55 protein-coding genes and 2 pseudogenes (1 of these 57 only partly in view) are annotated in these 56,241 nt (G+C 58.1%); 33 read left to right on the forward strand and 24 right to left on the reverse strand.

The features are described 5' to 3' along the window. Window positions 1–98: 98 nt before the first annotated feature. Complete coding sequence (gene ybaK, locus ACN0RV_RS11185) at window positions 99–569, reverse strand: Cys-tRNA(Pro) deacylase (protein ID WP_417347681.1); 471 nt, start codon at window positions 567–569, stop codon at window positions 99–101. 564 nt (window positions 570–1,133) lie between these two features. On the opposite strand from ybaK, the gene ACN0RV_RS11190 reads away from it, so the two are divergent. Then, window positions 1,134–1,976 carry a substrate-binding domain-containing protein gene (locus ACN0RV_RS11190; RefSeq protein ID WP_417347682.1) on the forward strand — a complete coding sequence of 281 codons (843 nt, stop codon included), beginning with the start codon at window positions 1,134–1,136 and terminating at the stop codon, window positions 1,974–1,976. Between the two features lie 161 nt (window positions 1,977–2,137). Next, entirely contained in the window at window positions 2,138–2,779 is a 642-nt protein-coding gene (locus ACN0RV_RS11195; RefSeq protein WP_417347683.1) for a UPF0149 family protein, read from the forward strand. Between the two features lie 76 nt (window positions 2,780–2,855). Here ACN0RV_RS11195 and ACN0RV_RS11200 read toward each other — a convergent pair whose 3' ends face one another. The 6 genes and pseudogenes from ACN0RV_RS11200 to ACN0RV_RS11225 all read right to left on the reverse strand — a co-directional run bounded on the left by ACN0RV_RS11200 (window position 2,856) and on the right by ACN0RV_RS11225 (window position 9,329). Beyond that, window positions 2,856–3,761, reverse strand: coding sequence for a LysR family transcriptional regulator (locus tag ACN0RV_RS11200; RefSeq protein ID WP_417347684.1), 906 nt, complete (start codon window positions 3,759–3,761; stop codon window positions 2,856–2,858). Between the two features lie 120 nt (window positions 3,762–3,881). Next, window positions 3,882–5,036 carry a GGDEF domain-containing protein gene (locus ACN0RV_RS11205; protein ID WP_417347685.1) on the reverse strand — a complete coding sequence of 385 codons (1,155 nt, stop codon included), beginning with the start codon at window positions 5,034–5,036 and terminating at the stop codon, window positions 3,882–3,884. Between the two features lie 240 nt (window positions 5,037–5,276). Beyond that, window positions 5,277–6,584 (reverse strand): cation:proton antiporter, encoded by a 1,308-nt coding sequence (locus ACN0RV_RS11210; RefSeq protein WP_417347686.1) that lies wholly within the window; start codon window positions 6,582–6,584, stop codon window positions 5,277–5,279. A 200-nt stretch (window positions 6,585–6,784) separates the two neighbouring features. After that, a pseudogene (rplY, locus tag ACN0RV_RS11215) lies at window positions 6,785–7,069 on the reverse strand (50S ribosomal protein L25); the annotation flags it as partial. Between the two features lie 116 nt (window positions 7,070–7,185). Next, the gene (locus ACN0RV_RS11220) at window positions 7,186–7,728 is read right to left on the reverse strand and encodes a DUF882 domain-containing protein (protein WP_417347687.1); all 543 of its coding nucleotides are present in this window, start codon (window positions 7,726–7,728) and stop codon (window positions 7,186–7,188) included. Window positions 7,729–7,874: 146 nt separating this feature from the next. Then, entirely contained in the window at window positions 7,875–9,329 is a 1,455-nt protein-coding gene (locus ACN0RV_RS11225; protein ID WP_417347688.1) for a L,D-transpeptidase family protein, read from the reverse strand. Between the two features lie 717 nt (window positions 9,330–10,046). On the opposite strand from ACN0RV_RS11225, the pseudogene ACN0RV_RS11230 reads away from it, so the two are divergent. After that, a pseudogene (locus ACN0RV_RS11230) lies at window positions 10,047–10,340 on the forward strand (HU family DNA-binding protein); the annotation flags it as partial. Between the two features lie 53 nt (window positions 10,341–10,393). Here the strand turns inward: ACN0RV_RS11230 and ACN0RV_RS11235 are convergent. Both ACN0RV_RS11235 and ACN0RV_RS11240 read right to left on the reverse strand, forming a co-directional pair. Further along, complete coding sequence (locus tag ACN0RV_RS11235; RefSeq protein ID WP_417347689.1) at window positions 10,394–10,897, reverse strand: hypothetical protein; 504 nt, start codon at window positions 10,895–10,897, stop codon at window positions 10,394–10,396. Beyond that, window positions 10,890–11,648: a winged helix-turn-helix domain-containing protein gene (locus ACN0RV_RS11240; RefSeq protein ID WP_417347690.1), complete on the reverse strand. Its 759-nt coding sequence runs from the start codon at window positions 11,646–11,648 to the stop codon at window positions 10,890–10,892. The genes ACN0RV_RS11235 and ACN0RV_RS11240 overlap by 8 nt, the downstream gene beginning before the upstream one ends. A gap of 421 nt (window positions 11,649–12,069) precedes the next feature. Here ACN0RV_RS11240 and ACN0RV_RS11245 point away from each other — a divergent pair, with 421 nt between their 5' ends. From ACN0RV_RS11245 to ACN0RV_RS11255, 3 genes are all read left to right on the forward strand, one after another. After that, the gene (locus tag ACN0RV_RS11245) at window positions 12,070–12,873 is read left to right on the forward strand and encodes a cytochrome c3 family protein (protein WP_417347691.1); all 804 of its coding nucleotides are present in this window, start codon (window positions 12,070–12,072) and stop codon (window positions 12,871–12,873) included. 17 nt (window positions 12,874–12,890) lie between these two features. After that, window positions 12,891–13,385: a hypothetical protein gene (locus ACN0RV_RS11250; RefSeq protein WP_417347692.1), complete on the forward strand. Its 495-nt coding sequence runs from the start codon at window positions 12,891–12,893 to the stop codon at window positions 13,383–13,385. 123 nt (window positions 13,386–13,508) lie between these two features. Then, window positions 13,509–14,474: a LysR family transcriptional regulator gene (locus ACN0RV_RS11255; protein WP_417347693.1), complete on the forward strand. Its 966-nt coding sequence runs from the start codon at window positions 13,509–13,511 to the stop codon at window positions 14,472–14,474. Window positions 14,475–14,553: 79 nt separating this feature from the next. Here the strand turns inward: ACN0RV_RS11255 and ACN0RV_RS11260 are convergent, their stop codons facing one another. The 4 genes from ACN0RV_RS11260 to ACN0RV_RS11275 all read right to left on the reverse strand — a co-directional run bounded on the left by ACN0RV_RS11260 (window position 14,554) and on the right by ACN0RV_RS11275 (window position 19,105). Continuing rightward, on the reverse strand, window positions 14,554–16,326 hold the full coding sequence (locus ACN0RV_RS11260) for a DUF885 domain-containing protein (protein WP_417347694.1): 1,773 nt from the start codon (window positions 16,324–16,326) through the stop codon (window positions 14,554–14,556). A gap of 57 nt (window positions 16,327–16,383) precedes the next feature. Beyond that, entirely contained in the window at window positions 16,384–17,016 is a 633-nt protein-coding gene (msrQ, locus tag ACN0RV_RS11265; protein WP_417347695.1) for a protein-methionine-sulfoxide reductase heme-binding subunit MsrQ, read from the reverse strand. Further along, window positions 17,016–18,035, reverse strand: coding sequence for a protein-methionine-sulfoxide reductase catalytic subunit MsrP (gene msrP, locus ACN0RV_RS11270; protein ID WP_417347696.1), 1,020 nt, complete (start codon window positions 18,033–18,035; stop codon window positions 17,016–17,018). The genes msrQ and msrP overlap by 1 nt, the downstream gene beginning before the upstream one ends. A 95-nt stretch (window positions 18,036–18,130) precedes the next feature. Further along, complete coding sequence (locus tag ACN0RV_RS11275; RefSeq protein WP_417347697.1) at window positions 18,131–19,105, reverse strand: LysR family transcriptional regulator; 975 nt, start codon at window positions 19,103–19,105, stop codon at window positions 18,131–18,133. A 252-nt stretch (window positions 19,106–19,357) separates the two neighbouring features. Between ACN0RV_RS11275 and rmuC the strand changes: the two genes are divergently transcribed. The 7 genes from rmuC (at window position 19,358) to cdd (ending at window position 28,922) form a co-directional block, all read left to right on the forward strand. Further along, entirely contained in the window at window positions 19,358–20,677 is a 1,320-nt protein-coding gene (gene rmuC / locus ACN0RV_RS11280; protein WP_417347698.1) for a DNA recombination protein RmuC, read from the forward strand. Window positions 20,678–20,709: 32 nt separating this feature from the next. After that, window positions 20,710–22,599, forward strand: a complete 1,890-nt coding sequence (locus tag ACN0RV_RS11285; RefSeq protein WP_417347699.1) for a transglycosylase SLT domain-containing protein — start codon at window positions 20,710–20,712, stop codon at window positions 22,597–22,599. A 70-nt stretch (window positions 22,600–22,669) separates the two neighbouring features. After that, a complete protein-coding gene (locus tag ACN0RV_RS11290; RefSeq protein ID WP_417347700.1) occupies window positions 22,670–23,575 on the forward strand; it encodes an AAA family ATPase in 906 nt (301 codons plus the stop codon). Beyond that, the gene (locus ACN0RV_RS11295; RefSeq protein ID WP_417347701.1) at window positions 23,572–24,486 is read left to right on the forward strand and encodes a DUF58 domain-containing protein; all 915 of its coding nucleotides are present in this window, start codon (window positions 23,572–23,574) and stop codon (window positions 24,484–24,486) included. Before ACN0RV_RS11290 ends, ACN0RV_RS11295 begins: the two co-directional genes overlap by 4 nt. Further along, entirely contained in the window at window positions 24,476–26,437 is a 1,962-nt protein-coding gene (locus ACN0RV_RS11300) for a transglutaminaseTgpA domain-containing protein (RefSeq protein ID WP_417347702.1), read from the forward strand. Before ACN0RV_RS11295 ends, ACN0RV_RS11300 begins: the two co-directional genes overlap by 11 nt. A gap of 71 nt (window positions 26,438–26,508) precedes the next feature. Next, window positions 26,509–27,918 (forward strand): exodeoxyribonuclease I, encoded by a 1,410-nt coding sequence (gene sbcB, locus ACN0RV_RS11305; RefSeq protein WP_417347703.1) that lies wholly within the window; start codon window positions 26,509–26,511, stop codon window positions 27,916–27,918. Window positions 27,919–28,034: 116 nt separating this feature from the next. Beyond that, a complete protein-coding gene (cdd, locus tag ACN0RV_RS11310) occupies window positions 28,035–28,922 on the forward strand; it encodes a cytidine deaminase (protein WP_417347704.1) in 888 nt (295 codons plus the stop codon). Between the two features lie 648 nt (window positions 28,923–29,570). Here the strand turns inward: cdd and ACN0RV_RS11315 are convergent. The 3 genes from ACN0RV_RS11315 to ACN0RV_RS11325 all read right to left on the reverse strand — a co-directional run bounded on the left by ACN0RV_RS11315 (window position 29,571) and on the right by ACN0RV_RS11325 (window position 33,107). Further along, window positions 29,571–30,437 carry an NAD(P)-dependent oxidoreductase gene (locus tag ACN0RV_RS11315; RefSeq protein ID WP_417347705.1) on the reverse strand — a complete coding sequence of 289 codons (867 nt, stop codon included), beginning with the start codon at window positions 30,435–30,437 and terminating at the stop codon, window positions 29,571–29,573. Window positions 30,438–30,576: 139 nt separating this feature from the next. Continuing rightward, window positions 30,577–31,026 (reverse strand): hypothetical protein, encoded by a 450-nt coding sequence (locus tag ACN0RV_RS11320; protein ID WP_417347706.1) that lies wholly within the window; start codon window positions 31,024–31,026, stop codon window positions 30,577–30,579. A gap of 11 nt (window positions 31,027–31,037) precedes the next feature. Further along, window positions 31,038–33,107, reverse strand: coding sequence for an LruC domain-containing protein (locus tag ACN0RV_RS11325; RefSeq protein WP_417347707.1), 2,070 nt, complete (start codon window positions 33,105–33,107; stop codon window positions 31,038–31,040). Between the two features lie 270 nt (window positions 33,108–33,377). Here ACN0RV_RS11325 and ACN0RV_RS11330 point away from each other — a divergent pair, with 270 nt between their 5' ends. The 15 genes from ACN0RV_RS11330 to ACN0RV_RS11400 all read left to right on the forward strand — a co-directional run bounded on the left by ACN0RV_RS11330 (window position 33,378) and on the right by ACN0RV_RS11400 (window position 46,029). Then, complete coding sequence (locus tag ACN0RV_RS11330; protein WP_417347708.1) at window positions 33,378–34,259, forward strand: LysR family transcriptional regulator; 882 nt, start codon at window positions 33,378–33,380, stop codon at window positions 34,257–34,259. A 310-nt stretch (window positions 34,260–34,569) separates the two neighbouring features. Continuing rightward, window positions 34,570–34,791, forward strand: a complete 222-nt coding sequence (locus ACN0RV_RS11335) for a Flp family type IVb pilin (protein ID WP_417347792.1) — start codon at window positions 34,570–34,572, stop codon at window positions 34,789–34,791. A 17-nt stretch (window positions 34,792–34,808) separates the two neighbouring features. Beyond that, on the forward strand, window positions 34,809–35,249 hold the full coding sequence (locus ACN0RV_RS11340) for an A24 family peptidase (RefSeq protein WP_417347709.1): 441 nt from the start codon (window positions 34,809–34,811) through the stop codon (window positions 35,247–35,249). 24 nt (window positions 35,250–35,273) lie between these two features. After that, window positions 35,274–36,086 (forward strand): Flp pilus assembly protein CpaB, encoded by an 813-nt coding sequence (cpaB, locus tag ACN0RV_RS11345; RefSeq protein WP_417347710.1) that lies wholly within the window; start codon window positions 35,274–35,276, stop codon window positions 36,084–36,086. Continuing rightward, a complete protein-coding gene (locus tag ACN0RV_RS11350) occupies window positions 36,083–37,411 on the forward strand; it encodes a type II and III secretion system protein family protein (RefSeq protein WP_417347711.1) in 1,329 nt (442 codons plus the stop codon). Before cpaB ends, ACN0RV_RS11350 begins: the two co-directional genes overlap by 4 nt. Further along, entirely contained in the window at window positions 37,408–37,896 is a 489-nt protein-coding gene (locus ACN0RV_RS11355; RefSeq protein ID WP_417347712.1) for a hypothetical protein, read from the forward strand. The genes ACN0RV_RS11350 and ACN0RV_RS11355 overlap by 4 nt, the downstream gene beginning before the upstream one ends. A 1-nt stretch (window position 37,897) precedes the next feature. Beyond that, window positions 37,898–39,130 carry an AAA family ATPase gene (locus ACN0RV_RS11360; RefSeq protein WP_417347713.1) on the forward strand — a complete coding sequence of 411 codons (1,233 nt, stop codon included), beginning with the start codon at window positions 37,898–37,900 and terminating at the stop codon, window positions 39,128–39,130. Beyond that, on the forward strand, window positions 39,127–40,407 hold the full coding sequence (locus ACN0RV_RS11365; RefSeq protein ID WP_417347714.1) for a CpaF family protein: 1,281 nt from the start codon (window positions 39,127–39,129) through the stop codon (window positions 40,405–40,407). Before ACN0RV_RS11360 ends, ACN0RV_RS11365 begins: the two co-directional genes overlap by 4 nt. Next, complete coding sequence (locus tag ACN0RV_RS11370; RefSeq protein ID WP_417347715.1) at window positions 40,404–41,312, forward strand: type II secretion system F family protein; 909 nt, start codon at window positions 40,404–40,406, stop codon at window positions 41,310–41,312. The genes ACN0RV_RS11365 and ACN0RV_RS11370 overlap by 4 nt, the downstream gene beginning before the upstream one ends. Further along, a complete protein-coding gene (locus ACN0RV_RS11375; protein ID WP_417347716.1) occupies window positions 41,312–42,160 on the forward strand; it encodes a type II secretion system F family protein in 849 nt (282 codons plus the stop codon). Before ACN0RV_RS11370 ends, ACN0RV_RS11375 begins: the two co-directional genes overlap by 1 nt. Continuing rightward, on the forward strand, window positions 42,157–42,858 hold the full coding sequence (locus ACN0RV_RS11380; RefSeq protein ID WP_417347717.1) for a tetratricopeptide repeat protein: 702 nt from the start codon (window positions 42,157–42,159) through the stop codon (window positions 42,856–42,858). The genes ACN0RV_RS11375 and ACN0RV_RS11380 overlap by 4 nt, the downstream gene beginning before the upstream one ends. Then, a complete protein-coding gene (locus tag ACN0RV_RS11385) occupies window positions 42,855–43,337 on the forward strand; it encodes a TadE family protein (protein ID WP_417347718.1) in 483 nt (160 codons plus the stop codon). Before ACN0RV_RS11380 ends, ACN0RV_RS11385 begins: the two co-directional genes overlap by 4 nt. After that, window positions 43,327–43,854, forward strand: coding sequence for a tight adherence pilus pseudopilin TadF (gene tadF, locus ACN0RV_RS11390; protein WP_417347719.1), 528 nt, complete (start codon window positions 43,327–43,329; stop codon window positions 43,852–43,854). The genes ACN0RV_RS11385 and tadF overlap by 11 nt, the downstream gene beginning before the upstream one ends. A 2-nt stretch (window positions 43,855–43,856) precedes the next feature. After that, the gene (locus ACN0RV_RS11395; RefSeq protein ID WP_417347720.1) at window positions 43,857–45,416 is read left to right on the forward strand and encodes a TadE/TadG family type IV pilus assembly protein; all 1,560 of its coding nucleotides are present in this window, start codon (window positions 43,857–43,859) and stop codon (window positions 45,414–45,416) included. Between the two features lie 4 nt (window positions 45,417–45,420). Next, the gene (locus ACN0RV_RS11400; protein WP_417347721.1) at window positions 45,421–46,029 is read left to right on the forward strand and encodes an OmpA family protein; all 609 of its coding nucleotides are present in this window, start codon (window positions 45,421–45,423) and stop codon (window positions 46,027–46,029) included. Between the two features lie 58 nt (window positions 46,030–46,087). Here the strand turns inward: ACN0RV_RS11400 and fabF are convergent, their stop codons facing one another. The 8 genes from fabF to yceD all read right to left on the reverse strand — a co-directional run bounded on the left by fabF (window position 46,088) and on the right by yceD (window position 52,218). Further along, a complete protein-coding gene (gene fabF / locus ACN0RV_RS11405) occupies window positions 46,088–47,326 on the reverse strand; it encodes a beta-ketoacyl-ACP synthase II (RefSeq protein ID WP_417347722.1) in 1,239 nt (412 codons plus the stop codon). A 62-nt stretch (window positions 47,327–47,388) separates the two neighbouring features. Next, the gene (gene acpP / locus ACN0RV_RS11410) at window positions 47,389–47,622 is read right to left on the reverse strand and encodes an acyl carrier protein (RefSeq protein WP_028108150.1); all 234 of its coding nucleotides are present in this window, start codon (window positions 47,620–47,622) and stop codon (window positions 47,389–47,391) included. Between the two features lie 166 nt (window positions 47,623–47,788). Then, window positions 47,789–48,523: a 3-oxoacyl-ACP reductase FabG gene (gene fabG / locus ACN0RV_RS11415; RefSeq protein WP_028108149.1), complete on the reverse strand. Its 735-nt coding sequence runs from the start codon at window positions 48,521–48,523 to the stop codon at window positions 47,789–47,791. Window positions 48,524–48,551: 28 nt separating this feature from the next. Beyond that, window positions 48,552–49,475: an ACP S-malonyltransferase gene (gene fabD / locus ACN0RV_RS11420; protein ID WP_417347723.1), complete on the reverse strand. Its 924-nt coding sequence runs from the start codon at window positions 49,473–49,475 to the stop codon at window positions 48,552–48,554. Between the two features lie 14 nt (window positions 49,476–49,489). After that, on the reverse strand, window positions 49,490–50,455 hold the full coding sequence (locus ACN0RV_RS11425) for a beta-ketoacyl-ACP synthase III (protein ID WP_417347724.1): 966 nt from the start codon (window positions 50,453–50,455) through the stop codon (window positions 49,490–49,492). A gap of 7 nt (window positions 50,456–50,462) precedes the next feature. Continuing rightward, the gene (plsX, locus tag ACN0RV_RS11430) at window positions 50,463–51,491 is read right to left on the reverse strand and encodes a phosphate acyltransferase PlsX (RefSeq protein ID WP_417347725.1); all 1,029 of its coding nucleotides are present in this window, start codon (window positions 51,489–51,491) and stop codon (window positions 50,463–50,465) included. 12 nt (window positions 51,492–51,503) lie between these two features. Continuing rightward, complete coding sequence (gene rpmF / locus ACN0RV_RS11435) at window positions 51,504–51,674, reverse strand: 50S ribosomal protein L32 (protein ID WP_084643748.1); 171 nt, start codon at window positions 51,672–51,674, stop codon at window positions 51,504–51,506. 16 nt (window positions 51,675–51,690) lie between these two features. Beyond that, entirely contained in the window at window positions 51,691–52,218 is a 528-nt protein-coding gene (yceD, locus tag ACN0RV_RS11440) for a 23S rRNA accumulation protein YceD (protein WP_417347726.1), read from the reverse strand. Window positions 52,219–52,490: 272 nt separating this feature from the next. On the opposite strand from yceD, the gene ACN0RV_RS11445 reads away from it, so the two are divergent. The 5 genes from ACN0RV_RS11445 to ACN0RV_RS11465 form a co-directional block, all read left to right on the forward strand. Beyond that, window positions 52,491–53,096, forward strand: coding sequence for a Maf family protein (locus ACN0RV_RS11445; RefSeq protein ID WP_417347727.1), 606 nt, complete (start codon window positions 52,491–52,493; stop codon window positions 53,094–53,096). 50 nt (window positions 53,097–53,146) lie between these two features. Continuing rightward, window positions 53,147–53,485 (forward strand): Mpo1-like protein, encoded by a 339-nt coding sequence (locus ACN0RV_RS11450; protein ID WP_417347728.1) that lies wholly within the window; start codon window positions 53,147–53,149, stop codon window positions 53,483–53,485. A 121-nt stretch (window positions 53,486–53,606) separates the two neighbouring features. Beyond that, the gene (rarD, locus tag ACN0RV_RS11455) at window positions 53,607–54,524 is read left to right on the forward strand and encodes an EamA family transporter RarD (RefSeq protein ID WP_417347729.1); all 918 of its coding nucleotides are present in this window, start codon (window positions 53,607–53,609) and stop codon (window positions 54,522–54,524) included. A 91-nt stretch (window positions 54,525–54,615) separates the two neighbouring features. Further along, the gene (locus tag ACN0RV_RS11460; protein WP_417347730.1) at window positions 54,616–55,506 is read left to right on the forward strand and encodes an EamA family transporter; all 891 of its coding nucleotides are present in this window, start codon (window positions 54,616–54,618) and stop codon (window positions 55,504–55,506) included. A gap of 155 nt (window positions 55,507–55,661) precedes the next feature. After that, window positions 55,662–56,241 carry the 5' portion of an efflux RND transporter periplasmic adaptor subunit gene (locus ACN0RV_RS11465; RefSeq protein ID WP_417347731.1) on the forward strand. It continues 494 nt past the right edge of the window, so the window shows 580 of its 1,074 coding nt (coding positions 1–580); its start codon is at window positions 55,662–55,664; its stop codon lies beyond the right edge, outside the window.

The raw sequence follows: 56,241 nt of genomic DNA on the forward strand, positions 1-56,241 counted from the left end.
TACGGATACCGGGACAGCGACTACTTCTTCCTGAAGATACGAGCCGCTTTTCCCGGTAATGCGCGATGAACCTTTTTTATTGGGCAGTTGCCGGAGACTTAAGCCGCTCCCACTGATGCGAAGCTGCCTCCGGTGAGCTTCAGCAGATCCCCCGGGGCCAGCTCAATCTCCAGGCCGCGACGGCCGCCGGAGACACAGATGGTGTCAAAGGCCTGAGCCGAAGCATCCAGCACCAGCGCCAGACGCTTCTTCTGACCCAGAGGGCTGATGCCACCCACCACATAGCCAGTGGCCTTCTCGGCGGCCTTGGGGTCCGCCATCGCCAGCCGCTTGGCCTTTACCGCCTTGGCCAAAGCCTTAAGGTCCAACTGACCGGTCACCGGTACCACCGCCACATAGAGTTTGCCTGCATCGTCTGCAGCCAGCAGGGTCTTGAACACCCGAGCCGGATCCTGCCCCAAGGCTTCGGCGGCCTCCAGGCCGTAGGAGGGGGCATTGGGGTCGTGCTGGTACTGATGAAGCTGGAAAGGCACCTTGGCCTTCTTGGCGGCGTTAACGGCAGGGGTCATGAAATCTCCAGAATTCGGGTCAAGCCAAGCAGTATGCCACAAGAGAAAAATGGCCACTGTGATCTTCTGCTCCCCACTGCTCAGGGCAAACACCCGCAGCTCCAGTAGAGACATTTTGTCCTGCCTGGGTGTCATTAGAAGTAATTTGATTTTTTCCAATGATTTACACCAAGACACTGATCACAATTCGCCCGCAATCGAATTGAAGAACTTTGCCATATTGCCAGACTGGCGCCATCAGTTTCTTAGGGGTCGAGACACCTATTTGCTGGCTGAACCGTCCGGCCCCACTTTTTTGATGCTACCCAGTCGCTCCGGCCGGCTGAGCTGGTGCAAACCGGTTCAGCTGGCCACCTCCGCCAGCATTCACACCCCATTTCCCGATTCGGCCAAATTGTCCCTACCCCTTTGTCACTTTTGGTCATTTCACTCCATTGGGTGGATTTTGTGTTGATCCAGCTCCAGGGAACACAAAAAGCCATTTGCCGAAAAGGTGAGGTAGATCAACCATGTTCTCCACATTCCCATCGGCACTGCCGGCAGTGCCCCATAAACGGAGTCATCATGATCAAAAGAGCAGTCACCCTGGGCCTGGTTTGCCTGGCCGCCCTCCCTGCCCACGCCACTGAGTGCAAAGCCAGCTACGGAGCAGGCGAAGTCAGCTTCCGGCTGGCCACCGGCAGCCCGGGCGAGCTGGGCCTGCTGAAGGCGCTGGCCAGCGAGTTCAATGCCACTCATGACAGTCGCCTCTGCTGGGTCAAGGCAGGCTCTGGCAAGTCTCTCTCCCTGCTTAAGCAGGGTAAAGTCGATATGGCCATGGTTCACGCACCGGCGGCAGAGAAGAAAGCGGTTGACCAGGGATGGGCAACCCAGAGGACTCTTATCGGCAGCAACGAGTTTTATCTGGTGGGGCCCCAAGCGGATCCCGCCAGAGTCACAGACGCCACCTCCATCAAAGAAGCCTACAGCAAGGTGGCGGACAGCCACTCCCTGTTTCTCTCCCGCGGAGACAACTCAGGCACACACAAGAAGGAGATGATGATCTGGGGTCTGGCACAGAAGCAGCCTGACGGGCAGTGGTACAAGGTCACCCATGAGTTTATGCGGGCGACACTGCGCCAGGCCAACGGCCAGCACGGCTACTTTATGACCGACAGCTCCACCTGGGTAGCAGAGAAAGCCAAGCTTAAAGAGTTGAAGGTACTGTTTTCCGGCGACCCCATCCTGGTGAACACCTACCATGCCCTGAGAGGGGTTAAGGGCGATGCCAAGGCGCTGGAGATCTCCCGTCAGTTCATTGAGTTTGTTGGCTCTGACGCTGGGCAGCAGATCCTCACCAACTATGGAAAAGCGCAGTTCGGCGATGCCATGTACACCGGCATCAGTGACAGCCGGGAGCATCACTGATCGCCATCTGCTGATCTGCCGGGGGGCGATCGCCCCCCGGATTTTCATCCGAAAAAACGAACTAATTTTTCCTAACCTTGCGCCAGAGCATTAAAATGGCAGTGAACAACTGGCATTATCAGCCCTCTTCCTGAGACGTTACCCACCGGGCTCGAACGCAAATGAATGAAAAATTGACCAAATCCGACGAGAAGCAACTGGCGAAAACCCTGGATGACGCTGCCCAGTACGGTGGCATGACCCTGATGCAGAGCCGCGGCTACCTGGCTCATCTGCACTGCTTCCCCAAGACCATCGATCCCGGCGTCTGGAGCGCTCACATTGCCAACACCAAGCCGGAGCAGGAGCTGTGGCCCTTCGAGAACAAGGTGATGGAGCAACTGTTTGCCCTCTATAACCAGCTGCACACCGAGGTGGTGGAGCGAGGCGAAGTGCTCTCCCCCAAATGCCTTCCCCTGCTGGACGACCTGAAACAGAGGGAGGTTCCCATGGACCTGCGCCACTGGTGCGCCGGCTTCCTCACCGGTTTTGCGGTACTCAAGGAGAAATGGCAGGAGATCTGCACTCCCGAACAGTTGGAAGAGGTGGAGTCCTGTTGCCAGTTTATGGGCTACCTGGCCACCCTGGGCAGCGAAGAGGAGCACGCACTGGCCTGGCGCAACGGCGAAGATCCCGATCCTGAGCAGTTGGTCGCCACCATCGAAGAAGCGATGGCCTACATGCACGGGTGGAGTCAGATGGAGCTGGATGAAGAAAACAATCCGGTCAATGCCATGGTCAACCCTGAGCTGGGCAGCCACTGACAACGCCTGTCTTAACATGAAAAACGGCTACTTGAGGTAGCCGTTTTTTATAGGTTGGCCAGAAAGACGCTTTCCCTTATACCGGCATCCGCTTCAGGGCATTGCGCTTCAGGTACTCCACCAAGAACTGCATCAGAGCTCGCTGCACACCGGGCAGGAAACGCTGGGCCGGATGAAGAAGCCACACAGGCACCGCCGCCGGCTCATAATCGCTGAGAATCGGCTGCAGAGCGCCAGTATCAAAGGCCCGCCACAGCTGAAAATCCGCCAACTGCACCACCCCCCGGTCCGCCTGGGCCTGAGCCCGGATACAGAGGCTGTCGTTGCTCTCGAAATCCCCATCCACCTTCACCGGGATTCTGTGGCCCTGGTCCTGATAGAGCCAGGATCTGGGGGTACGGTGAACATTGTTGATCAGGCAGTTGTGCCGGGTCAGATCCGCCGGGTGCTGGGGCACACCGTTGAGGGCCAGGTAACCTGGGGAAGCACCGGTCAACATGCGCATGGTGGTCAGCTTGGTGGCCACTAACCCGCTGTCCGGTTGTTTACCGGTGCGGATGGCAAAATCATACCCCTCATCCACCAGATCACACTGACGGTTGAGCAGTTGCAATTCGATGGCCACACCGGGATGCTCCCGGCCAAACTCCGCCAGGGCCGTAGGCAGAATCGACTGACCAAAGAGTACTGGGGCCACCATACGTATGGTGCCAGCCAGGCCATCGCCGGTTTGCGTGCTGCCATAGAGCCCGTCCACCTCTTTGCAGATGGACTCCATCTTCGCCAGGTAACGCTGCCCTTCGTCAGTCAGACGCACGGAGCGTGTGGTGCGCTGCAGTAGCTGCACGCCCAGATGACGCTCCAGTTCACTGACCTGCCGGCTCACCGCCGACGGCACCAGATTGAGGGAGGCTGCCGCCGCGGAGAAGCTCTGCTGCTCCAGGACGGCGCGAAATATCCGTATCGATTTAAGTAGATCCATCGTTGCCAGAATCAGAATAATTAGTGGAAAGCCAAGTCTCTATTCACATTTTGGACTCAATTCATCTGGCATGGCAATAGCGGGGACCGAATTATCTTGCCCTAAAGGGCGGGTGTGAACTCAGAGAGAGAGCGACAGTCGGTCTACAGCCCAACAATCTCTTCCCTGCGACTTGGCATGATAGAGGGCCTGGTCGGCCTTCCGGTACAGTGAGGCGGCGGTGTCCTGCTCACGCCACTCGGTAATACCGATGCTCAGGGTCACCCTGTCCGAGGTGATGGAGTTGGGGTGAGGCAGGTTGAGCCCTTCCATCGCCTGCTGCATCCGCTGAGCCATCACCTTGGCGCCCTCCATATCCGTGCCTGAAAGGATCACCGCAAACTCCTCTCCCCCTACCCGGCAGAAGACATCGGTTTGACGGGCCATCAGGGCAGAGAGAGCACTGGCCACCAGTTTCAGGCCCTTGTCTCCCTGATCGTGCCCCAGGGCATCGTTGTACTGCTTGAAGTGGTCAATATCCACCAGCATCAGTGAGGTGGGTATTTCGAAACGTCGTGCGGACGCCACCCCATCGGAAAGAGCCTGATCGAAGCCACGGCGATTCATTACCTGAGTAAGAGGATCCAGAGTGGTCTCCCGCCTGAATCGCTCCAGCAACTCCAGACTCTGACTGTGCCGGTCCAGCCCAAAGAAGTACCAGCGACTCAGGTAGAGTGAGGAAAGAGTGATCAGCAAGGGAAATTTCAGCACCGCCAGATAGTAGGTCACCGACTCGAAGCCGGTGTGCAGCAGAGTCAGGTAGGCGTACGCGGCCAGTATGATGCTGCAACTGAGGAACATCATCAGCCTGGAGGTGTACCAGCCGATCACCACGGTCAGGCAACCCAGCATGAATATCTGCTTAGACGATTGGTACTCCCCCCAGCTCTCCACGATATTGATGGACACCAGGCTCCAGACCAGACCAACCAACAACGCCATGAAGATGCGGATCGGCTTTCCGACCTCGCCGGTGTGATTGACCAGATAGGCTGCCACAGCCAGCACCAGCAATGAGATCAATACCTGAGCCATCGCCAGCAGGCGGGTCAGTGGCAGAGGCTGGGGAGGGTGCTCCCAAAGGTTTACGAAGAACAGCAGTTGCACCAGCAGGGTCGAGAAGATCACCCACAGGGTACCCTGACGCAGGTGTTTTTGCTGCATCAGTTGTATCACTTCGGGGTAGTGGCTCTGGCTCATTGGCACCTGCTCTGGCTTAAGGGACAGCTGACACACCGCTGGCGTCCTCCTACTATCCCCAAATAAGGGCAGTTATTGTACACGAAGCAGATTCAAGTGTGTCTTCAGCTCGCCCTAAAAAGGCGCTAATTTATGCAGAAAAAACCGCTTTATATCTTCCAAAGAGCAGGGTATCCATCGGTCTGCGGATTTCCCAGCAGAAGCTCACACCAGCTTTACCTGGGCGCTACCCTGAAGAAACCCCGCCGCAGCATTCAGGGCACAATGTCGCCATCATCAAGCCACCTCGGCCTGAGTGTCGGCGTAGTCCCGGTTAGCCTCCCAGTCATTGGCCCGATTCAGCAGAGGCGCTATGGTTGAGCCCTGTACCAGAATGGAAAACACCACCACCGAATAGGTCATCACCAACAGGATTTCGCGAACATCTATCCCCTTGCTGGCCACCACCACCACACCAGAGGGCACCGACATCGCCATGGCCAGCGCCAGACCGCCTCGCAATCCCCCCCAGGTCAGGATGGTCACCGACAGCGGGTTGTACTGGCGGAACCGGGCAAATCCCAGGTAGCAGAGGCGAACACTCAGGTAGCGGGCCGCCAGCACCACAGGAATGGAAACCACCATCAGAATCCAATCCTCCTGATGGAAAGTAAAGGTCAGCATGGCCAGGCCAATCAGCAGGAACAGCACGCTGTTGAGGAACTCATCCACCAACTCCCAGAAACTGTCCAGGTGCTCCCGGGTTTCGGTGGACATGCCGGTATGGCGGGTCCAGTTGCCAATGATGATGCCGGACACCACCATGGCCAGAGGACCAGACACCTCCAGGGCACTGGCGAGCACATAACCACCGGAGGGGATACCCAGAGTCAGCAGCAGTTCCATGGAGTGATCGTCGGTGGAACTGATCAGGGTATGAAACAGCAGGCCTAAGGCCAAGCCGTAGAGAATCCCACCCAGGGCTTCACGAATAAACAACTGAGTGATCCCGCTCAGGGTCGGCGCCTCACCGCCGAAGGCGATGGCAAACAGAGTGACAAAGAGCACTAGGCCAAAACCGTCATTGAACAGGGATTCGCCCTCAATCTGCACACTGATCTGCTCTGGGGCCTTCATCTTCTTGACGATGGCCAACACCGCAATGGGGTCGGTAGGAGAGATCAGGGCACCGAACAGCAGGCAGTAAACCAGATCGAACTCCACCCCGATCAGGCGGAAAAACTGCCACAGCGCTGCGCCGATAATCAGGGTGGAGATCAGGGTTCCGGCCAGTGCCAGAGTGGCGATCTCCCACTTCTGCGCCTTAAGGTTGGGCAGCTTGATCCCCAGGCCGCCGGCGAACAGCAGAAAGCCCAGCATGCCGTTGAGCAGGAAGGTTTCGAAATTGATGCGATCGATCGCCTCGGCCGCCACACTCTTCAATGAAAACCAGCCGGTCTTACCGGCGATGACGATAACCAGTGAGAGCATGAGAGCGCCGGCGGTAATGGCGATGGTCATCTGCAGTCGCCCCACCTTGCTGTTGATAAAGGCGATCATCATGGCAAGGGCTGCCAGGGTACATAGCGTGGCATACACCGTCATCGAACTCTCCTTATCCGCCACGCCTGTGGCATCACTTCCATTCACGAGGGGATGGGATTGTACCCAAAACTCACTCTATTTTAGTCGCCTGGAAAAAGAGAGTCAGATCACAGTTGTAAAGCATCCGAAACGGAGTGGGAGAGCGACAGGCACAAAAAAAGCGCCCCTGGGGGCGCTTCTTTCAAGCCTGCGCGGGATTAAACGCGCTTAAAGTCGATGTGGGTAACTTTAGGCTTGTAGGGGTGACGCTGCATGTCCTGAGCCTTCACCTTAACGGCTTTGCCATCGATGTTGATGGTCAGCTCGTCAGTGTAGAAGTTTTCGTTTTCCTGGGCTTGCAGGATTACGTTGTGCTCCAGCTCGATAGCAACGGCTTCTTCGCTGCCGCCGTAGATGATGGCGGGTACTTTGTCAGCATGACGCAGGCGGCGGCTCGCACCTTTCCCCAGGTCAGTACGTACAACAGCATTAAATTCGAAAGACATAGTTATTACCTTCAATGTCAGAAAAATTAATGCCACTGCTTGCGACCAGCAGTGGCACCTTACAAAAAGCGGACGGAGTCTACCATGACCGGCAGAGGATCACCAGCGCCCCGTGATCACCATTGTCTTACCCGACCGGTGTCCACATGGACAAAGCCTGACTTGGGATAATAACCCACCCCGCCCCGCTTCAGTGACAAAGCCGCCTTTCTCAGGTCGGAGAGTTCCACCCCCGGAATGGCGATGTCTATGGCCATACCTTTCATATGGTAGCTCTTCTTCGCCACCTTGGAGGACTTTCCGGCCAGCATGGCGTTGGTCTTGGGGCTGCGATAGCCTGAGATGATCTCGATACGCCGATCGGTATCCAGTACCCGGGTCAGGTCATGCAGGAGCTCATAGAGACCGTTATCCATAGGGATAGCCTCACCGGTGCGATGATCCCTGAGCACCTGGTTGAAGGCGTCCAGGGCAGACGGATCGTATTGGCTTGGAGTCCAGAAGGTGTGGCTGGTGCTCTCACCTGTATGGCGATTGTAAAAACTCAGGCGCTTGGGGGCAGCAAGGCTGGCATGAGCCGTCAAAGGCAGCTGGCTCAATACAGCCGCGGCACCAATCCCCATAAGAATCTTGCGTCTATTGTTATCAAAAGCGGTCATTCAGCGGTTCCAGTACAGCCATATAAAGAGGCCGGCTAAGGTGCCGGCGCCACCAAACTAGCGGCTATAATTTGTACTGGCAAGAACCAAGATTTGTGCTAACACTTCGATAGAAGCAATAAGGTCTTGAGAATCAGTCCCCTTTATCAGTCGAAAGTCGATCTCATCGCAATGGCGTTTTTGTGATCCGCATCACCATCCTGATGATAGATATCCCTGCGATAGTGAGCTACTCCATCCGCAGCGACCCAGGCACTCCAATACACCATGTACACCGGCAACGGACGCTTTAACCTGAACCATCGTGTCTCCCCCAATCCCCGGGCATGGTTAAATCGCTTCAGGTCCACCTCTCCCTCGAAAGCCAACTGGCGAGCCAGAAGATCGGCGCCCTCTACCCTGACACAGCCTGAGCTCAAGGCTCGCCGGGAGCGGTCAAACAGCTGCTTCTCCGGGGTATCATGCAGATAGATCGCCTTGCTGTTGGTCAGGTGGAACTTATATCGTCCCAGGGCATTTTCGTCCCCCGGGCGTTGAGACAGGCGGTAGGGAAAACGTCCACTGGCAGCCTGCTGCCACTGTTCGGCAGAATACTGGACCTGCTCTCCCTGCCGGTCATAGACAACAAACCGCTGCTTGGCGAGGTAGTCGCCACTCAGTCGGATCTTGGGCAGGAGATCCCGCCAGATAATGGAGCGGGGCACATTCCAACTGGGATTCACCACCAGGCTCACCACCTCGGTGGTCATTCTTGGGGTGCGCCTGCTGTTTCGCCCGACAATCACGCGGCTACTGAATCTCTCCCCTTGCGGGGTGATCCAGCGCAGTCGGTACTCAGGGATGTTTACCAGCAGATAACTCTCGGCGAATCGGGTGCGGTCATGCCACTGCCTCAGGGTGTTTCTAGCCAGTCTCTGCGCCCGAACTCTGGGAGCGGCCCTGAGCCAGGCTCGGGTTCTTGGCCCCACGACTCCGTCGGCAGCCAGGCCATGGCGGCGCTGAAACCTCTGCACGGACAGGAGCAGATCTTCATCATAGTGGACGTCGACTCGCTGGCCATCGTAGTCTCCCAACTGTTTCAGTACCCAGCGCAGTTCGACAACCTGAGGATGACTGTCGCCGGGCTCCAGCAGAGGCGCGGAGTCGAACTCCGGCCATGAAAAAGCCTCGAGCGCCATCAAATGGGCCACCCGTTGGCGTGCAAGACGATACTCATGGGCATCCGGGGTCAGTGCCCTGACCCTCTGCGCCATCCTTCCCTGACTCGCCGCCTTCAGCAGAGGGTACTCCCCCCCCTCAGATGCCATCAACAGAAATGGTGCCTCTCCCAGACCATCATCGCCCAAGGGGCGCCCACTCAACTGGAAGTTAAACTCCTCTATCAACTGGAATCCGAGCAACAGCAGCCTACCCCTCTCCTCCACGGGCAGATTGGGCGAATTCAGATTTTGATACAAAGAGTGAAACTGGGGGGAGACATTGGCCGCGGACAGGAAAGCCAACTGCAGGGTGAGCTCTTCGGCAGCTTGCTGCTGGTCCTCAACCGCTTTCCACAGGGGCATGGGCTGAGCAGCACACCCCAGTGTCCAGAATATCAGCATCAAGCAAAGCCGCTTAACCAAAAGCTGCCTCCTTATCTCGGTAAGGACGGCGTAAGTCAATCACGCCCCACAATAAAATCAGACCAGAGTTTTTTGTGCCCTGTTTCAACAGGGGTAAAGATAAGTATGGCAAGCCTTTGGCAAAGGCTGGGAGAAAATCGCTTCTTAAGCAATCAGAGGATTGATTTAGTTAGCGCATTTTACGAGGGGCTCAACAAGGCAAAAAAAATGCCCCCGGAATGAACATCTGGGGGCCAGGGGTTTCAAGGTCAAAACAATAACGAGAGAGCATGTTTGCCCGTTGCTTTGCACTTTAGTGCAGTGAGATTGCAGTCCTATGACAACACTGGCCGATTTTTCATCGCCCACAGCCGGATCAGGATCACGACTGACCGCCACGGCCAAAAACCGATCACACCAGACACACTCAACCAAACAAAATAATCATCTAATATCAGCAACTTAACCAATAGAAAGCGGATCCCCAACCCGATTCTCCGACCTCCTCTCCTTTTTCGCCCTTGCCGTGAGCCAGTTCACAGCAAACATGCAACAAACCTCATACACTTCAAAGCGTTTAATGTTCCCAAGCATGTCATATTGCGCTGTCCTATTTAGGGTAGCGCTTTCTTTTGCCCCGAATCGAATAAAGGGGCACCAGTCAGCCCCGTCACCGTCGATTCAGCGACAAAATTCAGGTATAAAGCCGCTCCTGCGCATCAACCTGAGAGACCCATGAATCGGAAACAATTGATTCAAACCATGGCGGCCCGCAGCGGCCTGAACCAATCCCAATGCCAAGCCAGCCTGTCCCAACTTCTGGACACCATAGCTCAAGCGTTGCACGAAGGTGAGAAGGTCTACCTGCCCAAACTCGGTGTCTTCGAAGTTCGTCACCACCTGCCCAAGAGCGGTCGCAACCCCATCACCGGGGAAACCATAGAGATCCCATTCCGATCCAGTGCCGCCTTCCGCCCCAGCGATGCCTTGAAGGTCGCCATCAAGGGCTAGCCCCATACGAAAACGCCGTCCCTAGGGACGGCGTTTTCATAGGGTGTCAGGCCTTACTCAATAACACTGCAAGCGACCACAGAGTTGGAGGGTTGAATGAAGAACAGCCAATACCCCTGAGCCAGCTCCCTATCCAGAACGCGAATGGTCAGGTTGTGGGAGCCCAGGTTGGACAAGTTGCTCTTGGTGAAACCGCTCATGTACTGCATATGGTTGACCCTGGCCTCCGACCCCTTAAACAGCCGGGTATCTACCTTATTGATGGCCAACTCATAGACCTCATCAAAGAAGCTGGCACGGGACACCTGACCGGTTAGATTGATGGTGGAGTGAGGCTCCCCTTTAAGATCAAAATAACGCAAGTTCATGCTGGCCCTGTCATCCTGAAGCACCACATCCGCAATCAGATAATGCTCACTTTCCCCCTGTCCCTGTACGTCGTAGAGCTCATTACGGCAGTTGAAGGTCAAATCCAGCGCACTTCTCTGACCCAGGGGGACCAGAATGATCAGGGTGACCAGTATGGTCGCCAATAGAATCACAACAGCTCTAATCACAATCAAACTCCCGTTTCAGCCATTGTGGATCAATGAACCTCGGGTGAATCCTAAAGTCGCTGATCTTGATGTTGCGTACCTCGCCGCTTTGCCCCTGGCGAACCAGAGTCACATTCAGCAGTTGCCTGTCATGGGAGAGAGCCAGATGAATCTCATCCCAGGGGAAGTAGACACAGCTAGAGAGGTGGCCAGTCAGGCTGTCAGCATAATCGGTGACCTCCTTAAGATTGGACTGGGAGCTGGTGGTGATAATGACCCTCATGCTCTGTCCCGACTCATTGCTTATCTGACTGCTTCTCTGAGTCAGGGGAGAGGAGGACCACTGGGCGCTAAGCATCCAGAAAAGAGCCGCCATCAGTCCTCCAACCACCATCAGTTGCCAGGCAGGTGTCACCCTGGGTCGATCTACCCCCATGGCACAGGGCATCAACGGAGAATCGGTCTGCACCTCTGGCAACTCCTCGACCACCAGTTGATAGCCCTCTTTAGGCACAGTATGGATATAACTGGCCTCAGGCTCCCCCAGTGCCTGCCTTAAGGTACAGATCGCCTTGACCACGGCAGACTCTCGGATGATGGGGGTCTCCCCACTGCCGCAGCTCAGCCTGTGCTTGCTCAGGGTTTCACCCCGATGACGCAGCAACTGAGATAGCACCAACACCTCATTGCGCTGCAGTGCCTTGCGCTCACCGGTGGCTATCTCCTCCAGGCAGGCCTGGTCCTCCAAAAATTGATATTGTCCTAACTGCATAATGTGTCGAGCTTTCGAGCCCCATGCCCCTCCAGTTACAGCAAGAATAGCGGGCCGGGATCAATTACTCCCTGTCCTCATCTCTCTTTGACCTCTAAATGTACCCAACCCGCTTGAGCGACAATACCGCCGAGATGGGCGAGTGTGATTCTTTTCACACTCCTTCCTCTACCAAAACACAGCAGTAATACCCAACCCCCGAGAACAGACAGAATAAACCACCAGCACACTGGGTCCAAATGGCGAAATATCTGGAATCACAAACATTCCCTACCTGAAGACACCGCTCCTGCCGAAGCCGGATTCCAGGAAGGTATGCCGCGAGATTCCTCACATCATCAAAGCGACCGGATTTCTAGCATGGTTCCCGAAGCCGCTGATGACGGCAATTGAGAAAAAACCACATTTCGGGGAAATGATGATGAGTATGCACCGTAGAGACGCACTAAAGAACATTATTGGCATCACCTCCTGCGCCGCTGGCGCCGCACTGGTGCCCGGCATCGCCAATGCCGCTGATGACTGGGTGCTCAAGCCAGGAGAGAGATTGGCCTACGCCCGACTGGATCCCGCAGAGGTGGCCGCCCTGGCCTTTCAGGACAACGTGAAGGCCGCTGGCTGCATGTATCAGGTGTTCCACGCCCTGGTAACCTCCCTGGCCAACTCCGACAGCCCGGATGCCGCCAAATGGGCCCAGATCCCTACCGCCCTGTCCGTCTTTGGCGGTGCCGGGGTGCTGTATCAGGGCACCATCTGTGGCTGCAACAACGCCATCGGCATGCTGTACAACATCCTTAAGATCAATGGAGAAAAACCCCACTCCCTGGAGCAGATCTCCGCTTACTACTCGCAAATGCCCCTGCCCCGCAATGACCAGACGTTTCTGGATGCGGTGGGCTACTCCATGGAGCAGTTTGACGAAGAGATCAAAGTACAGACCGAGGCCCACAGCCTGCTGTGTCACGCCTCCCTGACCCGTTGGAGCAAGGCCGCCGGCATCCCCATCTCCAAGAAAGCCAACCGTTGTACCCTGCTCTCAGCCTCCATCGCCTGGCGCGCCGTGGAACTGCTGAACATGGAGTTGGATGGTGAGGACCTGCACACTGCCCCCGGAGACTCCGAGGTGATCACCCAGTGCCAGAGCTGCCATACCCATGAAGACACCTTCCCCACTTCCGTCAGGGCATACCACATGGAATGCGACTCCTGCCACGGCGACAACTGATCCACCAGGAGCAACCTATGAAACGTTCACTCTTAGCCCTGTTGCTGACCAACCTGGTATTGGCCGGTTGCGGCAGTGACAGCAACAACGACGCCTCTGTGCCCCCAGTTGAACCCGAGGTACCGGTTGAAACCATCCCTGTGGAGCAAGCCACCAGCATCCAGGTTCTCAACCCAGAGGCTGAGGGGGTCACTGGCCAAGTGACCTTTGAGCTGGCCACCGAGGTCGGGGTGGCCATCACAGGCCTGAAACAGGCCTCTCTGGCTTACGTAGGCTTCCCGGTCTCCAAGCAGTGGGACCACATCACCGATACCATGGGACTGCCCTGGCACCAGGCACAGACCTTTGGCTGCGATGATGACTCCTGCACCATCGACATTGAGGAGATCGCTCCGGGCAGCTATGCCCTGACGCCCAACGAATTTCAGTGGGTCAGTGAACCTGTCAGTGTGCGCACCGCCCTCACTCTGGCCGGTCAGCCACCAGTCTGGATAGAGTCGACCCTGCCCTGATAGACCATCGCCAGGTCCCCTGAGGCTCTTGCCCCCGGGACCTGGCTAGCCTTCCAACCCCGCACAATCCACGCCCACAGTAACCAGCACGATTGACTCAGCAAGCCCAAAGGTAGCCATCCTATGTCCCTAAGTCCGGAGAACCTCAGCGATCTCACCCTGTTCAACATCAGGGTATTTGTTCGCCTCTACCAAACCACCAACTCTCAGGCAGTCGCGGATGCCCTTCAGGTTCACCCATCCAAAATAAGCCGCACCCTGGCCTCACTGCGAAAGTGCTTTGGCGACCCTCTGTTTATCCGGCGTCAGTATGGTTTCGAGCCAACCGCCATGGCTGGCAGGATCTTCCCGGAGATGGAGGTCCTGGTTCAGGGCGCCACCGCCCTGGCCGAGCACCTGGAGTCCGGTTGCCACCAGCGGCCAAAGCTGGTGCTCTGCGTCCCTGCTCCCCTCAGGGCAGGGTTGACCCAGCACCTCTATCAGGCGTGTTGCAAGCAAAGGAGCGACATCGAGCTTGTCACCCGCACCTGGAGCGGACGGGTGATGGAGGAGATGCAATCAGGCAAGGTCGACATTGGCGTGTTCTATGGCGCGAGAGGCTATCCCAGGTTGGGCAGTGAACTTGTTGCTGAGAACCGCACCGCCTATCTGGTGGGCGGTGCCCAACATGAGGTATGGCAAAAAGGGCTCCTCACCGCCGAGGAGATCATCAGCCATCCTCAGATCCTGCTTGAATTGGCGGGTTTCAATGACCGGGAGGACCCCCTTGTACGGGCCGCCCGCTCCCTGAATCTGCCCGTCCCTCCCCGGACCCGGCTCGACAGTCTGGCGGAGTTGGCGGAGATGGTGGTTCACTCCTCCCATCTGGCCCTGATCTGTGGCAGTCAGGCAGTAGACTTTCTTCGCTCCATCCAGGGGGTTCGGGTTCAGAGGCTGCCGGAAGAGGTGCGTCAGACCCTGCGTACCCCCGGTCTGGGGGACCGAAGCGTCGGCTTTCATATGGTCCAACGCCTCGGCCACACCGCCCCCGCCTGGCTGCTGGACTCCTTGCGACAGTTCATTCAGACCGCCACCGAGATGAAGGAGTAGGGCCTGCGGCAACTTAACCCTTGATTAAGGAAAACGACAGAAAAAATCCGGCCACCTGGGCCGGATTGTCTGCGTCTGACTACTGCATCAGCTGGCGGATATACTTCACCGGCGATGAGCCGTAGCTCAGGAAGGTCTCGTGGAATCGCTGCAGGTCAAAGTTGTTCCCCTGCCTGGCCTTCTGCGCTTCCCTCAGGTCGTAGATCTCGCGGAAGCCTGAGTAGTAGGAGGTCAGCTGCACCTGGCTAAGGGTGGCACGGCGCCACTTCTGCTCCGCCTCCTCCTGCTGCTGGAACGCACCGCCCACCATATGGGCCAGGGCCTGTTCGCGGGAGATCCCCTTCACCTGAATCTCATAATCGAGAATGGTGTTGGTGATCACCCTCAGGTTCCACTTCCAGTACATCAACCACAGTTCAGGCTCGAAACCGCCGTAGCCCTGCTCCAGCATCACCCGCTCGGCATACACCGCCCAGCCCTCGATCATGGCGCCATTGCCAAACAGGCTCTTCACCAGGCTGGGGGACTCGTTGGAGTAGACCAGCTGGGTGTAGTGACCGGGGATCGCCTCATGGATGTTGAGAATCTGCAGGATCCAGTGGTTGTACTCCCTCAAATAGCTCTCCGCCTGCTCGTCGGTCATGCCATCGAGCGGCGTCACGTTGTAGTAGGTGTTCGCCTGCTTATCGTAGGGCCCCGGGGCCGAGATGGAGGCACCGGCAAAGCCGCGCATGTAGGCGGGGGTCTCACGCACCACCAGGGGCTTGGTGGGATCCAGGGTCACCAGCTGAGTCTCATTGACAAACTGCACCAACTCGGGGATCTGTTTGCGCACCTCGGCAACAAAGTCTTCCCGCTTCACGTGGCGGGCGGACAGGTGATCCACCAGCTCCCGGACCGCCTCCAGATCGTCCACCGGCATCCCCTTACCAGGGAAGTACTTGGGCCACAGCTGCTGGGTGATGGTGATCATCTGTTTCTGGGCCTGATCCCGGTCCGCCAGCGCCTTCTCATACAGCTGTTTCGCGGTCATCCCCGCCTGGATATCCAGGGCAAACTTCTCCTCATAGAGGGTTTCACCGATGCGGAAGGAGCGCGGGCTGCCCTTCTTCAACTGGGCCACCTGGGCTTCCAGCCAGCCGATGTGGCTCTGAATCGCCTGCTTGGCCACGAAGAAACGTTCCTGGAACAAGGCTTTGTCGCTGTCACTCAGGCCAGACTCCATCGCCTGAGTCAGCATGGCGTTGGAGAAGACGCTCAGTGCCCCGCGGTTTTGCAGCAGCGCCAGTTCGGTGTGCTCCAGGGTGGGGTTGTTGATGTTCTCCCGAGCGGCGCGGTAATACTCAGGCACCATCTCCATGCGGCCGAGAATCGCCGTCAGCCGGGTTTCCAGGGGAGCATAGGGCTCATTCATCAGCCGGGCAAAGGGACCGGCCACATTGTAGTTGGCGGGGTTCCATTGCCAGGATTTGAATCTGCTGTTCTCCCACTCCATCTTATCCAGCACATTGGTGATCAGGGCCAGATCGATACGGGCACCGGCGGTCATCTCCACCTGGCTGAAGGGGGCCAGTTGGACACGCCACTTGGCCACAAATTGGGCATCGCGCAAACGGCTGTCGCTGTCTGGGATCACCAGCTGATCCGCATAATCGTAAAAGCCACTGTAGAGGGCCCAGGTGGGAGAGTGGCGCCACAGGTCATCCACAAAGGACTGACTGACGGCATCAAACTTCTGGGCCTGACACTCGGCCAGACAGGGGGGCGGGATCAATTCGGCGGTGGACTGGCTCTGGCAGCCCGCCAGCCCAAGGCTGGCCAGCAGTGCCAGGGCGGCAACTTGGGTTTTCATGGTTCACTTCCCTGGTGGATTGAGTGTGGCAAGTAAACCAGAAAAGCGGGGCTGCTGTCAGCCCCGGTTTAAGCCGCGGTTAAAGTTGGTAACAATTTGTTGGTACAACACTATTCGCTTGCGACGCCAGGCCAGCAGCCCCAGACAGGCCAGCAGATAGAGCGCGGGCTCATACCAGCCCGACTTCACCGACCACCAGAAATGCACCGGCGCCAGCAGCGCCGCCAGATAGACCCAGTTGTGCAGTCTCTGCCAGCGGCGCCCCAGGCGGCGCTGCATGGCGCTGGTGGAGGTCATTGCCAGGGCTATCAGGATCAGCAGTGCCGCCATCCCCACCAGGATGTAGGGGCGTTTGACAATCTCGCCGAGCAGCAGTTGCACATCCCCCAGCAGGTCCAAACCGAGAAACGCCGCCACATGCAGCAGGGCATAGGCGAAGGCCCACAACCCCACCAGGCGACGCACCCGCATCAGTCCTCCCATCTTCAGCCCCTTGGCCAGGGGGGAGACCAGCAGACTGAGGATCAGGCCGTGAATCGCCCCCATCCCCAGGAAGTGGATCACGTACTGCACCGGGTCGCCGCCGGCGGCCCCGGCCTGCACCGCCAACCACAGATAGGCCAGAGGCAACAGGAAACCGAGATGCAGCAATGTCTTCAGGGCCAGAATCCGGCCTCGGGTCAACGTCATCAATACCAGCGCCTCAGATTCAGGTCGGTGTACATCTGAGCCACGTGCTCTCCATAGCCATTGAACATCTCCGTGGGGATCCGCTTGGCGGACAGCAGGCCTCCGGCGCCAATGCGGCGCTCACTGGCCTGGGACCAGCGGGGGTGGTCCACCTGCGGATTGACGTTGGCGTAGAAGCCATACTCATGACTGGCCAGCAGATTCCAGGTGGTCGGCGGCATCTTCTCCACCAGCTTGATGCGCACGATGGATTTGATGCTCTTGAAGCCGTATTTCCAGGGCACCACCAGGCGGGTGGGGGCACCATTTTGCGGAGGCAGCGTGCGGCCGTAGAGTCCCACAGACACCAGGGTCAGCGGGTTCATCGCCTCATCCATGCGCAGCCCCTCCACATAGGGGTAATCAATACCGCCGCCAACAAAACGGGACGCCTGTCCGGGCATCTGCTTAGGATCATAGAGGGTTTCAAAGGCGACGTACTTGGCCCGGCTGTTGGGGTTGGCCCGCTTAATCAGCTCTGCCAGAGGAAAGCCCAGCCAGGGGATCACCATGGACCAGGCCTCCACGCAGCGAAGGCGATAGATGCGCTCTTCCAGGGGCATGGAGCCAATGAGCTCCTCCACATCCAGGGTCAGGGGGTTATCCACCTCCCCATCGATGGTCAGGGTCCATGGCCTGGTCTTCAGACCCTGGGCATTTTTCACCGGGTCTGTCTTGCTGGTACCGAATTCATAGAAGTTGTTGTGAGTGAGGATCTTCTCCTCCGGCGTCAGCTCGTCGGTAATGCCGTAGTTGCGGCTGACGTCGAAGGCAAGGTCCCGGCGGGGCGCCAGATCGACACTCTCGCTCTCCGGCTTCAGCCAGTCCAGCAAACCAGCCTGAACATTCAGTGGCAGGCTGGCACTGATGGCGCCCAGTCCCAGGGCTTTGGCGATCTTACGCCTGGCCCTGAACACCTCCTCCGGGGTGACATCGTTCTCTCTGTGCTTATCCCACGCTTTTCTGGCTAAGTACTTCATCCACACACTTCTTTACTCTTGGGTTAACCAATAAGACCCAGGAAGGCCCCATATGATTTCACCCTGTTTCAAGAAAAGGCAGCCTAAGTACCGGGTTAACCCTCGTAGTTTCGCTTGACGAATTGAGTCAGTGCCTCGACCAACCATCCAGGACAGAGGCTGGGATTGTTGCAATGCAGGTAGACCCCCAGATTGCTGGAATTGCCACTGAACAAACTGTGCAACTTGCGTCTCAACAAACCCGGCATGGTAAAAGCCACAATGTTGCCGTGCGTCTCCAGATAGTCCTGACTGCCCCGGCCACCGATAATGGAGTACGCCCTCCCCTCCTGAAGAATGGCCACCAGGTCCGATAAAGATGACACCCTGGCCTCAATCTCCAGTTTTCTGCCCATGGCATTGGCGTAATCCTCCATGGGGTCACGCCCTTCGTTGAAGGAAGGCAACTCATTCACCACGAAAGGGTAATCCAACATAGCCAGGTGCAATTCGGCCTTTCTTTGCCAAATGGGGTGATCTTTTACGGCGACCACCATCGGGTTGTTGTTGTAACAGATGAGCCTTGATTCGACATTCTTCCTGGGTTCAAACCCATAGTAGAGGGCCATATCCACCTGGTTGCTGTCGTTTGGCGCCACAGACTCTGTGCCACCTGTTACCACAGCGATATCCAGTTTCTCCCCCCTGGCTTCCGCCAGGGTACGCAGGTGTTTCAACAACCCCTGGCTCAGGGCTGTCGGGGTAGAGATCCTGATCTTGGCATTGGAGTTGGCCGCTTCCGGCTGCATCAACTCATGGGGCATCTCCTTGGCCATCTCCAACAAAGCGTCCGCCCTGGGATAAAGGCGCATCGCCAGTGGGGTAGGTTCAAAGCCACGTTGCCGACGCACAAACAGAGGGTCATTAAAGGTGTCCCGCAATCCACTTAGGGTTCGGCTCACTTTGGAGGGCAGGACATCCAGGGATTCAGCCACCTTATTGGAGTTCATCTTCTGACTGAGAAGCACAAAGACTTCCAGATCAAACAGACTGAGTCGCCTCAGTCGGCGCCAGGTCAATATGTCGTTCATGGCCACCTTCAGCCTCCTGGTATAAGAGGCTGTATAGTTTGCCATGATCATCATGCTCACAAGAGATAATGACGAAAAAATTTCAATGTGTGATAGCGAAGACATTCCCTATGCAATCATTGGAATTTCCATTTTGCAGAAACTGCAACGTACTCAGCAGGCTGCTTTTGCACCGCTTAACGGCTCGCCCCTTGATAGCGCCGCATCCCGGTGCCACCCTAGGCGTCATCACTCCTTGAGAATCAAACTGCTATGACTCTGGACCCCCTTACCCTGGGCCTGCTGGCCCTCGCCGCTCTGCTGGGACTGATTCTGGGCTGGGCCCTGCAACTCGGTCCCCGTCGACGTGCGGAACAGGACACCACTGCCCTGGAGGTCACCGCGGCCAACCAGCGAGAGCAACTGGAAAAATTGGAATCCCAGCTGCAGGAGAAGGAGACATTTCTCAACGACCTCCACGGCGCCCTGGCACAGAGCCGGGCAAAGGAGGAGGGCATGCGTCAGCAAATGCAACAGGCGCTGCAAAGCGAAAAGCGGCTGAGCATGGAGTTTGAGAACCTGGCCAACCGCATCTTCGACACCCAGAGCCGCCGCCTCACCGAAGCCAACAGCAACCAGCTCGGCGCTGTGCTCAACCCCTTGCAGCAACAGCTGGACGGTTTCCGCAAGCAGGTGCAGGAGAGCTACACCAGCGAGACCCGCGAACGTTTCGCCCTGAAGCACCAGTTGGAGGATCTCAAGGCCCTCAACCTACGGATGAGTGAAGACGCCCTCAATCTGACTCGGGCCCTCAAGGGAGACAACAAGGCGATGGGTAACTGGGGCGAGGTGGTACTTGCCCGGCTGCTGAGCCAGAGTGGTCTGCGCGAGGGTCACGAGTACGATACTCAGGCCGCCCTGAAGCAGGAAGATGGCAAACGCTATCAACCCGATGTGGTGGTTCACCTGCCTGACGACAAGGACGTGGTGATCGACTCCAAGGTCTCCCTCGTAGGCTATGAGCGTTTCTTCAATGCTGAAGAGGGCGCTGAACGTGAACAGGGGATGCGCGAACACCTGGCCAGCATCCGCGGCCATATTAAAGGGCTGGCAGAGAAGGATTATCACAAGCTGAAAGGGATCCGCACCCTGGACTATGTACTGATGTTCATCCCGGTAGAACCGGCCTTCATCGCCGCCATCGAGTCGGACCCTGATCTGGTTAATTTCGCCCTGGAGCGGAACATTTTGCTGACCAGCCCCACTAACCTGATGGTAGCCCTTCGCACCATCAACAACCTGTGGCGCTTCGAGCATCAGAGTCGCAATGCCCAGGAGATCGCCAATCAGGCAGGCAAGATCTACGACAAACTGGTGGGCTTCTCCGATGATCTGCTCAAGGTGGGAAGAGCTCTGGAAACCGCTCAGGGCAGCTATGACAAGGCGGTCAACAAGTTCTCCTCCGGGCGTGGCAACCTGCTGCGTCAGGCGGAGCAGATGAAACAGCTGGGCGCCACCACCAGCAAACAGCCTCAGGCAACTCTGCTGGAGGACGCCCTCAACCCGACTCTGGACGAGGCGGCCGGGGAGTAAAGGGCGAGTTGGAAACGAACAAGGGAGGAGCGATGGGTTGGATTGCCCGGACGCTGGTACTGGTATCGGCTCTGCTGAGCGCCCACACCTGGGCCACAGCGACGCAAAGAGACGCCTTCGAACAGGCGATGAATGCCATCGAGTCCGGAAACCAGGCTGAGTACCACCTGCTGAGAAAACAGCTCAAGGCCTACCCCCTGGCCCCCTATCTGGAGTTCGAGTATCGCACCACCCAGATGAGTAAGCTGACCACCCAGCAGGCGGTGGAGATCCTGGCCAACCTCTCCAATACCCCCCTTTACGACAGCTTTAAACACCGATTCCTGGTGCAAGCCGGCAAACGCAAACGCTGGGAGAGCTTTGTGGCCATCAGCCCCCAGCCGCCGAGAAGCACCGAGCTCAAATGCTACTACTATCGCGCCAAGCGCACCCTGGGCGAACCAGAAGTGGCCTGGGACGGCGCCGACCAGCTGTGGCTGACACCCAAAAGCCTGCCGGAGGCCTGCACCCCACTGTTGAAAAAGTGGCGCAAGGCCGGGCGAAGAACCAACGAACTGATATGGCAGCGGATGTTACTGACCTTCGACGCTCGTCAGGGGCAGCGGCTGGCCTACCTCAACACCCTGCTCACCGGGGAGTGGAAGAGCCGCGGCGAGCGCCTGGTGCGCCTCTATCGCTACCCCAGAGAGGTGCGCAACCAGGGCCGCATCAAGCGCTACCCCCAGGCGCCGCAGATCGCGGCGGTGGCCCTGAAGCGTCTGGCTCGCTCAGACGCCGGTTACGCTCTCAAGCAGTACTTCAACTGGCAGGGAGAGCTGGGAGAGCAGGAAACCCAGGTACGACGGGAGATCATCCGCCGCGCCCTGGGTGACAACATCTGGACCCCGCAGCTGGCCTTCCTGATGGAACAGTTTCCCGAGGATGACCTGATCATCCGCCGCACCCGCCAGCTCATCGGCAATGGTGACTGGGCACAAATCAACCTGTGGCTCTCCCGAATTCAGGATGTGGAAGCAGACGACTGGCGCTACTGGCGCGCCCGGGCGCTGGAAGAGCTGGGACTGGAACAGGAAGCGATGGCCGCCTACCGGGAACTGGCCAAGGAGCGCAGCTACTACGGCTTCCTGGTCTCCCAGAGGCTGGGGTTGCCCTACAGCCTGAACACCACCCTGCCCAGCCCATCGGCCCAGGCCGGTGACAAGGTGACTCAGCTGCCCGCCCTGCTGCGGATCACCGAGTTGATGGCCCTGGACAGACTGCCCGAGGCCCGGGCCGAATGGCGCTGGCAACTGCTCAGGGTCACCAAGGAGGAGCAGCATGCGCTGACAGCCCTGGCCGATGAGATGGGCTGGCACTTCCTGACCGTTCAGGGCACCATCACCGCCAAGGCCTGGAACGCCATCCCCTGGCGCTTTCCCGCCGCCTACAACGACGAGTTCAACCGTCAGGGCAAGCGCTGGCAACTGGACCCGGAGCTGCTGCGGGCCATTGCCCGGCGGGAGAGTGCCCTCTACCCCAGGGCCCGCTCCGGGGCCAACGCCTATGGCCTGATGCAGCTGCTGCCCTCTACCGCCAAAGAGACCGCCCGGCGCATCGGCACCTCCTACCAGGGGCGCAGCCAACTCTATGACCCGGGCTACAATATCCGTCTGGGCAGCGCCTACATCAACCAGCTGCTGGAACGCTATGAGGGCAACCGCATCCTGGCCACTGCCGCCTACAACGCCGGCCCCCACAGGGTCAGTCGCTGGCTGAAGCGCTCCGACGGTAACCTGGCCACCGATCAATGGGTGGATACCATCCCCTTCAGGGAAACCCGGGATTACGTCAAGGCGGTGCTCAGCTATCAGTTGATCTACAACGACCTGCTGGGCACCCCCGGGTTGCTGCTCTCTGAAGAGGAGCTGAGCCGCCGTTACTGAGCCGACAGCGACTCACGGCACTGCAGAGCTCGACTATCCTTGATGGTGTGACAACCCCAAGGAGCGCAATATGGTGCAGAGCCTGGAGCCCGTTCTCGGCCAGTTGCAGCAGGTGGTGCTGGATAAACCCAGAGAGATCAGGCTGGCAATGGCCTGCCTGATCGCCCGCGGTCACCTGCTGATCGAGGACCTGCCCGGGATGGGGAAAACCACCCTGTCTCAGGCTCTGGCCACCACCCTGGGGCTGAGCCATCAGCGGGTACAGTTCACTGCGGATATGCTGCCGGCAGACCTCACCGGGTTCTCCATCTTCTCCCCGGAATCCCAGGAATTTCGCTTCCATCCCGGTCCCCTTTTCAGCCAGGTGGTGCTGGCCGACGAGGTGAATCGAGCCAGCCCCAAGACCCAGAGTGCCCTGCTTGAAGCGATGGCCGAACGCCAGGTCAGCTGTGACGGCACCACCCGTTCCCTGCCCGACCCCTTCTTCGTTATTGCCACACAGAACCCCCAGGAACAATCCGGTACCTTCCCCCTGCCCGAATCTCAGCTGGACCGGTTTATGATGAGGCTCAGCCTGGGATTTCCCAGCCTACACTCAGAAAAGCTGCTGCTGCGGGGCGATCACCTGGCAGACAGGGTCCGGGAGCTGCCCGCCCTGCTCAGTGCCACCGACCTTAGCCTGATGCAACAGCGGGCGGACGGCGTCGCCGTCGCCGAGCCTGTGCTGGATTACCTGCTGGAGCTGGTTCAGCACAGCCGGGATAATAATGAGGGCTTGCTGCCCCTATCTCCCAGGTGCAGCCGGGCGCTGCTGGCTGCCGCCCGGGCCTGGGCGCTGATGGATGGCCGCAGTTTTGCCGTGCCCGACGATGTTCAGGCTGTCTTCGCTGCCGTGGCCGGCCACAGGCTGGGGACCGGAGAGCGGGGCAGCTCCGGAGCACAGCAACTGCTGGAACGGGTAAACCCCATCCGATGAAGATCCCCAAATTCTGGCAGCCACCTGAGATCCAGGCCTCCCCCAATGCCCGCCTGGAACACAACGACATCCTGATTCTGCCCTCAAGGTTTGGCCTGTTCTACCTTGCCCTGGCAGGGGTGCTGTTTGTCTTTGGCTCCAACTACCAGAACAACCTGATCCTGATCCTCTCCTTCCTGATGTTCAGCCTGTTCAGCTCCTGCCTGCTGATCTGCTTTCGCAACCTGTCCGGGCTTTCCCTGAGGTTTCAGCCGGGCCGCTCCAGCTTTGCCGGCCAGCAGGTGGGGTTTCCCCTGGAGCTGGCCAGCGACAGAGTCCGTCACGCCCTGACCCTGAGCCTGGACAGAGGCGCCCAGCAACGGTTGCAGCTGCTGGCCACCCCGGGACAGCGCCTGGAGCTGGGGAAGCTAGGAAAACAACGAGGCAGGTTGCTGCCCGGCAGGGTTCGCGTCAGCAGCCACTATCCCCTGGGCCTGTGCCGGGTCTGGGCCCACATCCAACCGGAGGTGGGCTGCTGGGTCTGGCCCAGCCCGACGCCGCCCAATCAGTCGATACCGGCGGTATCTTCCCGGTCCCAGACCAGCCAATGGCAGGAACTGGATGGCCTTTGCCCCTGGCAGCCCGGCCACAGCCTCTCCCGAATGGACTGGAAGCAACTGGCCAGGCAGCGTGGAAAGATGCTCAAACAGTTCAACGATCACAGTAACGAGGCTTACTGGCTGGAACTCAACCCTGACCACGGCGAGCTGGAACAGCATCTGAGCCAGCTCGCCGGTGTGGCGCTGCACTGCCAGCAGCAGGGGGTCCCCTTCGGACTCAGGGGACCGCATATGGAGGTCGCGCCCGGGCTGGACGGCGACCACCTGATCAAAGTCCTGGACAGGTTGGCCGGGGTGCCCCATGGTCGCTGAATCCCCTCAGGCAACCCTTCGCCAAACCCTGGGATGGCTGCTGCTGACCCAGCAGATGATGGTGGTGCACCTGATTGGCATCCTGCCGGACTGGGCACTGGCCATCGCCAACCTGGCCCTGGCCTGGCGGCTGGCGATCTTTCTTGGAAAGGTCCCGCCTCCCCGTCCCATGCTGCTGTTTCTTATCTCACTCATGGTACTGCTGAGCCTGGTGCCTCTCTACCTGAGAGAGGGACTGGCCATCACCCTGTCGGTGATGATCGCCCTGGCCTACAGCCTCAAATCCCTGGAGGTGCGCTCCCGGCGCGATATTCTGGTGCTGACCCTGGTGGGATTTTTCCTGATTTCCCTCAGTCTCATCCCCCAGCAGTCGCCACTGAAGCTGGCTTCGGCCCTGGCTCTGTTCACCCTGAACATCACCGTACTGCTGAGCCTGCACAGCAGCGGTTCTGCCCGCAGCAACCTGGGCAACACCTTGCGCCTGGCCCTGTTCAGCCTGCCCATGACCCTGCTGCTCTATCTTCTGGTGCCCAGGGTAGACCCCCTCTGGCATCAAGGCATGCGCCCCGCGGCAGAAACCGGCCTGAGTGACACCCTCTCCCTAGGCGAGATTGCCGAACTGACTCAATCCACCGAGATGGCGTTCAACGCCAGCTTTGAACTACGACCTCCCCAGGAGCTGCTCTACTTCCGGGTGTGGATCCACAATCTCTATGATGGCCGCACCTGGCATGGCGCCCGCCCCCACCCTCTGGACGCCATCACCGCCACCCGGGCGGAAGAGGGCCACCTGTACCGAATCAGTCACTGGTATTCGAGTGGCCGGCTGCCCACATTGGCCATGAGTCAGGGGCTCTCCCCTGGCCTGCGCCCTCTGGGAGATGGACTGTGGCAAGGAAGGGGGCAGCAGGATCAGGTACTGAGCTGGCGCCCCAGGGCGGTACCGGCAGCGCCTCAGGCGATCGTCGACGCCCTGAACCTGCCCCCGTCGGGCAACCCCCGGGCCAGGCAATTTGGCGAGTCTCTTAAGGGGCTCAGCCAAAGGGAGATCGTCCATCGGGTGCTGCTCAGCTTCAGGGACAAGCCTTTTCATTACACCCTCTCTCCGCCAGCCACTGGCCCGGACGAGATAGACGACTTCCTGTTTGAAACCCAGGCTGGATTCTGCGGCCACTATGCCGGAGCCATGGTGTTCGTCCTCAGGGCCGCAGGCATCCCCGCCAGATTGGTCACCGGCTATCAGGGAGGACGATGGCTGGGCGAAAGCAACCGGCTTCAGGTGCGCCAACTCAATGCCCACGCCTGGGTGGAGTACTGGCTGCCGGCCCAGGGCTGGGTTCGCAGTGATCCCACCAGCATGGTGGCGCCGGACAGGGTGCAGATATTGGGGGAGCAGCGATTGGCCCAGTGGTGGGGGCTGACGGGCTGGCTCAAGGAGAGCGCGCCGGTACGCACCCTGGGCGCCTGGGCCGACAGTCTCAATGCCCTGTGGCATCAGCAGGTCAGTGGCTTTGACCGCCTCGGTCAGCAGCAGTGGCTGAGCCAATGGCTGGGGCGCCTCTCGGTTCAACACCTGTTGCTGCTGGCCGGGTCCATCATGCTCACCACCTTGCTGATTCACCTCAGGCTGGCCAGGATGCTGACCCCGCCTAAGCTGCCCGCCCTGGAGCTGCTACTGTGGCGCTGGCTGTCAAAGCGCCTGACCCGGCTCGGTGCCCGGCCCGGGCGCGCCACCTCTGTTTCCCAGCTGGTGAGCCTGACCCAAGATCATTGCCCGCAAGCCTCACGTCCGGCTCGCCTGCTGCAACGGCTGTTCTACCGCCTGCGTTACGCCAATCCCCCTGCGGGTCAGCGTCGGCTGCTGAGGCTGGCGATGTGGCGTCAGTTCCTCAAGCTGCGCCGGGCCCTGAAAGCCGAGGTTGATACAGGCTCTGCGATGGACATCAGCTAGGGTGGCCCGAGTGTCGCCGGCGGCGCACTGGTGTATACTCAGCCCAAATTCCTGTAAAAGACCGAGTTTCGATGACCGACGGCCCAAGCCTGCTGTGGCACGACTATGAAACCTGGGGTGCCAACCCCGCCTCCGACCGTCCGGCGCAGTTCGCTGCCATCCGCACCGATCTGGATCTCAACCCCATCGGAGAGCCCATAGAGCTGTTCTGCAAACTGCCCGCAGATTACCTGCCCTCTCCGGAAGCAATGTTTGTTACCGGCATCACGCCGCAGCGGGCCAACCGCCTGGGTGAGGTGGAAGCGCAGTTTATCGCCAAGGTGGAAGCCGAGATGGCCAAACCCGGCACCTGCACCGTCGGCTACAACTCCATCCGTTTCGATGATGAGGTGACCCGCTATACCCTGTATCGCAACTTCCATGATCCCTACGCCCGGGAGTGGCAAAACGGCAACAGCCGTTGGGACATCATCGATCTGGTCCGCGCCTGCTACGCGCTGCGGCCAGAGGGTTTTGAGTGGCCCCGGCGCGACGACGGCAACCCCAGCTTCAAACTGGAGCACCTGACCGCCGCCAACGGCCTGGATCACGGCAATGCCCACGATGCGGTGTCCGACGTTCAGGCCACCATCGCCCTGGCCAAGCTGATCAAAGAGGCTCAGCCCAAGCTGTACGACTGGTTCTTTGGCCTGAGGCGCAAGCAGGCGGTGGCCAAACTGGTGGATGTGCTGGCGATGAAGCCCCTGCTCCACGTCTCCTCGCGCTTCCCCGCCAGCCAGGGCTGCACCACCCTGGTGATGCCCATGGCCTGGCACCCGGAGAACCGCAACGCCGTGGTGGTGGTCGACCTGCATCAGGACGTCACCCCGCTCATCGAGTGGAGTGTGGAGCAGCTCAAGGAGCGGCTCTACACCCCCAGCCGTGAACTCAACGAAGGTGATCTGCGGGTACCGGTGAAACAGCTGCACTTCAACAAGAGTCCCTTTATCGCCCCGGCGGCCACTCTGGAAGATGCCCAGGCTGAGAGGCTGGGACTGGATAAGCAGCGCTGTCGCGACAACTACAAGCTGCTGCGCAGCCACCATCAGCAGGTTCGGGAGAAACTCACCGCCCTCTACGGCGAAGAGTGGGCCTCGGACGACACCCGGGATGTGGATCAGCAGCTCTACGGCGGTTTCTTCTCCGATAGCGACCGCAGTCAGATGGAACTCATCCGCACCACGGCGCCGGAGCACCTGGCGGCGCTGAACCCTCAGTTCAGTGACCCCAGGCTGGCTCCTCTGTTTTTCCGCTTCCGGGCCCGCAACTACCCTCAAACCCTCTCCGAGCAAGAGCAGAAGCGCTGGCACAGCCACTGCCAGGAGCGGATCAATGACCCTGAATATGTGATGCGGCTGGAGCAGTTAGTGGAGACGCATCAACAGGATGAAACCAAGATGGGGTTACTGAAAGCGCTCTATCATCATCTCCAATCGTTGTAAATTAAAGAAATGTTGCCCACTTCCCCTATATTTGGAAGTGGGTGTGATCAGCGTCACATCAGAACGATCCGCAACCACCTAAACTGTAACCCAGTTTCATAAATTGAGGATTGAGGATGAGTACCCGTTTTGCCGACGCGTTGACTCAGATGCCCGAAGCCTTGGCGGAGGCGGTAGCCCCCATGTTGACCGAGCATTTTGCCGGTCATCTCTCTGCCGATCAGCTGAAGGAGCTCAGTGAGAAATCCGGCCTAAGTGGCACCGAGCTGTACCTGGCCCTGCTGCCCATCGCTGCGACACTCTCCTACGCGCCCATCTCCAACTTCTTTGTTGGTGCCATTGCCCATGGGGTGTCTGGCGACGCCTATATGGGCGCCAACATGGAGCTGGTAGGGGAAGCCCTGTTCCACTCGGTTCACGCCGAACAATCCGCCATCAGCCACGCCTGGCTGGGGGGCGAGCGTAAACTGGTGGGGATCACCGTTAACTACTCTCCCTGTGGCCACTGTCGTCAGTTCATGACCGAACTGAACAACAACGAAGGCCTGACCATCCGCTTGCCCGAACAGCAACCCCAGCCTCTGACCCATTACCTGCCTTACGCCTTCGGGCCCAAGGATCTGGGGATGGAAGATGGCCTGCTGGACGGCAACGACCATGAGATGGCGCTGGACAGTGACGACTCCCTGGTGCAGCGTGCCCTGCGTGAAGCCAACGCCTCTTACGCCCCCTACTCCAAGACTCCGGCGGCCATCGCCCTGGAGACTGATACCGGTCGGGTGTTTGTGGGTCGCTACGCCGAGAACGCCGCCTTCAATCCCAGCCTGCCAGCGATGCAGATCGCCCTGAACGGCATGGCTCGTATGGGACTGCCCTTCGAAAGCATCCGCCGCGCCGTGCTGGTGGAGAGCGATCGGGGTCAGATCAGTTTTGTTCACAGTGCCAGCGATGCCCTGGCCACAGTCAGCCAGGTGAAGCTTGAAGTTTTCAAAGCGCAAGCTTAATAAGAGCGTGAAAAAGATGCAGGCGGGTCGACGCCGCCTGGTGTTCAACCGGGGTCTGAACCAGGACCCGGGATGGAAAATGAGCGCTTAGGGCGTGTTGACCTTTGCTGAGTAGTTTTGCGCCAGCATCCAGCCACTAAGGCCTCGGTGTATAGACATTGTGCCCCAAATGAATGGGTACCTAGACTGAGCAAAGCGCCCTTCGGGGCCGGCCTGACGACAACTACTCGTCGTCGTTCGATTTTGACGTAGAGTCGTACCAACACAACGTGATATCTGCAAGCTCAGTTGAAATAAAACGGGTTTCAGGCAAGGCGGCCAATCAAAGCTCTAGGGTCCTAAAGCAAGATTGGCAAACGCAGCATGAAGTCCGTTTTAATCAACCCGTAGGGAAGTCGCCTTGAGCACTGACTCTGTGTTGTGACTCTTTAGAAGGGCAATAACCATTCCTTCAGAGTCACGCCTTGATTCATCACTCAAGGCAACTTCTGAGCAACACAGCTACCGCGTTGTGTTGGTACCTAGCCTACAATCGAACTTCTTGATTAGTCGTCGTCATCCTCGGCCAAATTCTAAGCACCAAAGATAAACACGCCCTGGTCTCCTAAAAGCAGGAGAAAAAAATGCCGCCCAATGGGGCGGCATTTTCTATTTGGGTAAGCGCAATTTTAACGAAGAGGTGTCCATGCGGCTGCCCCCCAGTCGCTGCACCTCCGCATAAAACTGATCCACCAGGGCGGTCAGCGGCAGCTGTGCCCCATTGCCTCTGGCTTCATCCAGGGCAATCCCCAGATCTTTACGCATCCAGTCCACGGCAAAACCAAAGTCATACTCATCTTTGAGCATGGTGTGGCCCCGATTGTCCATCTGCCAGGACTGGGCCGCGCCCTTGCCGATCACCTCCAGCACCTTGTCGCCGTCCAGGCCCGCCTTCTGGGCAAAATGCATCCCCTCGGCCAGCCCCTGAACCACGCCAGCGATGCAGATTTGATTCACCATCTTGCACAACTGGCCACTGCCCACAGGCCCCATCAGTTCGGCGCAACGGGCATAGGCATCGATGACAGGGCGGGCACGCTCGAACTGCTCGGGTTCGCCACCGGCCATCACGGTCAACACACCATTCTCAGCTCCCGCCTGACCGCCGGAGACCGGCGCATCCACAAAGCCGACCCCCAGCTCTCCAGCTGCCGCCGCCAGCTCCCTGGCCACATCGGCAGACGCCGTGGTGTGATCCACCAGCACCGCACCGGAACTCATCCCCGCCAGCGCGCCGTGCTTGCCGGCCACCACCTGCCGAAGATCGTCGTCATTGCCCACGCAGACAAAGACAACCTCACACCCTTCGGCAGCATCTTTGGGGGTCAGAGTGTAGCTGCCACCATACTGCTCCTGCCAGCGCTGCGCCTTGGCGGTGGTGCGGTTGTATACGGTGACATCGTGCCCCGCCTGCTGCAGGTGACCCGCCATGGGGTATCCCATGACGCCCAATCCAATAAAGGCAACCTTGGCCATTGTTTTCCCTCTGAACAACGAAAGTGGATTCATTGTGTGCCAGATGAGGCCGGATTGCGAGTCCTCTGCAATTAAGAAACTAGGACGGCCAAGGGCTTACTTCGCCCCCCCTGCCCTGCCTGCGCCAGACCAGGGTGACTCAAAGCTCCCATTCAATGCGATCCGAGGGAAGAGCAAACACCTGCTGCAGCGGCACGGTCTCGCCGTGATACCACACCTCCACCAGCAACTGCTGCTGTTCGTTGGCGGCCATCAACAGCACCTCGAACTGGCCGGCATCGGTCACCCCGGCAGCCAGCCGTTGCTGATAGTCAGGCAGGTAACCGCCACTCTCCTCCTCAAACTGGCTGTAAAGCGCCACATAGGCGGAGCGGCCGGGCTCTACAGATACATTGATTGCCACCTCACTGCTGCTGGAGAAATCCATCTGAGGCGAGGCCACCAGGTCCGCCGTGGTCTGAGGCGCCGCCGGGGGAGCCGGGGTGTCCGGCGCCGCAGGCGTTTCCGGAGCTGGTGCGCTTCCCCCACCGCCCCCACCACCACAGGCGCAGAGAAACAGGGTGAGTACCGCAACATTGAAACTCTTCATAATCCATCTCCTCACTCAAACATCTTACTCAGGACCCCATTACTCTTCTGGTGCCAGTCGGTGTACTGGCCGCCGTCATACTCCAGGTATTTCTCAAAGTCGGGGTAAGTCTGCAATAGATCTTCCTGTTCAGCGGGGTAGGTCCACTGATGACTGAACTCCAGGGCCCAGGGCAGGCTGTTACTGGTGCGATAGTAGCGTCCGCTGCCTGGCGCACTGTCATCCTGCTCTGTACCGAAATAGAGGTCACTGGCCAGGTCAGTGGGCGGGTAATCCGCCATATGGATCTCCAGGCCACGACCGGGAGCGCCTTCAAAGCCAGTTCTCGTCTTACCCGGGGTAGCAAAGATAAAGGGATCGAAAGGCTCACGGGGCATGGCGTTGGCGGGTATGCCCTGGGCGAAATAGATGTCCAGCACAAAGGTCATCTGAATCTGGTCATCACACCCCTGGATGGTACGGTAATAAAGACAACTGGTGGTGACTTCGGTTTTTAGGTCGTCGCTAATGACAAACACCGCATTGCTCTGCCCCGCTTCCAAACCAGCATCCTCCACTGTGCTGCCCGTCTTCACCAGTGACGATCTGCCGTGAATATTGCTTCGGCTGATGCCAGGCAGATGCAGTGCCAGACCATTGTGATAGGCCGCCCCCACAGCCCGCAGCTGACCGGTCACCTTAAGCCGGGTAATGGCTCCAGATTCCAGATACTGAATGAACCTCATATCCACCACCACATCGTTCATGTCGTAGTCCGGCATTCTGGGCCAACGATCTTCAAACGCGACGGTAACCCAGCCGCTGCTTGGGTAGGGAATCTGAGTCACCCCTGGAGCAAGCACCGCTTCCGCATAGTCCTCCACTTCACCGTCTGGCGCCCCCCCTCGTGAGCGAACCCCGGCATCAGACGCAATGCGGAAGCGGGTCTGCACCACGCCCGAGGCAGTGCTGGGCACGGTCACCTGAATCTCCTGACTGCCGATATTTACCGGCTCATCTGCAATAGGCTGCTCTCCGGCATCGTCAAAGTCACCGTCGCTGTTCCAGTCAAAAAAGCCCTGAAGATAGCCCGCCTGACGGCTGACGGACACACCAATGATGGCGGTCTGTCCAGCACTCAGTCCGTTCTTGAAACTGATGCCATCCTCATCATTGAGCCCTTCGGATTCGTCGGTTCTTGGAGAGGTATAGCCATCGGATTCCGCATCCACTTTACTACCGAGCATGGGGCCCTGAGGCTCCAGGCTGTGGCGGGCGCCGTTCTCCTCCATGGTGGTGCCATAACTGTCAGGCGCATCACCAAAGTCGACGTTCTCGGCCACCACTGGGGCGATGGCACAGCGGGCACCGTCATTCTGATTGGAGCTTGGGCCGTCGGCATAGAACTCGGCAGTGGGGTCCAGCTGCTCGGGGTTGCGCAGATCCAGGCGGAAGATGTTGCCGTCCTGGTTGCGGCTGATGTAGTAGTAGCCGCTCTTGTCGAAGTAGCCGGCGCCAAAGGTGCCGGTGACGCCGCTGTACCCCAGGATCTCCCGGCTGCCATCGTTGATATCGATTTGATACACCGCACCACTGCCATTATCGACGGCGTAGAGTTCGCCGCCATCAGGGTGAAAAGCAAAGTCGGTCAGGTTCATGGAGGTATCCGCCCCCTGAATCTTGATCGCCTTAAGGTAGTTGGGATCTGAGGCCGTCAGGGAGATGGAGTAGAGGCCATGATTCTTGTGGTAGACCCAATAGGTGTTGCCCTTCACATCCCCCACATAGAAATGCACGCCCGAGGGCAAACCGGTCACCCCGAGAACATCTGCCTCGTAATCACCGCCCACCCGCACCACGTTAAGCTGGCTTTTGCTGAAACCGTAGATGTAGTTGTCTGTCTGGTTGAAACCGATGGCATTGACATTGCCTGGCAGGGTCAGGTCCTGCTTAAGAACCTCATAATCACCAGTCACCAGATCTACCCCATAAACAGTGGTGTCTTTCTGAAACAGAAAGGCTTCCGTTGGGCAATTGTCAAAAGGCGTGGCAACTGCGCCGGTTGAAAACGCCAACAAGAGTGTGGCAAATCGATTCATCATTTCCCCTCCAAGCAATAGTTTGAAAGAGATAAAGAAATTTTCGTGCCAACACTAAAAATCAAAGCAAGTCAGACGCTTGAGTAACAGAGAATCTGGACTTTTGCATAATGCAATGAAAAGACGAGCAAAAAAAATCATCACTGACTGGCATTCACTGTTGATCTTAGAGGTGAAAAACGCCAACAATAATTATTGCTAATGAGTGGGCCCCAATATACAACCCACTTCTTTCTAAATAACTTGCGACCAAGTTTTATTAGGAACCGCTTTATGAAACTGCAACTGGAAGCAGTCAGAGCCTTTGTTGCTGCCGCGGAGGAAGGATCCTTTACCGCCGCAGGAAGACATTTAAAAAAGACCCAAGCCGCCATCAGCCAGCAAGTACAAAACCTGGAGATTGATTTAGGGTTTGACCTTTTTAGCCGCCAGGGGAAATACCCCAGACTCACAGAAAAGGGACAGCGCCTGCTCAAAGATGCCAGGATGATGCTCTCTCAGGTGGAACACTTTTCCGAGCAGGCACGCTCTCTGGATGGGGTTGCCGAGCCCAGGCTGCGCATCGGCGTCGACCCCCTGGTTGGCACGCCGGAGCTTCTCTCCATCATGTCAGAATTTGCCGAGATCTTTCCCCATGTGGAGCTCTACCTGGTTCAACAGAACAGCCAGTCGCTTCTACAAAAAATTGCTGATGAACAACTAGATGCGGTTCTTGGCCTGTTCCCAAAGACCGACATGGTGGACTTCACCTCGGTTGATGCTTTTAAGATAAGCAGTCACTGGGTCGCCTCTCCTCAGCTGGCTGAAGCACTGGGACAGCCCATTCGCTACGCCAACCTGTGCCGCTCCAGGCTGCTGCTGCCCACCAATCTGCCTGAGCAATCCATGCGCAAGATGACCGATATGGTGCAGGTTTGGCAGGTGGAAGATCTCAATACACTGCTGAGCTTCTGTCGCAATGGTATCGGCATATCCTGCCTGCCCGACTTCGTTATTAAGCAGGATCTGGAAAAGAATAAACTGACCCCCATCCAGTTTGATTTCGACCGAATATCCAAATTTGATTGGCGTGCTACATTGCTTTGGCCCAATGGCCATCAATTCCATGATGCCGGGCTGTGGCTGTTTAATAAACTGGCGCAAGTCCGTCAATAATAATCGTCTCATCAAATTTGATGATTTTTCAATGGGAGCGAAACTCTTTCGCTCCCATTTTCGTCTATACTCACCTTGATAACACCAATAGATCCCCTGAATCAGTTGTACCATTTGGTATATACATTAAAAATTCACAATAAATCAGGTAGAAGCATCCAAGAACTAACTCATTGAAAATACTATACCCGCGCCCTTTTCCATAAGCCCCGCTTATGGAACCCATCTTTTTAAGATTTCACCATCTCAATAACATCAAATTCGTGATTCATTCACGCCTAAATATGTTTATAAGGAGATGACAGTGAACATGATCAAAACCTACGCAAAAGCCCAGGCCGCCCTGGCCACCTTCAAGCGCGACGAACGCGGTGTCACCGCCATCGAGTACGGCCTGATTGGCGTAGCTATGGCCGCAGCCCTGGCTGCGGTCCTGAGCACCGGCGAAGGTGACTTTCTTGGAGAACTTCAACAAGCCTTCGATCAAATCGGCAGCTCTTTAAATACCTCTACCACCGCTGCAGCAGGTTAAAACCTAGGGGTTACAGCATGCTTCCGGTTATTTCCGCTGTTATTACCCTGGAAGCCTGTTGGATCGCCCTGTCGGATGTCCGCCACCGGCGGATATCCAACGGCCAGGTGGGGCTGTTGCTGCTGCTCACCTGGCTGGCCGCCCTGATGGGCGGCAGCTGGTCAGAGGCACTGCAGAGTTTCGCCCTGGCCACTGTTATTGGCCTGAGCCTCTACCTGGTCCGCTTCTGGGCCGGAGGCGACGCCAAGCTCTATATGGCCCTGGCGCCACTGATGACCACAGATGAGCTGCTCCGCGCCAGCATTTGGATACTGCTTTTCGGCGGTGTGCTGGCCATAGGCTACCTCATCAAGTACCAAATTTTTGACCGGAGCAAGGAAGACCCGGGACTCCCCTATGGCCTCGCCATCTTGCTGGGGGTGGGATTCCAGCTTCTGATCTCGACGTCCAACACCTAAAACAGTCGAACGGCGAACCACATTATGAGTTCAAAAGTAACCTACCTTATCGCCTTTTTTGCGGTGATCTTCGGCCTATACGGCATACTGGATCTGGTCAGCGGCGACGCCCAGCCTGCGGCACCAGCCACACCCGACGCCAAGCTGGTTACCCTGTGGCAGGCCACAGATTCGGTGGCCATGGGAGACAAACTGAACGCCTCCCACCTGAAGCGGGTAACCCTGCCCCAGGCAGAGGCGGCCCAACTGGGTGCCAGTGACAACGTGGATCTGGGCCTGCTTCCCGCCACCCTGGCCGCCCGGGACATATTGGCCGGCGAGTGGGTCTTCCCCGAACAGCTCAGCCAGCCCGGCCAGCCCGGTTATCTGGATCTGCTGATCACCGAAGGGATGGTGCTCTACCCCCTGACCATTTCTGCCACCAACCTGGTGGACAACTACATCCATCCCGGAGACTACATCGACCTGCTGACGGTCAGTTCTCCAGACACCAACCTTTCCGACGCGCACGCCAGGCTGTCCAGCTTTGGCGGAGTGCGCGCCGGGCTGCTGATGCAGAACGTACGGGTAATGTCCCTGGATAATCAGTCGGATAACGGCGTCAAGGCCAAGGTGGGAGTCAACGGCGAAAGAGAAACCACAGTGGTGATTGAAGTGAAACCGCAGACGGTTTCCCGCCTGTCCCTGGCACAGCGCACCATGTCCATCGAGATCTACCGCAGCCAGCGGCAACACCCCATTCCCGATGCGGAGGTCAGCGACGTGATCGCCAACTACACCGGCATCAAGGAGCTGCGCGGCAACACCGCCATCCACCGGCAGGAGGCACTGCGATGATGCGTCTATTTTCCCTGCTTCTTGTAACCCTGCCCCTCTGCCTGAGCGCCGCTGAACGCAGCATTACCCAGGGGGATGCCCTGGATCTCAGTTTCAAAGAAGAGCTGGGCACCGTATTCGTCAGCCAGCCGGGAGTGGCGGACTACAAGGTGGTCGGTGAGCGCCAACTGGTGCTGTTCGGCCAGGGACTGGGCCAGACACGGCTTATTGTCTACGCCAAGACGGGCAGGGTACTGGCCTCGGATCTGGTCCGGGTCAACATCGACCTGGCTCCAATCAGGCAGGAGATGCGGCTGCGCTATCCTGATCTCAACATCCACCTGACCGCCATGGGCAGCCAGGTGGCAGTCAAGGGCAAGGTATTCAGCGACAAGCAGCGGGACGAGATCTACGCCCTGGTGGCCGGACTGCTGGGCCGACCGCGTATCGATCGCTACGCCGAAACTGAAGTGCTGGAGTTCGACAACGGCATGAAAGAGAGCGGCCTGGCCACATTTCACCGTCTCTACACCTATGAAGGGATCATCGAACTGCTGGAACTGGACAGGCCCCAGCAGGTGAACGTGAAAATCTCCGTGGCCCAGGTCACCGACGAGTTTAACGAAACCCTGGGGGTAGACTGGTCCTCCATCGGTTCCCTGCCCGGCACCTTCACCTTCGCCGATTTCGAAGCGGCGGATCTCTCCACCATCATCACCGCCCTGGGTGATGACAGCCTGGCAGAACTGCTGGCCGAGCCTAATCTCACGGTGATCTCCGGCGAGTCCGCCAGCTTCCTGGTGGGAGGCGAGGTGCCGGTGATCGTCACCAACAACAACACCACCAACATCAGTTTCAAAGAGTTTGGCATCGGCCTGGATCTGACCGCCAAGGTGATCAACGAGGAGCAGATCCGACTGCAGCTGGCACCAGAGGTCAGCGCCATCGAGGGCTATGTGCGCTCACTGGGCATCGAAGTGCCCCAACTCAGTTCAAGACGCGCCATGACCACGGTAGAGCTGGGCGATGGTGACAGCTTTATGTTGGGTGGGCTGATGAGCAGTGAAGAGGTGGAGGAGCTGGCCAGGGTGCCGGGAGTGGGCGACATCCCCTTCTTCGGAGGTCTGTTTCGAAAGGCCACCACCACCCGACGCAAAACCGAACTGGTGATCATCGCCACCGTGAATCTGGTCAAGCCGGTCACCCCGGATCAGATTGTGCTTCCCCATATCCAGCGAAGCACCACCCTGACCCGGCTGTTCAATGTGCCGGAACCCAACCCCAATGACTCCAAGGAGCAGGCTATCACCCTTGAACTGCTGGAGCGCGGAGGCTTTATCCAATGATTCGAACTCACTTTCCCCTGCTGGCTGCCCTCTTTGGCGCCGCCCTGCTCGGTGGGTGCGCCGACCATGCCATGGACGCCCCGGGCTCAGAGTTTCTGGTCTACGCGGAGCAACACAGCTTTGACCTAAGACCTAAGGGCAAAGATGCCAGCGCCATGAAGACCAAGGTGTCTGAACTGGTTTTCCAGTTTGACCCCGATGCTGCCCGCGTTGCCCTTCACCATGCCGCCAACTGGACTACTCAGGCTAAGCAGATCAGGCAATCTTTGCTGGCTGACGGACTCAATCCTGGCCGGATTCAATTGGTTGAGGACGACAAGCTGGACACCCCCCTCAGCCTGCGAGTTTCCCTCTGGAAAACTCGGACAGGCGAGTGCGCAGCCCATAGCCTGAAGCAGCCCTACTCCAGGCTCGGTTGTGCCGTAGATGCCAACCGAGTAACCCAGACCCGTCACCCCGACTCACAGGCAAAGGGAGGCCGCTGATATGTTCGATCTAGCCAAGGCAATCAGCGCCAATACCACGAGTGAGCCGGAAGAACGGGGCCCGGCGGGCTTCAGCCTCTTCTACCAGACCCCAGAGTGTCACAACCTGGTGCTGGAGGTGTGCCGTTTCGAGGGTTGGCCAACCCCTCATTGCCAGCGGGAGTCCCAGGGGATCAATCCGGAAAAGTTACAGGACATCGTCATTCTGGAGCTCAATGACTCAGACAATGTGGTGGCCGACGCCCGTCAGTTTGCCAGTCAGATGCCCAACAAAAAGGGGATCATCATCATCGGCAAGGAGGACGCCATCACCACCATGCGCGCCCTCAAGGAGATGGGGTTCTACTACCTGTTCTGGCCAGTGGGCAAACAGGAGCTCACCGAATTCCTCCACCATGTACACGCCAACCAGCAGAAGTTCTCCGGGGTCAGCCAGAACCGCAAGGCCAAACGGGTGGCAGTGGTAGGCAGCCGCGGCGGTTGTGGCAATACCCTGATCGCCACAGAGCTGGCCTCGGCCCTGGCGGGCTCTGGAGCAGAAACCATACTGGTGGACCACAAATACTGCCACAGCAATATCGACATCATTCTGGGTCAGAAGGACCTGGCCAAACAGGATGTCAAAAACATCAGCCTGCAACTGCACGAACTGGACGAGGACGCCGCCTTCAGTTACCTGACCCAGGTCAGTCGGCGACTTTCCCTGCTGGGTCTCACCGGCGAATCGCCCCAAAGAGAATTAACTGAGTTCAGTCATACCCTGTGCGATCTTTTGCTGCGTCGAGCCAACTTTCTGATAGAGGACTACTCCGCCTCCATCGACTTTCCCCTGGAGATTGAGACGCTGATACAGCGAAGTGACATGATCGTATTGGTGCTGGAGCCATCGGTCACCTCTCTGCGCAACGGTCAGCAACTGCTGGAGGCAGTGGCAAAACACAATCTGGACAGCGGCGACGAGACCCGGGTACTGCTGGTGGCCAACTACCACAGGCCTGAAAGCGCCTTCTCTTTGAGCCTGCAGGAGATGAAGCAGTATATGGAGCGGGAGATGGACATCGTCATCCCCTTCAATAAACAGACCTCTCATCTGGTGCTGGAGGGACGCCGGCTGCATAAGCAGGAATCGGGCAAGCAGAAGCCGTTGACTGCGCTCTATCGGCTGATTAACGGCCAGCTGGCCCCGCAGAAATCCTCCCCCCTGACCCTGTTCAAAGAGGTGTTTAAACGATGAGCACCAGCAAGGCGATCTACGCCGACTTTCGCAACCGCATCTTCGAAGTTCTGGACGCCAGCGCCATCACAGGCATGAACCGCAACGAACTCACCGCCCAGATCGAGGGAGCCGTCGGGGTACTGGCCTCCAACTACCACACCCCAGTGCCGGCGGTGATGCGTGCCGGCCTGGTGAAGAACCTGGTGGATGAATTGGTGGGACTGGGCCCGTTGCAGCCGCTGATGGAGGATCAGAGCATCACCGACATCATGGTAAACGGGGTCAACGACATCTTCTTCGAGCGCGGCGGCAAACTGCACCGCTCGGAGCTGGCCTTTGTCAATGAGCAGCAACTGGTGGAGATCGCCCAGCGCATCGCCTCCCGGGTGGGCCGGCGGGTGGATGAATCCTCCCCCATGGTGGACGCTCGCCTGGACGATGGCAGTCGGGTCAACATTGTCCTCAAGCCGGTTGCCCTGGATGGCACCACCATCTCCATCCGAAAGTTCCGGGAACAGAAGATTGGCCTGGAGGATATGGTGAAATATGGAACCCTGTCCGAGCCTATGGCCAGATTGCTGATGATCGCCGCCCGCTGCCGCCTCAATATCGTCATCTCCGGCGGTACCGGTTCGGGTAAAACCACCCTGCTCAACGCTCTGTCCCAGTACATCGCCGAGGATGAGCGCATTCTTACCATCGAGGATGCGGCCGAACTCAGGCTGATGCAGCCCCATGTGGTTCGACTGGAGACCCGGGCCCCCAGCGTAGAGAACACCGGCGCCATCACCCAGAGAGCCCTGGTGATCAACGCCCTGAGAATGCGGCCGGATCGCATCATCCTGGGCGAGTGTCGTGGCCCTGAAGCGTTCGAGATGCTGCAGGCGATGAACACCGGCCACGACGGCTCCATGTCCACCCTGCATGCCAACTCTCCCCGGGACGCCCTGGCCCGCATCGAGTCCATGGTGATGATGGCCAACCTCAATCTGCCCCTGTCCGCCATCCGTCGCACCATAGTTTCGGCGGTACATCTGATCGTCCAGGTCAACCGGATGCGCGATGGCAGCCGTAAGATCACCTCCATCAGCGAAGTCGTTGGCCTGGAGGGAGACAACGCGGTAATGGAGGAGCTGTTCCAGTTTCACTCCGACGATCAGCAGACCAGGGACAAGATCACCGGCGAATTTGTTACCTCCGGACTAATGCAGCGCTCCATTCTGATGCGGCAAGCCGCCTACTACGGCCTGCACGACGAGTTGATGGAGGCGTTCCAGACAGGGGTGCCCGCATGAGCCTCTACATCGCCCTGATCCTCGGCGGTCTTGCCCTGGCCTTCTACCGCAAAAATAAGCCGGACCCCAAGGCTGCGTTTCTGCGCCCGGAAGAGCCGATCGAAGAGGTGCAAACGCCCCTGGCGGTCAATCTGAAGAACCTGACGAAGTCGCGGCTCTATCTGAAACTGAAGGAGTTGGCGGACCCGGCACTGGACCTGATGGGGGATGGTGCCTGGCTGAAGATTGGCCTCTTCCTGATGCTGGTGTTTACCGCCACCAGTTACCTCAATCAAAAATGGCTATTGCTCAATCCCTTGCTGTTGCCCGCTGCCGTAACCCTGGCCGCCTTTGCCTGGGGCTGGAACCTGATGCTGCGTCGCCGAAGGGCCAGATTTGAAGAGGAGTTCCCCGATGCCCTCAACATCATGATGAGCGCCATCACCGCCGGAGACAGCATCACCCAGTCCATTACCTATGTGGGTAAGACACTGGATAACGACATCGGCCTGGAGTTCAAACACGTCGGCGAGCACCTCAAACTCGGGGAACCGCCGGACCAGGTGTTTAACCGCTCCTGTAAACGCTTCCCCTACCCCGCCTACCTGTTCTTTGTGGTCACCATCCGCGCCAACATGAGTCGGGGCGGCCAGTTGAAGCAGGTGATGGCCAAGCTGATCCGGGTATTGGTGGACTCCAGGGCCATGGAGAAGAAAAAGATGGCCCTGACCTCGGAAGCCCGCCTCTCCGCCAAGATTGTCGCCGCCCTGCCCCTGGCTTTTCTGGGGATCATGCACTGGTTGAATCCGGACGATCTGCAGTTTGTGCTGTTTCACCCCGAAGGCCGCTGGATCCTCTTCTATGTATTGGGCAGTGAAGCCTTGGGTCTGGCCATCATCTGGCTGCTGGTCAGGAGGGTTCGCTGATGATCTATCTGGCCATCGCCCTGATGTTCGCCGCCGCGGTTGCCTGGATGCTGACCCAGGCGGTACAGAGTCGCAGCCGGGAATCTCGAATCCGCGGCTACTTGCAGCCCAAAGAGGGCAACGCCGTCAGTTGGGTCAACCAGTTGCTGAGCCGCTTTGGTCAGAATCAACAAGCGGAACTGCAGCAGAAACTGGTGGATGCAGGCATCTATCACGTCAGTTGGGCCCGTTACTTCATGCCAGCCAAGTACGGACTCCTCCTCGCAGCCCTGGCCGGTATCACCTTGTCCGGTCTCAGTGGTACCCACAAGATTATGGCCGCCGCTCTGACCCTGGTGGCCATCATTGTCCTGCCGGACATCTACCTGGGGATGAGAAAGAAGTGGCTGATTGCCAAAACCGCCTGCCAGCTGCCCTACATGCTGGACATGATGGCGGTGTGCATCCAGACCGGCATGACCATCGAAGCCGCTTTTCGCTATCTGGGAGAGGAGCTCCAATCCTTCGACCAGGACCTGTGCTACCAGATTCGCAAGACCTCTGACGCCGCGGCTGTCAAGGGGCTGGAGCGGGCACTGCACGACCTTGCGGAACGGGTACCCACTCCGGAGATCCGCTCCTTCTCCTTCACCCTGATACAGAATCTCCAGTACGGCACCTCCATCGCCAAGGTACTGTCAGACCTGTCCGAAGACATGCGCCGGATGCAGGTACTCTCCGTCGAAGAGAAGATTGGCAAGCTCTCCGCCAAGATGAGTGTGCCACTGATTCTGCTCATCATGTTTCCCATTGTGATCCTGATTCTGGCCCCCGGAATCACCCAGCTGATGTTGGACTTCAAATCATGATCAGAAAACTCCTCCCAATCATATTGCTGCTCTCTGCCTGTGCCTCCACAGAGGCACCCGCCCCCTCCGCAGAGCTACAGCTCAAATCTGCTGGCAACTACGCCGGGTTGGCGGATCACTTGCGTGGGCAACTGGAGAGCCGCCCCGACGACACAGCCTTGCTGCTGAAACTGGCTCACGCCTACTACCTGAGCGACGATCTGGAGTCTGCCCGCTTCTACTTAAGCCACCTGGAGACTCTCGGCCAACAAAGCCCTCAGAAAAGTCTGCTGGCGGGTAAGGCTGCTGCCGATCAGGGCGAGTTTACCCTGGCCCTGGAGCATTACACCAAGGCTCAGCAACAAGGGCTGGCCAGCAGCGAACTGTCCCTCAGACAAGGCATCGCTCACGCCCAGTTAGGGCAGTACGATGCGGCCAAAGCCGCTTTTAACCGAGCCCGACTGAGGGGGCACGATGAGGTCGCAGTCAAAAACAATCTGGCCATGCTGCAACTCGTCCAGGGTCACTACCAACATGCCATTGCCATGCTCGAACCCCTCTATCGCCGCCACCCGGATAATCCTCAGATCCAGGCCAATCTGGCCCTGGCCTGGGCCAAAGGGGGGGATCTGAACCGGGCGCACAGACTGCTCGCCAAACTTTATCCAGACCAACCCGTGGGGCCAGTACTGCAACAGTTGCAGAGATTGTCGCCATGAACGAAATCACCTCAAAAGGCCGGCAGCGTGGCGTCCTCACTCTCGAGTTTGCCCTGGGTGCCATGGTGCTGTTTCTCACCACCTTCGCCATTTTCGAGATGAGCCGCTTCGTCTACATCGTCAATCTCACTGAAACCGCTTTGTCAGAATCGGCCCGGGACACCCGGGTGTTCGAGGGAGAGCGGATGGGCCAGGGCTATGACGAGCGCCTGACCGAAATGTTCAACCATGACGGCGAGATGTGGCACAGCCTGGTGGATATAGAGAGGTACCGCATCAACCGTACCTTCTACGACAGCCTGGCAGACCTGGCCGCCGGCAATGTCAGCACCAGCTGCAATGACCGTTGCCCCATCGTTGAGGTGGAGCTCAGCTATGACTATCAGCCTGTCTACTACATTGGCGTCGTTGGCAACCGAACCATTACCCGGCGTTTTCTCTCCATCCAGGAGCATGAGGGGTGGGGTTATGGGCCTTAACACACCGAATAGGCAGGAAGGCGCCTTTGCCATTGAAATGGCCTTTGTTCTGGCGTTTCTGGTCACCCTGTTCCTGTTCAGTGCCGACCTCTCCCAGCAGGTGTTGAACCGGGCCAAGCTGGACAGGGTCAGCTACTCCCTGGTGAACCTGGTCAAGGAGCGTCAGCGCTTCTATGAAGGCCGAATTGCCCTGAGTCAGGCGGATTTTCTCCAGATACGTGATATCGCCGCCCGGCTGCTGAACAAGAGTCAGGTTGAGGATCGGGAGCAATTCGGCATTACGGTGCAGTCTTTGGTAGAGGGCAATCAAACGAGTTTCAGCAAGAGCTTTGCAGGCGACACCGCCTGTGAGCCCGACAACAGCATCGCCTCGCTGTCAGCTCTGGTGCCGGAGAACGACGAGGGCAAGCGCTTTCCTCTCTATCAGGTGACCCTGTGCATGACCTCCAGCTCCTGGTACGACAGAGCCATAGGCCAGCATCTGATTTCTGCCACCTCAGTGATGCCGGGGAGATAGTGATGAAAAGGTTTAATCCCAGGATTCAGCGAGGTGTTGCCGCCATCTACCTGGCTTTCCTACTGGCCCCCATGTTCGGCATGGTGTTCCTGGCGGTGGAAGGCACCCGTTATATCCAGAAGAAAAACCGTCTGGCGGATGCCAGCGAAGCGGCGGCCATGGCGGTATCCATGGCCAACCGTACTCTGCCTTCGGCAGATGGAGAGACACCTGACCAGTACCGACGACGCCTGGCCCAAGCCTATATTCACGCCTATGTGCGCAACATCGAAGCCATTGAGCAACTTCAGGTAGAACGCACCGATGGCAAAGAGGTGATAAGCGGTCAGTCCCAGGAGTTTATTCAATACCGGGTCAGCGCCACCACCAAACACAATTCGTGGTTCAGCGACAACACAGGCATCATCCCGAGCTTCGGTCAACAGCAAGAAGTGGCCAATCGCGCCATTGCCAAAAGTTACCCTAATCGATTAGAACGCAATGTGGACATTGTGTTTGTCGCCGATTTCTCTGGCTCTATGGCGGACCCATGGAGCGGCGGTGACAGTAAGATTCAGACACTGAAAGAGCAGGTGAATGCCATCAGTACTGAGATACTTGCCGACAATGATGAAGGGTTCAGCCACCGAATCGGCTTCGCCCCCTTTAACATGCGCACTCAGGAACGGGTAAACGATGATCTGGTCTGCACCTCTCAACTGAGGTATCTCACCGGCCATCCAGACATACCTGAAGACTATGAAACCCTGCCCTGGTACCGCTGGTCCCTGGAGTTTCGTCCCGCAGAGTATTCGTGGAGCTGGCGAGAATGGCGCTGGATATTGATCGAGGCGGATTCTCTGACCAAATGCTTCCGAGATGGCGATTGCCCGGAATTCAGCACTCCGGAGCAGGCGCTCAGCGTCCATGAGGTTAGGCGCCGGTCAAACAACTACTATGGCGGTGGAGACTACCCTGACCCCACCTTTCTGGTGGACATGACCTCGACAGTCAACGACCTGTTCAACAACAAAGTGACCAACCTGGAGATGCAATTGCCGGGTACCCGTTATGAGTTGCTGGACAATCTGCTGTGCAACACCAACTTCGAGACCCTGCCACTGGACACCAGTGCCCATGACATCTCGGCCATGCAGGCGAGCGGATACACCTCGGTTTACCAGGGGCTGATTCGTGGGGCTCAGGTGATGGACGCCGGCCGCCCCGCCACCGGAGCCTCATCGGCGGAATGGTATCAATATCGGCGTCGGGCCAAGATGATCATTATCCTCAGCGATGGCGAAGAGCGTCCCTATACCACCACCTTCGCCCAACTGGTCAGCCATGGCCTCTGCGACGCCATTCGCGCCCAGTTCACCCTGGATGAGTCCCCATTGTTCATGGGCGTTTTGGGCATAGATTTCCAGGCCTCCAACCAGGCCGCATTCCAGCATTGTGTGGGCAGTGACAACATCATCGACGTCACCAATGCCGCCGATCTGCAGGAGTACATCAAAGAGCTGATCGCCAAGGGCGCGCAATCCGATGGCATAAGCCGACTCTACTACCGACACTCAGGATAGAATCATGACCCACAGACTGACCTTGCTTACCTTGACCCTGCTGAGCCTGCCGGTAGTGGCCGATGACGCCCTCAACACCCGCATCGCCCAGTTGTGCGCCACCGATACCCTGGAGGTACGCCATAACGTCGCCATAGCGCCCGTGCTGGCCATGGGCCAGCACAGGGATGGCCAACTGCAGATTCGCCAGGACGGCTCCGCTCTGGCTTCAGAGCTGGCCAGGAGCACTCAGATGATTGACCTGGGCAGCGACTGCCTGGAGATGCTTAAGCAGGCTGGCATCGCCAAGGATGCCCCTCTGGCCCGCATCTACTTCGACTTTGACCGCAGCGACCTGACTCCGGCCTCCCGCACCATCCTGGGTGAACTGGCCCAGCGCATCAACGCTCAGCCTCTGGCGGTCACCGGCCATACCGACAGCACAGGCACAGAGAGCTACAACCAGCAGCTGGGGCTGGCCCGGGCCGAGCATGCCGCCGATGCCCTCTCTCAGTTGGGCATGGAGCGCGACAAACTGACCACCGACAGTCAGGGTGAATCAGTCCCCCTCAAGGACAACGACACCCGAGAGGGGCGAGCCGCCAACCGCCGGGTAGAGATCCACAAGTTGTAGCCACCAGGCATAAAAAAACGGCGCCCTGAGGCGCCGTTTTTCGCTCTGAGACTCAGTCTCAGGCTTTCTTGAACAGCAGAGAGCCGTTGGTACCACCGAAGCCGAAGGAGTTGCACAGGGCGTACTCCAGCTCCGCCTCGCGGGCCACGGGGCCAACGAAGTCCAGGTCACACCCGTCATCGGGGTTTTCCAGGTTGATGGTTGGCGGCACTTTCTGGTTGTGCAGAGCCAGGACGGTGAAGATCGCTTCAGCAGAGCCGGCCGCACCCAGCAGGTGGCCGGTCATGGACTTGGTGGAGCCCATCATCAGCTTGTAGGCGTGGTCACCAAACACAGACTTCACACCGTTCACTTCGGCGATGTCGCCGGCAGGGGTGGAGGTACCGTGAGCGTTGATGTAACCCACCTTCTCAGGAGCAACGTCACCATCATTCAGGGCGTTACGCATGGCAGCGGCACCGCCACGACCGTCCGCCGGTGGCGAGGTCATGTGGTGGGCATCACCACTCATGCCGAAACCTACCAGCTCGGCGTAGATCTTGGCGCCACGCGCTTTGGCGTGCTCGTACTCTTCCAGCACGATTACGCCGGCACCGTCACCGATCACAAAGCCATCACGGTCTTTGTCCCAGGGGCGGCTGGCCTTGGTGGGATCGTCGTTGCGGGTGGACAGCGCCTTGGCTGCCGCAAAACCGCCCACACCCAGCTCGGTGGTGGCCATCTCGGCACCGCCGGCAACCATCACGTCCGCATCACCATAGGCGATCATGCGCGCCGCATGGCCAATGTTGTGCACCCCTGTGGTACAGGCAGTGGTGATGGCAATGTTGGGACCGGTGAAGCCATACATGATGGACAGGTGGCCAGCAATCATATTGATGATGGTGGAGGGCACGAAGAAGGGGGAGATCCGACGGGGGCCAGATTTCTTGAACTGGTCGTGATTGGCCTCGATCAGCTGCAAACCACCCATGCCAGCACCAATTGCAGCGCCAATACGGTGGGCATTGTCTTCGGTCACCTCGATGCCGCTGTCGCGCATCGCCTGAATGGAAGCTGCCATACCATACTGGATGAACAGGTCCATCTTGCGGGCATCTTTCTTGGAAAGATAAGCCTCGATATCAAAATCTTTGACTGAGGCAGAGAAACGCACAGCAAACTCGCTGGCGTCAAAGTGGGTGATGGGGGTTACACCACTCTTACCGGCCAGCAGGTTGGCCCAGGTGGTGTCCACATCATGTCCGACAGGAGTCACGGCACCCAGGCCAGTGACTACGATACGGCGCTTGGTCATTGTCTCTCTCCGTCAGAAACAAAAACAGGCGGCCCATGCCGCCTGTTTCATAATTCTTCTGCTTACTGGTTAGCAGTAACGTAGTCGATCGCAGCCTGAACGGTGGTGATCTTCTCGGCTTCCTCGTCAGGAATCTCGGTATCGAACTCCTCTTCCAGAGCCATTACCAGCTCAACGGTGTCCAGAGAATCAGCACCCAGATCGTCAACGAAAGAAGCTTCAGCCTTAACGTCTTCCTCTTTCACGCCCAGCTGTTCAACGATAATCTTCTTAACTCGTTCTTCGATGTTGCTCATAGTCTTCGCTTTCCTATTAAATTTACGCATCTGCGTAGAGTTGCGAGTAGTTTATTCGATTCATGCCACAATGCAAGCAAGGTCTTAATGGTCAAACCACGGAGATTGCTTCATTTAGGCGAAATTAGACTCAAACTACCTACTGGATCACGATCCGGCCCAAAATTTAGGCCATCACCATCCCACCGTTTACGTGCAAAGTTTCACCAGTGATATAGCTTGCACGATCGGAGGCCAAAAATACAACTGCGTCAGCAATCTCTTGCGGCTGACCCAGACGGGCTACGGGCACCTGGCCCATGATTCCCTGTTTCTGGTCTTCGGTAAGCTCGTCAGTCATATCGGTCTGGATGAAACCGGGAGCCACGGCGTTCACTGTGATACCACGGCTGGCCACTTCCTGGGCCAGTGATTTGGTAAAGCCCAGCAGGCCCGCTTTGGCGGCGCTGTAGTTGGCCTGACCGGCGTTACCCATGGTACCCACTACGGAACCGATGTTGATGATGCGACCGTTGCGCTTCTTCATCATGGCACGCAGTACCGCCTTGGAGGTGCGGAACACTGAGGTGAGGTTGGTGTCGATGATATCGTTCCACTCATCCTCTTTCATCCGCATCATCAGGTTGTCACGGGTGATGCCGGCGTTGTTCACCAGAATATCGATGTCACCATGTTCGGCCTTAATTGCCGCAAAAAGTTCATCGATGGAGGCCTGTTCGGTCACATTCAGTACCATACCCTGGCCGTTGTCGCCCAGGTAGTCGCTGATGGCGCCCGCGCCACGCTCGCTGGTGGCGGTACCAATCACCTTGGCACCGGCTGCTACCAGTTGCTCAGCAATGGCACGACCGATGCCACGGCTGGCGCCGGTGACCAGGGCGATCTTGCCGCTCAGATCCATACTAATGCTCATAGGAGTCGTTTCCTTGTTATAGGGCCGCCGCCAGGGTCGCCGAGTCGTTCAGCGCCGCTGCAGCGATCGTCTTGTTAATTCGTTTGGCCAGGCCGGTGAGCACTTTGCCGGGACCACACTCAAAGGTAGTCTCAATTCCCATCTCTGCCATGGCGTTGATGGTTTCGGTCCAGCGAACCGGGCTGTACAGCTGACGCACCAGGGCATCACGGATGGCGTCCACATCGTCAGCCGCCGCCACATCCACGTTGTTCAGTACTGGAATGGCAGGTGTATTCAGCTCCAGTTTGGCCAGCGCATCCGCCAGCTTTTCGGCAGCAGGCTTCATCAGGGCACAGTGGGAAGGCACGCTCACTGGCAGCGGCAGGGCACGCTTGGCGCCAGCCTCTTTGCACAGCTCACCGGCACGCTCAACGGCGGCTTTTTCGCCGGCGATCACCACCTGACCCGGGCTGTTGTAGTTCACGGGGGAGACGACCTGACCCTGAGCCGCCTGCTCACAGGCGGTGGCGATGGCGTCATCGGCCAGACCGATGATGGCGTACATGGCACCGGTACCGGCAGGAACCGCGTCCTGCATCGCCAGGCCACGCAGCTCAACCAGCTTCACCGCGTCTTTAAAATCGATCACACCGGCACACACCAGGGCGGAGTACTCACCCAGGCTGTGGCCCGCCATGGCAGCAGGAGCCTGGCCACCGGCGGCCTGGTAGGCACGGTAGAGCGCCACACTGGCGGTCAGCAGGGCTGGCTGGGTACGCTGGGTCTGATTCAGATCTTCGGCAGGACCCTGGCTCACCAGTTGCCACAGGTCGTAACCCAGTACGTCGGAGGCCTCGGCAAAGGTCTGCTCAATCACCGGGTTCTCGGCGGCAATCTCGGACAGCATACCCACGGCCTGGCTGCCCTGGCCGGGAAATACAAAAGCAAACTTGGACATAATCTCAGATTCCTTTAAAAACGGATCAGGGCAGAGCCCCAGGCAAAACCGGCGCCAAAGGCTTCCAGTAGCAGCACCTGGCCACGCTGGATGCGGCCATCACGCACCGCCACATCCAGGGCGATGGGCACAGAGGCCGCAGAGGTGTTGCCGTGCTCGGCCAGGGTCAGAACCACCTGGTCCATACCCATATTCAGCTTCTTGGCGGTTGCCTTAAGAATGCGGTAGTTGGCGTTGTGGGGCACCAGCCAGTCGATCTCACTACGATCCATCTGGTTGGCTTCCAGAGTCTCCTCGACCACTTCCGCCAGTCGGGTCACGGCGTGCTTAAACACCTCGTTCCCCTTCATAAACATGTACTCATCACTGCTGGTGGCACGAGGGGTCTTGCTGCGGGCAGGCGCGGCGGCCTTGAGCAGCGGCCCCTGACGGCCATCGGCGTGAATGTGAGTGGAGAGCACACCCGGCTCCTCACTGGCACCCACTACTGCGGCCCCGGCACCGTCACCAAACAGAATCACTGTAGTACGGTCATCAGGGTCGCACATGTCTGCCAGGGCATCGGCGCCGATCACCAGCACCTTCTTGCAGGCACCGGATTTAACAAACTGGTCCGCCACAGCCAGGGCATAGAGGAAGCCACTGCAGGCAGCAGCCACGTCGAAGGCGGGAATGCTGCCAATACCCAGCAGTTCCTGAACTTCACAGGCGGCGGAGGGGAAGGAGTTGGGGGCACTGCAGGTACCGCAGATGATCATATCCAACTCGGAGGCATCGATGCCGGCCATCTCCAGAGCTTTCACCGCAGCGCGATGGCTCATGGTGGAGACATTTTCATCGCCGGTGGCGATGTGGCGTGAACGGATTCCGGTACGCTCCAGAATCCACTCATCGGAGGTATCCACCATCTTTTCCAGATCAGCATTGGTGCGGATCTGGGTGGGCAGGTAGCTCCCAGTACCTAAAATTTTTGTATACATAGGAATATCAACAGGACTTTTCTAGTAACACCGACTCGAGTCGAGCTTCAATCTTGCCAGGCACCTGCCTTTGAACCTCTGTCATGGCTTCTTCGACAGCGCGCAAAAAGGCCAGCTCATCAGCATTACCGTGGCTCTTCACCACAATATGGCGCAATCCTAACAGACTCGCACCGTTATAGTGGTCGGGGTTCATTTGCAAAAACAGCTTTTTCAGCCTTCCCTTGAGCAGCCAGCTCAGACAGCGGGCCAGCGGATTTCGCTTAACCGACTGAGCTATCTGGTGCATCAACAGGCGGGCTATCCCCTCCGTGGTCTTCAGGGTAACGTTCCCCACAAAGCCGTCGCAGACAATCACGTCGGCCTCGCCGGAGAAGATGCGGTCACCCTCCACATACCCGGTGTAGTTAATGTACGGTGTGGACTGCAGCAGGCCGGAAGCCTGCTGAACCTGATCATTTCCTTTGATCTCTTCGGTACCAATATTAAGCAGGGCAACCCTGGGGTTGCTCTTACCTGCCACCTGCTCGGCGAGCACCGAACCCATCACGGCAAACTGAAACAGCGCATGAGAGTCGCAACTGGCATTGGCACCGAGATCCATAAGATAGACCGGATCGCCCGTCATGGTGGGCAACGCGGTCACTAAAGCGGGGCGGTCGACGCCAGGCAGAGTCTTCAGCACCACCTTGGCCATGGTCATCAGGGCACCGGTATTACCGGCACTGACGCAGGCTTGAGCCTGGCCATTGGCCACCAGGTCCAGGGCCAGTCGCATGGAGCTGTGCTTGAGTCGACGCAGGGCATGCAGCGGCTTATCGCCCATCTGAACCACCTGCTCGGCGTGCAGAATCCTCAGGCGCTCTGATTCGCTGGCCCGATGCTGACGCATGATGGTGAGAATGGTGGGGCGGTCGCCCACTAGGATCAGATGAAGGTCGGCGTAAACCGACAATGCCTGCAAAGCTGCAGGCACTGTGACATGGGGGCCGTGATCGCCCCCCATGGTATCTAACGCTAGGGTTAGATGAGTCAAATCGGTATCAACTTACTTGTTGATTACCTTTTTACCACGGTAGTAACCGTCAGCGGTTACGTGGTGGCGACGGTGAGTTTCACCGGAAGTCGCGTCCACAGACAGCTGGCAAGTGGTCAGCGCATCGTGAGAACGACGCATACCGCGACGTGAACGGGTAACTTTATTCTGTTGTACGGCCATGGCCCCAATCTCCTAATTACTTACTCTTAAGCTTTTGTAACACCGCAAAGGGATTCGGACGCTCATCTTCACTCTCTTTGGGCAGGTCGCCGACGACGACTTCGGTTTCGGGGCGGCTGCAATCGGCCAGATCATGCATGGGCATCATCGGCACCATTAGCAGCAGCTCATCTTCCACCAGTTCGTGAAGTCGAACCTCACCGTGTTCATCTAACTCGACGGGTTCGTAAGCATCCGGGAGCTCTTCGACCTGTGAATCGTCGGTCACAGGGCTGTATGCGAATTCAACTGCGAGAGTCTGCCGAAAAGGCTCCATACAACGCTGACATGTCAGAGTGAGCTCCGTCACAGCCTTCCCCTTGAGGTAGACTATCCCCTGGATGTCAGTGCCGCATTCAACGGTCACCTCGGCATCAGTGCAATCGCCGGAACTCACACCAATCAATCGCTTCAGATTCTTGGCAAGAAGGCGTCCTTCATAAACCAATCTTCTTTGGGCGGCTCGTTTTGGGTCGAGCGAAACCGGAATTTGTACATTCTGCATAGGCCGCGCAGTTTATCGATCGTCTCAAGCTGAGTCAAAGGAAATTTTAGCTGCGAAAACCCAGGCTGGCTAAGGGCTGACCATACTACTTCCGGACACCGGCAAAATATAGCTTGATGCCTGATTTTTGCCCCATTTCTGCAGAGAAAAATTGCTGAACTCCGTTAGAGTGGCGGACGTTTGACCCAAATCAATGGGCTCCATGGTGCCCCGGCCTCGAGTCTGCTAGGCTTGCGGCCTGAAAATTTGTCTCACTTTTTACCAGTCAGCCTATGAAAAAGCCGCTTATTTTGGGCTCCACTTCGCCCTTTCGCCGTGAAATCCTGGAGAAACTGAATCTTCCTTTCAGTTGTGAAAAGCCAGAAGTGGACGAGACCCCCCTCGACAATGAAACCGCCTATCAACTGGTTATGCGCCTGGCCGAGGCCAAGGCTCGGGCCGCCGGCACCCAGCATAAAGATGCCTGGGTTATCGGCTCCGATCAGGTGGCCGTCATCGATGATGAGATCCTGGGCAAGCCCGGCAACCATGACAAGGCGATAGAGCAACTGACCGCTGCCAGTGGCAAAAAGGTCACCTTCTATACCAGCCTGTGCCTGCTCAACACCGACACAGGTGAAAGCCAGGTGGATGTGGAAACCTTCAAGGTGTATTTCCGCACCCTGAACCACAAGCAGATCGACGCCTACCTCAAGGCGGAACAACCCTATAACTGCGCCGGCAGCTTCAAGAGTGAAGGCCTGGGCATCGCCCTGTTCGACCGCTTGAGTGGCCGTGACCCCAACACCCTGATGGGGCTGCCACTGATCCGCCTTACAGAGATGCTGCAGGCCGAGGGCTTCGATGTCCTGCGAGCCCAGGCTGACCTTGCCTCCTAAGTGCTGCCATGATAAACCTGTTGTGATTAGTTTTTGGTCACAACAGGTTTATGGACAAGCGCTTTAGCTCTTTTGACGAGTTTTACCCCTTCTATTTAGGTGAGCACCGGGATCGCCGTTGCCGCATCCTTCACTACATCGGATCCGCTCTGGTGCTGTTGATGGCGGGTATCGCCGTGGCCTCCGGAAACTACCTGTTGCTGCTTACCCTGCCAGTCATCGGCTATGGTTTTGCCTGGGCAGGCCATTTCGGATTCGAGAAAAACCGTCCGGCAACCTTCCAATACCCCATCTACAGCCTGTTGGGCGACTGGGTGATGCTGAAAGACGCGGTCACCGGAGAACTGGACTCCAAGCTGAAGCAACTGGAACCCCAGCCCAAACGCTGACCCTCAGGTTAATCGTCGACCGGTATTCGCGAACTCCTCCTCAAATTATTCCCAAGCCCCCTGTCACCGACACCACCTCGGCAGTAGAATGGCGCCCTCTTTATCCCCTTGAACATCACCCATGAGCACAACCCGACTCGGCAACCTGCTGGCTGCCCTCTCTTTCGTGGCCTATGGCCTGCTCCCTCTCTACTACGCCCCGCTGGAGGGTGCACAGATGGAGGAGATGCTGGCCCTGAGAATCATCACCTCTGCACCCGCCATGCTGCTGCTTATTCTTGTGCTGCGCAGACCCACCCTCTCCCTGAGTGCCATGTGGGCGGACAAACGTTCTCTGCTGCTTTGCCTGTTGGCCTCCACCGTCATGTGCACCTCCTGGTACAGCTTTACCTGGGCCCTGACCAATGGCCAGGTGCTCGCCGCCAGTCTGGGGTTCTTTATCAACCCTCTGATGGCTGTCGCCCTGGGAGTACTCTTTCTCGGAGACCGGCTTAGCCCGGCCCAGCGCGCCGCAGTCATCCTGGCCAGCGCTGGCATCGGCTATCAGGTGTGGCAGTATGGCGAACTGCCCTGGCTCTCACTGGTGATGGGTGGCGCCTTTGCCCTCTACGGCCTGATTAAGAAGTTCATCCGCTTCGATGCCCTCAACTCCGTCATGGTGGAGGCGATGCTGCTGATCCCCCCAGCCCTGGCCTTCCTTATCTGGAGCAGCCAGACCCAGGGGCTGACCTTCGCCGCCGCAGATACCCCCACCCTGCTGCTCTATCTGGGCGCCGGTCCGGTAACCCTGATCCCCCTGGTGCTCTTTGCCCTGGCCATCAACCGCACCAGCCTGACCATGGTGGGACTGATGCAGTACATCGAGCCCAGTCTGCAGTTCCTGCTGGCCACCCTGGTGTTCGCCGAAGCCTTTGACGAGGTCAAGGCCGTCAGCTTCGGCCTGATCTGGCTGGGACTGCTGCTCTGCTCTGTGGAGGCCGTGGTGGGCATAAAGCGCAGAGCCACCCGGCTGCCAAACCACACTTCCGATTCGACTTAAGAGGCGATCCAGTTCCGGTTTCCTGTCCCGGCTCACTGTCAGCGCCCACCCTGAGTGCTACATTGGGTCAGTTTTGCCTGAGGTGGGTCCCTTGTTTCATAAACTGGAAATCGTGATAGCGTTCAGCATCTTTGGGATGCTGCCCCTCTATCTGAACCTGATGCCCGACGCCCAGGTGACCCATTTGGTGGCCCTGAGAATCATCCTGGGCAGCGCCATCCTGGTCAGCCTGCTTTTCATCAACGGGCGGTGGCGCCCGATGCTGCGTCAGGTCAAAAGAGAGCCCAAAGCCGCCCTGTGTTGTATGGTGGCGGCCCCCCTGGCCATGGCCGCCGGCCTCCTCAGCATCTGGGCCTACCTCAACCAGCAGATTCTGGCCGCCAGCCTGGGGCAATACCTCTCCCCCTTCGTCTCCGTATTGCTGGCCGTGGTGCTGTTTAGAGAACGTCTTTCACCGATGCAGAGACTGGCGCTGATCGCGGCGGCCATTGGCCTGATGCTGCAGTTCGGCAACCACAGCTTCTCCGTATTGTTGGCACTTGGGATAGGCGCCCTGTTTGCGCTCTATGGTTTCCTAAAGAAGTGTGCCCAGACGGATACCCTCACCTCCCTCACTCTGGAGCACCTGGCGGTCCTGCCCCTGGCACTGGGGTACTGGGGCTATCTCCATTGGCAGGGGCAACCTGGGCTCATCAGTCAGGAGTGCAACCTGTGGCTGCAACTGGGTTTCGCACCACTGATCCTGTTCGCACTGACCCTGCTCAATCACGGCATCCAGAAGGTGAACTTCACCACCTATGGCCTGATGCAGTTTATCGATCCCAGCCTGCAGTTCCTGCTGGGGATCTGGGTATTCAATGAGCTGTGTCCTCCGGAGCAGTTGCTGGGCTTTGTGCTGATATGGGGAGGGCTGGCTGCCGTTATCGGCAGTGGTCTTCGCAATCATCACTCCGACAGTGCCAAACTCACTCAATTAAGTTAAGAAAACTCACCAACACTTGGTGAATCCCCTCAACACTTTGTTTACCTGACTACTCAGACCTCTTGTAAGCCATTGATTTACAATTGTTAAAAAATCTGGCACAAGCTGTGCATTCCAAGCGTAACTTCCGAATAACGACATAAAGGATTTGCGCCATGAAACGCCTCTCCCTGACCGCCCTCTCCCTGGTATGGATTCTCTCCGCCTGTGGCCAGGCACCCGCCGCCGATGACACCAGCAAAGAAACCGACGCCGCCAAAGAGGAGCAGGTGGTCACCCTGCCGGTGGAAACCCAACCTGTGGTCCAGGACACCGTCGCGTCCTACTACAGCTCCACCGCCATCCTGGAAGCTCCGGAAGAGGCGATGGTGGTCAGCCGGGTACCCGGGGTGATCACCCAGGTAAACGTCGAGGAGGGCGACAAGGTCACCCAGGGACAGGTACTGGCCAGCATCGACTCCGAGCGCTATCGCTACAACCTGGACAAGGCACAGGCCGAACTGGATGTGATCGACCAGGAGCTGAATCGTCTGAAGAAGATCGCCAACCAACAACTGGTCAGCGAAGAGGCGATGGCCAAACTGGAGTTTCGCCGCCTCTCCGCCATTGCCGATCGTGACCTGGCCGCCCTGCAGCTGAAAGAGAGCCGCGCCGAAGCGCCTTTTGACGGGGTGGTCGCCAAGCGCCTGGTGAAGCGAGGCAACATGGCAGAGCAGTACAAGGAGCTGTTCTACA

Origin of the sequence: Ferrimonas sp. (genome assembly GCF_048263965.1) — a bacterium.
In the GTDB taxonomy this organism is placed as follows: Bacteria; Pseudomonadota; Gammaproteobacteria; order Enterobacterales; family Shewanellaceae; genus Ferrimonas.

Excerpts from the sequence above, each read along its gene's own strand:
- ACN0RV_RS11450 (WP_417347728.1), top strand. The coding sequence starts at position 53,147 with ATGGACAAGCGCTTTAGCTCTTTTGACGAGTTTTACCCCTTCTATTTA.
- ACN0RV_RS11220 (WP_417347687.1), bottom strand. The coding sequence starts at position 7,728 with ATGACCGCTTTTGATAACAATAGACGCAAGATTCTTATGGGGATTGGT.
- ACN0RV_RS11350 (WP_417347711.1), top strand. The coding sequence starts at position 36,083 with ATGATGCGTCTATTTTCCCTGCTTCTTGTAACCCTGCCCCTCTGCCTG.
- ACN0RV_RS11315 (WP_417347705.1), bottom strand. The coding sequence starts at position 30,437 with ATGGCCAAGGTTGCCTTTATTGGATTGGGCGTCATGGGATACCCCATG.
- ACN0RV_RS11330 (WP_417347708.1), top strand. The coding sequence starts at position 33,378 with ATGAAACTGCAACTGGAAGCAGTCAGAGCCTTTGTTGCTGCCGCGGAG.
- ACN0RV_RS11275 (WP_417347697.1), bottom strand. The coding sequence starts at position 19,105 with ATGAACGACATATTGACCTGGCGCCGACTGAGGCGACTCAGTCTGTTT.
- acpP (WP_028108150.1), bottom strand. The coding sequence starts at position 47,622 with ATGAGCAACATCGAAGAACGAGTTAAGAAGATTATCGTTGAACAGCTG.
- ACN0RV_RS11375 (WP_417347716.1), top strand. The coding sequence starts at position 41,312 with ATGATCTATCTGGCCATCGCCCTGATGTTCGCCGCCGCGGTTGCCTGG.
- ACN0RV_RS11300 (WP_417347702.1), top strand. The coding sequence starts at position 24,476 with ATGGTCGCTGAATCCCCTCAGGCAACCCTTCGCCAAACCCTGGGATGG.
- tadF (WP_417347719.1), top strand. The coding sequence starts at position 43,327 with ATGGGCCTTAACACACCGAATAGGCAGGAAGGCGCCTTTGCCATTGAA.
- ACN0RV_RS11195 (WP_417347683.1), top strand. The coding sequence starts at position 2,138 with ATGAATGAAAAATTGACCAAATCCGACGAGAAGCAACTGGCGAAAACC.
- ACN0RV_RS11400 (WP_417347721.1), top strand. The coding sequence starts at position 45,421 with ATGACCCACAGACTGACCTTGCTTACCTTGACCCTGCTGAGCCTGCCG.
- ACN0RV_RS11355 (WP_417347712.1), top strand. The coding sequence starts at position 37,408 with ATGATTCGAACTCACTTTCCCCTGCTGGCTGCCCTCTTTGGCGCCGCC.
- rmuC (WP_417347698.1), top strand. The coding sequence starts at position 19,358 with ATGACTCTGGACCCCCTTACCCTGGGCCTGCTGGCCCTCGCCGCTCTG.
- cdd (WP_417347704.1), top strand. The coding sequence starts at position 28,035 with ATGAGTACCCGTTTTGCCGACGCGTTGACTCAGATGCCCGAAGCCTTG.
- ACN0RV_RS11370 (WP_417347715.1), top strand. The coding sequence starts at position 40,404 with ATGAGCCTCTACATCGCCCTGATCCTCGGCGGTCTTGCCCTGGCCTTC.
- ACN0RV_RS11340 (WP_417347709.1), top strand. The coding sequence starts at position 34,809 with ATGCTTCCGGTTATTTCCGCTGTTATTACCCTGGAAGCCTGTTGGATC.
- ACN0RV_RS11385 (WP_417347718.1), top strand. The coding sequence starts at position 42,855 with ATGAACGAAATCACCTCAAAAGGCCGGCAGCGTGGCGTCCTCACTCTC.
- ACN0RV_RS11365 (WP_417347714.1), top strand. The coding sequence starts at position 39,127 with ATGAGCACCAGCAAGGCGATCTACGCCGACTTTCGCAACCGCATCTTC.
- ACN0RV_RS11320 (WP_417347706.1), bottom strand. The coding sequence starts at position 31,026 with ATGAAGAGTTTCAATGTTGCGGTACTCACCCTGTTTCTCTGCGCCTGT.
- ACN0RV_RS11285 (WP_417347699.1), top strand. The coding sequence starts at position 20,710 with ATGGGTTGGATTGCCCGGACGCTGGTACTGGTATCGGCTCTGCTGAGC.
- ACN0RV_RS11335 (WP_417347792.1), top strand. The coding sequence starts at position 34,570 with ATGATCAAAACCTACGCAAAAGCCCAGGCCGCCCTGGCCACCTTCAAG.
- ACN0RV_RS11255 (WP_417347693.1), top strand. The coding sequence starts at position 13,509 with ATGTCCCTAAGTCCGGAGAACCTCAGCGATCTCACCCTGTTCAACATC.
- ACN0RV_RS11210 (WP_417347686.1), bottom strand. The coding sequence starts at position 6,584 with ATGACGGTGTATGCCACGCTATGTACCCTGGCAGCCCTTGCCATGATG.
- ACN0RV_RS11240 (WP_417347690.1), bottom strand. The coding sequence starts at position 11,648 with ATGCAGTTAGGACAATATCAATTTTTGGAGGACCAGGCCTGCCTGGAG.
- ACN0RV_RS11245 (WP_417347691.1), top strand. The coding sequence starts at position 12,070 with ATGAGTATGCACCGTAGAGACGCACTAAAGAACATTATTGGCATCACC.
- ACN0RV_RS11250 (WP_417347692.1), top strand. The coding sequence starts at position 12,891 with ATGAAACGTTCACTCTTAGCCCTGTTGCTGACCAACCTGGTATTGGCC.
- ACN0RV_RS11380 (WP_417347717.1), top strand. The coding sequence starts at position 42,157 with ATGATCAGAAAACTCCTCCCAATCATATTGCTGCTCTCTGCCTGTGCC.
- ACN0RV_RS11425 (WP_417347724.1), bottom strand. The coding sequence starts at position 50,455 with ATGTATACAAAAATTTTAGGTACTGGGAGCTACCTGCCCACCCAGATC.
- msrP (WP_417347696.1), bottom strand. The coding sequence starts at position 18,035 with ATGAAGTACTTAGCCAGAAAAGCGTGGGATAAGCACAGAGAGAACGAT.
- sbcB (WP_417347703.1), top strand. The coding sequence starts at position 26,509 with ATGACCGACGGCCCAAGCCTGCTGTGGCACGACTATGAAACCTGGGGT.
- ACN0RV_RS11445 (WP_417347727.1), top strand. The coding sequence starts at position 52,491 with ATGAAAAAGCCGCTTATTTTGGGCTCCACTTCGCCCTTTCGCCGTGAA.
- ACN0RV_RS11225 (WP_417347688.1), bottom strand. The coding sequence starts at position 9,329 with ATGCTGATATTCTGGACACTGGGGTGTGCTGCTCAGCCCATGCCCCTG.
- msrQ (WP_417347695.1), bottom strand. The coding sequence starts at position 17,016 with ATGACGTTGACCCGAGGCCGGATTCTGGCCCTGAAGACATTGCTGCAT.
- ACN0RV_RS11260 (WP_417347694.1), bottom strand. The coding sequence starts at position 16,326 with ATGAAAACCCAAGTTGCCGCCCTGGCACTGCTGGCCAGCCTTGGGCTG.
- ACN0RV_RS11395 (WP_417347720.1), top strand. The coding sequence starts at position 43,857 with ATGAAAAGGTTTAATCCCAGGATTCAGCGAGGTGTTGCCGCCATCTAC.
- ACN0RV_RS11190 (WP_417347682.1), top strand. The coding sequence starts at position 1,134 with ATGATCAAAAGAGCAGTCACCCTGGGCCTGGTTTGCCTGGCCGCCCTC.
- yceD (WP_417347726.1), bottom strand. The coding sequence starts at position 52,218 with ATGCAGAATGTACAAATTCCGGTTTCGCTCGACCCAAAACGAGCCGCC.
- rpmF (WP_084643748.1), bottom strand. The coding sequence starts at position 51,674 with ATGGCCGTACAACAGAATAAAGTTACCCGTTCACGTCGCGGTATGCGT.
- rarD (WP_417347729.1), top strand. The coding sequence starts at position 53,607 with ATGAGCACAACCCGACTCGGCAACCTGCTGGCTGCCCTCTCTTTCGTG.
- ACN0RV_RS11295 (WP_417347701.1), top strand. The coding sequence starts at position 23,572 with ATGAAGATCCCCAAATTCTGGCAGCCACCTGAGATCCAGGCCTCCCCC.
- ACN0RV_RS11360 (WP_417347713.1), top strand. The coding sequence starts at position 37,898 with ATGTTCGATCTAGCCAAGGCAATCAGCGCCAATACCACGAGTGAGCCG.
- ACN0RV_RS11200 (WP_417347684.1), bottom strand. The coding sequence starts at position 3,761 with ATGGATCTACTTAAATCGATACGGATATTTCGCGCCGTCCTGGAGCAG.
- fabD (WP_417347723.1), bottom strand. The coding sequence starts at position 49,475 with ATGTCCAAGTTTGCTTTTGTATTTCCCGGCCAGGGCAGCCAGGCCGTG.
- ACN0RV_RS11325 (WP_417347707.1), bottom strand. The coding sequence starts at position 33,107 with ATGATGAATCGATTTGCCACACTCTTGTTGGCGTTTTCAACCGGCGCA.
- fabF (WP_417347722.1), bottom strand. The coding sequence starts at position 47,326 with ATGACCAAGCGCCGTATCGTAGTCACTGGCCTGGGTGCCGTGACTCCT.
- ACN0RV_RS11290 (WP_417347700.1), top strand. The coding sequence starts at position 22,670 with ATGGTGCAGAGCCTGGAGCCCGTTCTCGGCCAGTTGCAGCAGGTGGTG.
- ybaK (WP_417347681.1), bottom strand. The coding sequence starts at position 569 with ATGACCCCTGCCGTTAACGCCGCCAAGAAGGCCAAGGTGCCTTTCCAG.
- fabG (WP_028108149.1), bottom strand. The coding sequence starts at position 48,523 with ATGGATCTGAGCGGCAAGATCGCCCTGGTCACCGGCGCCAGCCGTGGC.
- cpaB (WP_417347710.1), top strand. The coding sequence starts at position 35,274 with ATGAGTTCAAAAGTAACCTACCTTATCGCCTTTTTTGCGGTGATCTTC.